Genomic DNA, 57671 nt, shown 5'->3' with positions numbered 1-57671 from the left:
TTAAATAAATTGCCTTTATAGTGATTTGGTCATTCCAGTTGAGACAGCGGAATGTTTAATAATTGTGATTGTCTTATTTGGGTCTGTTGAGCTTTCAGAGCCGCCACTGCTGGAATCTCAACAGACCCTAGGTTTTATTTCACTCAATGGAGGTTGCATGCAAATTCAGGTTAATACCGATCGCCACATTCCAGGCGATGACACGCTCACCGACTCTATTCGTGAGGAACTACAACATTCTCTCAAACGATTCGATGAACACGTTACTCGTGTCGAAGTACATCTAAGTGATCAAAACAGTGAAAATCGTGGCGGTGCTGATGATATCCGTTGCCTGATCGAAGCCCGGATAGAAGGCCACCAACCCAACGTGGTCACCCATGACGCCGCGACCATCAAACAGGCGTTTACCGGCGCGACCGATAAAATGAAACGCGTATTGACCACAACGATTGAGCGTATGCAGTCACGCTAAGTTTTCTAACGAATACTGGTTCCCACGGTCCTCCGTGGGAGCCACAAATACACAACGGTATGCACGATTGGTCTAATTGATTTCTTCTGCCTAAGCACTAATTCCTATAATGAACAACATTGCCCCCGTCAGAACCAGTTTTAATAAAGAGGATTTTGTTTTCTCCCTAGTGATCGGTAAGCTTGCTAACATTCTCTTTATAATAAACGTATAAAAAATCAGGCAGCATAATGAATAAAAAGTTACTTTTCGTCATCGGCATAATTCTGTTCGTTGCTATTATCATGATAGCTTCGCGTTTGATAAATACGCCTTCACCCTACCTCACTTCTGACAATGGTCAGGAATTGCCAACCGAGACAACGATTGAGGAAGGTTTTATGGAGGCTGAAAAATTCATTAATTCCAGAGCGCCCATCAAAATCGATGATGAAACTCAGCTTATTAAGGCTTTAGCCGGTCCCAGCGATTTGATGACTTATTATTATTCATTAACCAATGTCACTATTGACGATGTGAATCCGACGGCGGTGTTGGAGGATATCAAACCCAAATTGCTTGCCAGCCTTTGCAGTAATGCTGATATGCAACCTGTTCTAAAGGCGGGTGCCAAGCTTGTTTATGTCTATTCCGATAAAAATAACCAAGATGTTGGCCGTATTGAGGTAGTGGAAGCTGATTGTTAAGACCGCTTTCACCATAAGCAATATAGCGTGCCCACTTTTCTCCACGTTATTTTCGTTATTGTTAAATGGGAACGGACTGTATTTTTGACGGGTCTTTAATTTATCAATAAACCATTTCACGATTACTCTTTAATCAAAAGGCTGATTGTCATGACGAAATACCAAAAGTCACCTAAAGTTGTTGAACAACTATCACCTGAGCAACATTACGTCACCCAACAATGCGGTACTGAACCACCATTCGATAATGCTTATTGGGACAATCACGAAGCTGGGCTTTACGTCGATGTAGTTTCTGGTGAACCCTTATTTGCTTCAGTAGATAAGTTTGATAGCGGAACTGGCTGGCCAAGCTTTACCCGTCCAGTGCAGAATGAAAATGTGAACGAAAATTTTGATGACAGTCTGGGCATGCGCCGTGTTGAGGTTCGCTCAGTACATGGTGACAGTCATTTAGGTCATGTTTTCCCTGATGGCCCTGAAGAAGCAGGAGGAATGCGGTATTGCATCAACTCAGCATCCCTGCGATTTATTCCCGTTGAACAGCTTGAAGCAGAAGGTTACGACGAGTTTAAAAATCTGTTTTCAGAAACTTTAGGTGAAACAAAATGAGCGAGACAAATACTGAACGTGCCGTAATGGCCGGAGGATGTTTCTGGGGGATGCAGGATTTACTTCGAAAATTACCAGGCGTTATCTCATCGCGAGTCGGCTACACCGGCGGCGATATTCCAAATGCCACTTATCCAAACCATGGCACACATGCTGAAGGTATTGAGATCATCTTTAATCCTGAGCAGATTACTTACAGACAGTTACTGGAGTTTTTCTTTCAGATCCATGATCCAACCACTCCTAACCAACAAGGCAATGATCGGGGCATGAGTTATCGTTCAGCAATTTATTACACCAGCGATGAGCAAGCCGAAATTGCCAAGCAGACGATTGAAGATGTAAACCAATCTGGATTATGGCCAGGCAAAGTTGTTACTGAAGTGGAACCTGTCGGTGATTTCTGGGAAGCAGAACCCGAACATCAGGATTACCTGCAACATTATCCAACCGGATATACCTGTCATTATATTCGACCGGATTGGAAGCTATCTTAAGAAAGGAATTGGTTTTATTGATTGAGTCAGCCTCTCCTCAATTAAAACAATAATTTTTCTGATCAGTTGTTGCACCTTCAGCAACAACTGATCGTTATTTTACAATTGGCCCCAACTCTTCAACCAACGTTAATAACTCATTCGTTATCGCAATCAATTCATCCAGTAGCTGTGGAGTGATTTCCAGATGACCTTCATATTCAGCCAGATTGCGTTGCTTATGACATTTATCTAAAACTCGCCACTTGCTAGTTGTCATGCCTACAGTGTGTTCCAAACATTGAAACACCAGATATCGATTGTCTGAGCGGTATCCATGCCAACGCATCGACGCCAAAGACAAAGCATGTGCGGCACCATAAGCTAATGAAAAACGGCTATCGTCGGATAAGCTTTCCACATTGGCATCCTGCAAACGGCGTTTGGCAGAAATCACCATGCCATCAAATTCTTTTTGATCTGCAGGTTCTGTTTTTAAATTGTTAGTTTTTACCAGGTTATCAAGATGCGCTAATGTCATTTTCTGATCCCTTCAGCCAAATCTTCGGTTGGTCCATTACCTTTGAAATAAATGCATTATCTTGCTGCCATTTCTGTTTGAAATGTTCTAATTCATAAACAGAAGGATTGATAGGTCGCGATAAAGCTTTTTCAGCGTCAACAAGACATTCCATCAAATCCGCATAAGCCAAATTATCAGAAATAACCAGCAAATCAATATCACTTTTGGCCGTTGCCTCGCCCTTCGCGATGGAGCCATAGATAAAGGCGCATAAAACGTGCCCATCAACGCGGGTTAAAGCCTGACGAACGACATCAGCTACCCCGAATGTCTTTGTTGCAATCGCCACCAGTTCATCAAATATCGGATTATCTGGATTTGCTTGATAATACTGCTGATTACCTTCTTTCGAACTAATCAATATGCCCGCGCTAGTAAGTTTTTCCAGTTCCCGGGTAACTGTGCCCCGACCCATCGCAGCCATGCGAACAATCTCGTTCGTATAAAAACTTTTATCAGGTTTGCCATATAACAAACCCAGCACACGTTGCTGTGTTTTTGTAAACAATGCTTCAGCGATGGATGTTACTGACATACAACACCATTAATAAAATACCCAATATGGGTACTATAATCCCCATATTGGGTATTTACAATATTGATATAGCTCACAAGAAAAATTAGGGAATAGATCAACTTTATTTTTCAATGTCCTTGTTAGTGTTCCATTCATTAATTACAGGCTAGAATGAACTGTGAAATGAGAAGGTATTAATATGTTCGTTCAGAAAACCATTTAATTTTGAGCAAATTTCAGGCACAAAAAAACCACCCAAAGGTGGTTAATTTTTTGTTTTGGTGGAGGCGGCGGGAATCGAACCCGCGTCCGCGAATCCTCTGCCTTCAGCTCTACATGCTTATTTCATCTATTAATTTAACTTCAAGCTACCCGATGAACAGGGAAAACATGAAGCGATCTTGTTAGGTTTTAGTCAATCAGTACCAAGCATACGTCAAGACGATCTTGTGAGAGTCGACGCCCGATACCAGACGCACAAGCACGGATCTGGTCGGACGGCATTCACTGGTTATTAAGCAGCTAGTGCGTAGTTGTTATCGTTAGCAACTATATTTTTCCAATCTTTTTTACGAGAAGAACTGGAGTACTCGGCATGCACCTTAGGTTTCGTAACCCGCGTCGAAGCCAGGTCGCCCCCAAAGTTTGTTGTACGTTAGTCATTATACGGATTTTAAAGTTCCGTGACGATCTCTTTAAATATTTTTAAACAGTCGTTCTTTATCACGCTGCCAATCACGTTCTTTCATGGTGGCGCGTTTGTCGTGCATTTGCTTGCCTTTAGCCAATGCAATTTCGACCTTGGCCTTGCCCCGCTTCCAATACATGGCAAGGGGGATCAATGTGTAGCCTTTGCGCTCAACTGCGCCAATCAGCTTATTTAGCTCGTTACGATTGAGCAGCAGTTTACGGTCGCGTTGGGGTTCTGGAACGACGTGAGTGGAAGCTGTTTTCAATGCGGTAATTAATGCATTGGCTAACCAGGCTTCGCCATGACGAATCAGCACGTAGCTATCACTCAGCTGAGCTTTGCCTTCACGTAAGCTTTTGACTTCCCAACCCTCCAGCACCAAACCCGCCTCGAATTTTTCTTCTATAAAAAATTCATGACGCGCTTTCCGGTTACGGGCGATAGTGTTATCTGTGTTTTGTGGTTTTTTCTTGGTGGCCATCGCGGCATTATACATGGGCAGATTGCTGCTTGGCTTGAGCATTTTAGGAAATTCGCCCAGAATCGAGACTATTTATTTTTAATGAGTGTGATATGAGTAGACCGTTAAAATCGGTTCATGGTGAGTGGACATCACGCTGGGCCTTCATTCTCGCAGCAACGGGGGCGGCTGTTGGCCTCGGAAATATCTGGAAATTTCCCTATATCGCTGGGGAATATGGCGGCGGCGCATTTGTTCTGGTTTATCTTGCCTGTATCTTTGCCATCGGTGTTCCCATCATGATGGCGGAAATTCTGATTGGTCGACGCGGTCGACAAAACCCTTTTAACAGTCTGGCCAGTCTGGCTGAAGAAGAAAAAGCCTCATCCCTGTGGAAATATCTTGGTTTCGCTGGCGTTTTGGCCGGCTTTTTAATCCTTTCTTATTACAGCGTGATTGCCGGTCAGGCAATTGCTTATGTTCCTCGCTTATTGTTTGGGGTATTTGAAGGTGTGACGGCTGATGGTGCGCGGAACTTACATCTGTCGTTAGTGAAAGATCCAGAAAAACTTTTAGCCTGGCATACGATTTTTATGATGCTGACCATGATGATTGTCAGTCGTGGTGTACAACATGGTCTGGAAAAATCAGTACGCTTTTTAATGCCCTCTTTATTTTTAATCCTGCTGATTCTGGTCGCTTATGCTTATCAAACCGGGGTGTATTTTGATCAAGCGGTAAACTTTATGTTCAAACCGGATTTTTCCAAGCTGACCACTGAGGGTATTCTAACGGCGATGGGACATGCGTTTTTCACGCTAAGCCTGGGCATGGGTGCCATTATGGTTTATGGTTCGTACCTGCCCCAGAAAGCCTCTATTTTTAAAGTCTCTCTGGCGATTTCCTTTATGGATACGGCTGTGGCGATCCTGGCTGGATTGGCGATTTTTCCATTGGTGTTTGCCAATGAAATGTCACCCGGCGCCGGACCAAGTCTGATTTTTGAAACGCTGCCCATTGCCTTTGGTCATATGGAGAATGGCGCATTTTTTGGTGCCATGTTCTTTTTGTTGCTGGTATTTGCAGCTCTGAGTTCAGCGATTTCATTGGTCGAGCCGGTGGTCACCTGGCTGGTCGAAAACTTTGAGATAAAACGGCTTAATGCCTGCATCTGGGTGGGTATATTGGTCTGGCTGTTAGGGCTGTTAAGCTTGTTCTCATTTAATCTGTTGAAAGACTGGACTTGGTTTGATATGACAGCCTTTGAGTTGCTGGATTATCTGACTGCCAATATTATGTTGCCTTTGGGCGGCATGCTCATTGCGATATTTGCCGGATGGATCATGTCGCAACGCAGTACTCAGGAAGAGCTGGGGATTAAATCCAACCTGATTTATCACGAATGGCGCTTTTTGGTTCGTTATGTCACACCAATAGCGATTTTTGTTGTATTCGTAAGTTTGACGGGCGTATTGGATTTCATCTTTTGATTACATTGATTAGAGGTCAGTAGAAATACTCAATGACAACAATTACGCGCAGTTCACTGGTGATGTATTCGCCGGACCAGATGTTTGATCTGGTCAACGATGTGGAAGCTTACCCAAGTTTTCTTCCCTGGTGCCGTGACAGTAAAATTATCAGTAAGAATGATAAGGTGATTTGTGCCACGCTGGATATTGCAAAAGGGGGTATTCATCATGAATTTTCTACCCGCAATACACTGCAACATGGTGAATCCATCCGTATTGAGCTGATTGATGGTCCATTCCGTCATTTAGAAGGATTCTGGCAGTTCAGTCCGATTGGGGATAATGAAGGCTGCCGGGTACAGCTGGATATGGATTTTGAATTTTCCACCCGTTTGCTGGATTTGGCATTGGGTCCGGTATTCACTCAGATATCCGGTTCATTAGTTGAAGCTTTTTGTGTACGAGCCAGAGAAATTTATGGAACACGCTAACGCTGAATTAATCACCGTAGAAGTGGCCTACGCCCTGCCGGATGAACAGGTGATTTTGTCATTGGAAGTTCCGGATAACACTACTGTGGAACAAGCCGTTAAACGCTCCGGTATTCTGGAACGTTATCCACAAATCAATCTTGAAACAGATAAAGTCGGGATTTTCGGCAAAATCTGTAAGTTGAATGCCACGCTCAGTCCAAAAGATCGCATTGAGATCTATCGTCCCTTGATTGCAGATCCCAAAGAATCACGTCGGCAAAAGGCTGAGATGGAAAAGAAAAATAAAACTGCAGAAGCCGCTAACGATTAGATTCCAGCCAATCCAGTTCTGCATCAGTAAAGCCCGCCTGTTTGCGGGCTTCAATATGAAATGGCCCGCGTATCTCACCATTAAAGTAGGTTTTTAATAAGGTCGTGAAGGTGTGGGTGGGTTCCAGATCACGCTGTTCGCATAGATAATTAAACCAACGCGTGCCAATTGCCACATGACCGATTTCTTCACGCAATATCACTTCTAGAATCTCCACCGCTGCCAAATCGCCACTGCCACGCAGTTTAGTCATCATGCCCGGCGTTACATCCAGTCCCCTCGCCTCTAATACCCTTGGTACCAGTGCCATGCGAGTTAAGGGATCGTGATGGGTTTTCTGTGCCATTTCCCATAAACCATCATGTGCCGGAAAATCTCCATAGGCATACCCTGCCTGTTGTAAATGGGCAGATAGCATTGAAAAATGTTTAGCTTCCTCATCAGCAACCTGCAACCAGTCACCATAAAAATCATCTGGCATATTGGCAAAACGGGCGATGGCATCCAATGCTAAATTAATGGCATTAAACTCGATATGACAAATGGCATGAATCAGCGTGGTATGACCGGTTTGCTGATTATTACGTCGACGCGGTAAATCGCGTGGCGAGACCAGGTCGGGCTTATCGGGTCTGCCTGGGATGGCCGGAACATTCAATGGCTGATGCTGAATGACATAACCTTGTTCACGGCATTCAACAGCCAGTTGTCGTGTCTGTTGCGCTTTGTCAGCGGCATCATTAATTAAAAGACATTGTAAAGCGCGGGTGCGTATATCAATATTTGAATCAGCCATCCATTCGTACCCGTGGATCAACAAAAGTATAAGAAATATCGGTCAGTAACAGACCTACGATATATAAGACTGAGCCAAGAAACACCATGGCTCGCACAATGGCAAAATCCTGAGCATGGATGGCGTCAATGGTATAACTGCCCAGGCCTGGAATACCAAAGAATGACTCCAGAATCAGACTGCCCATAAACAAGGTTGGTATTACCACTACCGCGCCAGTCAGAATTGGAATCATCGCGTTTTTTAAAACATGCTGAAACAAAACCCGCACTTCAGATAAGCCTTTTGCTCTGGCGGTGCGGACGTAATCCTTGGAAATTTCTTCCAGAAATAAAGTGCGGTACCAGCGGGATCCCGAGCCAATACCTGAAACAATGCCAATCGCTACCGGTAAAATCAGGAATTTTATCGTACTGAAGCCTTCACCGAAGCCCGAGATAGGTACCAGCTGCATGACTTTGCCGATAACAAACTGCCCGGCAATAATGTAGAACAGACTGGATATCGACATTAAAACAACACACAGCACTACCCCACCGAGATCAACATAAGTTGCCCGAAAAAACACCATCATCAACGCAAAGGTAATATTGACCAGCAAACCAACGATAAATACCGGAATGGCGATCGCCAGACTGGGCCACATACGGGTTTTGATATCATCACCGATATCACGCCCATCATCGGCCTGACCAAATTCAAAGCTGAATAACGCCAGTGATTTATCAAAAAAAATGGTATCGGTGAGTTTTTCGAAACCTTCGGCGGATTCATTCCACAGCAAATCCCGGTCGTAACCACGTTCCTGTTTCCAGGTCGTAATCGCCTGTTCAGTAATGTAACGTTCGCCCAGTTGCATTCGCGCCATATCATCTGGCGTATTAACCATAAAAAATAATGCAAATGTCAGTGCGTTGACACCCAGCAATATAGGAAAGGCATACAGGATACGGCGAATAATATAGGCCAGCATAATTGTCTCAGGCACTGATATAACATTCTGGATAAGGTCATAACGAATTATGGCTTTGGCAGATGTTGGTCAGCTGGGTTACAAAATTAAAGAAAAAACATTGTAACAGCGCAACCCTCAATTGGGTTATCAAGCAATTGGTTTCTTTGACAACTATTAATGATTACTATGGTCACAGGTTTAAATCATTCAGGAGTATCGCATGGCAAAAACAGCATCGGATCTGGTACAGGCAGCAAAAGCATCCATACAGCAAATCAGTGTTTCCCAGTCACAGCAAATGCTGGACGATGACAGCATTGCTCTGGATGTACGTGAGCCTGAAGAGTTCGCTAAGGGTCATATCGCTGATGCCAGACATATTCCTCGCGGCATGCTGGAGTTTTCAATAGAGACACATCCCGATTTTCAGGATAAAACACGTCCTATTGTGGTGTATTGCAAATCAGGCGGTCGCAGTGCATTGGCAACAGCAACCTTGCAACAGCTTGGGTTTACCAATGTCTATTCAATGATCGGGGGCTATGATGCATGGTCTGCGGCATCGAATGATGCTGATTAATTAAACAAGTCTGGAGGGGGAGAGACATGTACACACGCTTTTGGGTAATTATTGCGCTAATGATGGTCAGCCTGTCAGCTATCGCTGCAGAAACAGAGATCATGGTCAGAGCGAAAGCAGTTGATTCGAAATTTATTGGCACCAGTGTCGGTGGTATTCGCGCCATCGTTGAAGATGCTGAAACAGGTGAAATTCTCGATGAAGGATGGATAAACGGTGGCACTGGCGATACAGCGGTGCTTATCGAAAACCCATTAAAACGTGGCGAACGACTGACAGATGATAAAACGGCCGGTTTTTTAGCGAAAGTGGATATTGATGCACCAAGATTACTGCGATTTAAATTAATCGGACCTTATGGTTATCAGCAGGCCTATCAGGAAGCCAGCTTGACCAGCTGGGTGGTGCCTGGAAAAGATATTCTGGGTGATGGCATTATCATTACCATGACCGGCTTTATTGTGGATGCCTGGACCCGTGTTCTGGAGAATGGTCAGGTTGATATTTACACCAAAGCTTCATTGCTCTGTGGTTGCCCAATCACCAAAGACGGTCATTGGCAGTCTGATAATTATGAAGCCAGAGCTATTCTGATGCGCGATGAAGAAACTATTGATGAAGTAACACTGGACTTTACCGGACCAGCTGGCACGTTCAGCGGTAAAACCACGATTACCGAACCCGGCCACTACAAAGCGGTTGTCTATTTATACGATGCAAAAACCGGAAACGTAGGCGTTGATCGTGCGATGTTTGAAATTCCGGAGGCGGAATAAAACCGATTGGCAATTCAGTTGTAACAAATCGCATCAAGATGAGTCTCTTTAATTACTTTTATGAATAAGAGTTTCAGCATGAGATCACAAGGTTATGCAGTCAATGGAGCTGGTCTGGGTTTAAGACGCAGTTTCATTGATGAAATCATGCAGCTGGATCACCCGCCTATCGACTTTATTGAGGTCGCACCAGAAAACTGGATGGAAATGGGCGGTCGGCTGGGCAAAAAACTGCGGGCATTCAGTGAGCGTTTTCCAATGCTATGTCATGGTCTTTCGTTATCACTTGGCAGCCCTGCTCCGCTGGATGAGGCGTTTGTTAAACGTATTAAACACTTTCTGGATCAGCATCAGGTTCGTCTCTACAGTGAGCATCTGAGCTATTGCAGTGATGAGGGTCACCTTTACGATTTGATGCCTATTCCGTTCACTGACGAGGCTGTTGAGCATGTCGCAGAACGCATTCTTCGGGTTCAGGATATTCTGCAACGCCGACTGGTTATCGAGAATGTATCGTACTACGCGGCACCAGGCCGGCAGATAGACGAAATTGAATTTATTAATGCAATACTGGAAAAAGCCGATTGTGAGTTGTTACTTGATGTGAATAACGTCTATGTAAACAGCATTAATCACGGTTATGACGCTAATGCTTATATTGACGCACTTAACAGTAAACGTATCGCTTACCTGCATATTGCCGGTCACTATAATGAAGCAGAAGATCTGATTATCGATACCCATGGTGCAGATGTAATTGATCCGGTTTGGCAACTGCTTGAGCATACTTACCAGCAACATGGAGTGATTCCGACGTTGCTGGAACGGGATTTTAATATCCCTGCTCTCAACACGCTGTTTGAAGAAGTCGGTCACATTCGAGATATCCAATCACAATATCGATCTGAACATGCAGCAAGCGCCTGATTTTAAAACTACCCAACAGCAGTTCACCGCCCATCTGCGTGATCCAGAGAGCATCCCTGAGCCAGCCGATGTTGAATCGCGGCGCATGGCTATTTATCGGCGGCTGATTTATAACAATATTGAAAGCTTTTTAAGCACGGCCTGTCCGGTATTGAAACAAATTCTGGGGGAAATTGCCTGGCATGCACTGGCACGTGACTTTATTCGTGAGCATCGGTGCAGTTCACCCTTATTTAATGATATTGCCCGCGAGTTTGTGCATTATCTCGAAGAACATCCGCAGCAGTATCAGACGTTGCCTTTTCTTGCTGAGCTCGCCCATTACGAATGGGCTGAGTTGGCGCTCGGAATTGCCAATGCGGATTTTGTGAAGCGTGAAGTGACTGAACAGCAAGATATCCTGCAACTCTCTCTGCAACGCTCCCCCCTGAGCTGGACTTTTGCTTATGATTACCCCGTGCATCAAATCGGGCCGGATAATCTGCCTGATAAAGCTGCCGAAACGCCATTTTTTCTGTTGTTATATCGAAATGCTGATGATCAGGTGAAGTTTATTGAGCTTAATCCCGTTAGTGCACGGTTACTTGATCTATTAGATGACGGTCAGACTGGCCAGCAAGCCGCTGAAGCCATTTCTGAGGTATTGCAGCATCCCAACCCCGAAGTTGTGTTACAAGGCGCAAAACAGTTGATAGAGGACTGGTTGGAACGCGGCATTGTGATCTAAAGACATAAAAAAACCGGACTGGTAAACCAGCCCGGTTTTAATCTAACTAAATCCTGTTGCTTTTAGTTAGTAGCAAGCTCAATGGCTTCAGCCGCTAAACGGGTAATTTCATCCCAGTTTTCCGCTTCTACCAGATTCGCTGCACACATCCATGAACCGCCTACACAACCTACGTTAGGTAAGCTGTAGTAGTTTTTCACATTCTTCTGACTGACACCGCCGGTTGGGCAGAACAGAATTTGTGGAATTGGGGCACCAATTGATTTCAGCATGGGTACACCGCCAGCCGCTTCAGCCGGGAAGAACTTCATCGCGGTAATGCCACGCTCTAATAAGCGCATGGCTTCACTAGGATTGGCTACGCCCGGTAATAAAGGCACACCGGTTTTTAATGCGGCTTCAATCAAGGTATCTGTGGTACCAGGACTGACAATAAATTCTGCACCCGCATCAATCGCTGCATTTAACGTTTCGATGTTGATAATGGTCCCAGCACCGACAATCGCATCTGGCACTTCAGCTTTAATACGACGGATGGATTCCAGCGCTGCATCAGTGCGCAGCGTGATCTCCAATACTTTCAGACCACCTTTGACCAACGCATTGGCCAAAGGCACTGCATGTTCAACATTATTAATAACCATCACCGGGACAATCGGTGAAACTTGCATAATTTCGTGAATCGTTTTGCTCATAAAAAATAGATATCCCTAATTCTGGTGAAGATTATTCAACGTTGAACATATTGATAGCGCCTTCTTCAGCTGAAGATACGCCTGCCCGGAAACTGTCAAACAATTCGCGACCACTACCGTAATGATGTTCAGTATTGGCCATCATGCAAGACAGACGAGCATTAAACTCTTCATCATCTACCAGCACATTCATAATGCCTCTTTCGGTATCGAGATGAATAATATCGCCATCTTTGATTCGGGTCAGTGGACCACCTTCTGCAGATTCAGGACACATTTGAATGGCAGACGGGACTTTACCTGACGCACCAGACATACGACCGTCAGTGACCAACGCCACTTTAAATCCACGATCCTGTAATACGCCCAGCGGTGAACTGAGTTTATGCAGTTCCGGCATACCATTGGATTTTGGTCCCTGGAATCGTAAGACCACGATAACGTCTCTTTCCAGTTCGCCATTTTTGAATGCAGCAACGGCATCGTCCTGATCATCAAATACCAGAGCAGGTGCCTCTACAACACGATGCTCAACATCTACCGCAGAAACTTTCGATACGCCACGTCCCAGATTACCTTTAATCAGATGTACACCACCTGACTTGGCAAACGGTTGTTCAACTGTGCCAATAACTTCTTTATCCAGGGATTCTTTAGGACCTTCCTGCCAAATCAGTTTGCCATCAATGATTTTTGGCTCCTGACTGTATTGTTTCAAGCCTTTTTCATTACCAACCGTAATGATGTCTTCGTGTAACAAGCCCTGAGATAATAATTCCTGAATTAATACGCCCATGCCACCAGCTGCCTGGAAGTGATTCACATCGGCACTGCCGTTTGGATAGACTCGGCTTAATAAAGGAATGATTTGTGACAGACGATCAAAATCGTCCCAGTTGATTAAGATACCGGCAGCCCGGGCTACTGCAACAATGTGCATGGTGTGGTTGGTTGAACCACCCGTTGCCAGCAGGCCAATAATCGCATTAAGAATTGCTTTTTCATCGATCATATGACCGATTGGACGGTAATCGTTACCCAGTGCGGTAAATTTCAATACCTGACGGGCTGCTTCTTTCGTTAATTCGTCACGTAATGGGGTATTAGGATTGATAAACGTACCACCCGGCAAATGCAGCCCCATGATTTCAACCATCATCTGGTTGCTGTTGGCCGTACCGTAGAAAGTACAGGTACCAGGACTATGGTAAGACTCTGACTCTGCTTTAAGCAGTTCTTCGCGACCTACTTTGCCTTCAGCAAACAATTGGCGGATACGAACTTTTTCTTTATTCGGCAGACCACTTGGCATCGGACCTGCCGGCACAAAGATGGTCGGCAAATGACCGAAGCTTAACGCCCCGATCAACAAGCCAGGTACGATCTTGTCACAGACACCCAGCATCATTGCGGCATCAAACATATTATGACTTAGACCGACAGCTGTGGACATTGCGATGACATCACGGCTGAACAGCGACAGATCCATACCCGGATAACCCTGAGTAATACCATCACACATCGCCGGTACACCGCCAGCAAACTGGGCAACCCCACCAGCTTCGTTGGCAGCTTCTTTGATAAGTGGCGGAAAGTCCTTATAAGGTTGATGTGCAGAAAGCATATCGTTATAAGCTGAAATAATGCCGATATTGGCTTTTTTGTCACCAGCCAGATCACTTTTTTCAGTTGCTGCACAGGCAGCAAAACCATGAGCCAGATTACCACAGCCAAGCGTCAGACGATGAGGACCCTGCCCTGCAGCTTCGTCAACACGAGCAAGATAAGCCGTGCGAGTTTTTTTACTTCTTTCGATCACTTCGTTGGTGAGCGAGTCTAAAACTGGATGAACCATAAAGTTAAGTCTCTCTTTCGTTTACTTGTACTATCGAAGTAGCGGGATTTGAGGCCGCTTGATTGCAGCGGCGTTTATCCATCAGATCTAATATTCAGACAGCGCATTATAGTCCTTATCACTCTTTTTCGCACTGTTTCTGGGCTTATGTCATCTTAATGCTCAAATACCTGCTTTTGGTTTTATTGTTGCCGTACCGCATCAATCGCAGAAAAATACTGGGTTAGCTGTTTAATGATTTGTCATTTATGGGACAACTTCCCAACGCTAAAATCTGCACATAGTTGGTATTTAGAACATCAATTTTTGCAAACTGCGGCAGTTAAATGCATCGCCATAAGGATTTTCCAGTAGTGCTTCGGTATGATGTCACGCTGTTTTTCATCGACATATCGATGAGTTACCACTTAATTGAAAGGTGAATTCAATGACCGAAGGTAAACGCCTCCGTCAGGTAAAAAGCTTTGTGAAACGTGAGGGTCGCTTAACCCCTGGTCAACAAAAAGCACTGGATGTTTTATGGCCAAAGTTTGGTATTGAAGCCGATAACCAACCTATTGATATGCAAGCGCTGTTTGGGCGTAACGCTCCAGTGGTGTTTGAAATCGGATTTGGTAATGGTGCTTCGTTGATTGAAATGGCCATCCACCAACCAGAGAACGACTTCATTGGCGTGGAGGTCCATCGACCAGGTGTGGGGCAACTGTTAAAAGCTATCGAAGAAAATAATTTAACTAATGTGCGGGTGGCATGCACGGATGCCGTGGAATTACTCAAAAATCAGGTTGCGGATAATACTCTGCATCGCGTGCAACTATATTTTCCGGATCCCTGGCATAAAAAACGTCATCATAAACGTCGAATTATCCAGCCAGCCTTTGTTAACGTCCTGGCACAAAAAATACAGTCGGGCGGTTTTCTGCATATGGCAACAGACTGGCAGGATTATGCAGAACAAATGTTGCAGGATCTGTCGGCAAGTCATGATTTTATCAACACCAGCATATCAGGTGATTATATTCCGCGGCCGGAGTACCGTCCCTTAACCAAGTTTGAACAGCGAGGCCATCGACTGGGACATGGAGTATGGGATTTATTATTTCAGCGTCGATAATTGTTACAAACTTGCTTCATTTGCATGCATAAGCTAGTTTTGCCTTAATTAACAACTAATCACTTACCAGGTAACGCTGCCATGACCATGTCCCGTACAACCCAATTTGGTTTTTATCTTTTATTAGGGGCAGCCAGTAATTCTGCAGCCGCAGCGGGCTATGCCCTGATAGAACAAAGCATTACGGGGTTGGGACGCGCCTTTTCAGGTAGTGCTGCAGTGGCGGATGATGCCAGTACAATTTTTTTCAATCCGGCTGGCATGACAAGTTTATCCCGTAAAGAAATGAATATGGGGCTCAATCTGATCGCACCCCGGGCAGAATTCTCCGATCGCGGTTCTAATGCCAATGGCACACCATTAACCGGTGGTGATGGCAGCAATGCCGGTGAACTGGCTGCAGTTCCTAATTTTTATTATGCTCACCCGTTAAATGACAAGACTGTCGTAGGAATTGGTGTGGGCGCGCCCTTCGGTCTGGTGACCGATTATGGCGATAGCTGGCAGGGGCGTTATCATGCGATTCGTTCGGATCTGCTTACGGTTAATATTAATCCCAGCATCGCTTTTAAAACTACCGAAAAACTCTCGTTAGGGTTTGGTATCAACCTTCAATATATAGATTTGGAACTAAGTCAGGCAGCGAATTTTGGTGCTTTTACGGGTGCACCTCAACAAAATGATGGTCGAGTACGTTTAACTGCAGATGATTGGAGCTGGGGATACAACCTCGGTATGACTTATCAGTTTACTGAAGCAACGCGTCTGGGCATTAGTTATCGTTCAAAAATAACCCATGATTTGACTGGTGATGGGGAGTTTCGTATCCCAGAGAATTTTAGCGCTGCTGCTGCCGCCTCAGGTATTCGGGATGGAAACATTGGTGGCCGGGTAACCTTGCCTGAATCGGCATCCATCGCTCTGATTCACCAATTAAATTCACAGTGGTCCGTTATGGCCGATGCCAGTTGGACACGTTGGAGTCGCTTTGAAGAATTACGTATTAATTCTGATGTGAGGTCATTAAATTCTGTTAAAGAAGAAGACTGGGAAAATTCCATGCGCTATGGGCTTGGCGTGGAATATAAAGCTAATGACCGTTGGTCCTGGCGCGCTGGCGTCGCCTATGATGAAACACCGATTCCCAATGCACAACGTCGAACACCCCGTATTCCGGACAGTGATCGTACCTGGTTAGCTTTGGGGGCAAGTTATCACTACAGCGAAAATATAATTTTGGATGCTGCCTATTCGCACATATTTATGAAAGATACCAGCATCGATGATACTGATTCAAATGGAAATCAGTTACTAGGAAGTTATAAAAATTCAGTTGATATCGTCGGCGTTCAATTACGCTGGCTCTTTGATTAATTATGTCCGCTGCTCATGATTACATTTCTCCGGATCAGGCTCGGACGCTGTACGGCTTAGCTTGTGAACGGATAAAAAGAAGTCCTGATAAAGATGCCTATGGCTTTTTTGATAATGATAAGAAAAGCTGGGAAAGTTTAACTTGGCAACAGGTTGCTGACGAAATAACCCACTGGCAACAAGCGCTGCAACAGGAAAATCTGCGTAAGGGTGATCGGGTTGCAATCAATTTACGTAATAGCAAAGAGTGGATATTTTTCGATCTGGCAGCCTTAAGTCTGGGGCTGGTAGTGGTGCCACTTTACCCCGATGACCGGCCGGATAACGTTGCGTATATATTACAGGATGCTGATGTACGTTTATTGTTAGTAAACAGCTCCAGACAATGGTCAGCCATTCAAGCCGTATTACCCGAAGAACATTCTGTCAAACGAGTGCTGCTGTTCCATGATGAATCGACAACAGATAACGAATCCTCCACGATATCGCTGCAGAACTGGCTTGATACAGCTTTTTCTGCTGAGTTGAAACTACCCCACTGTGCACCAGAACAATTGGCATCGATTATCTATACTTCTGGCACCACTGGCCGATCTAAAGGGGTCATGCTCAGCCATCATAATATGTTGTCGGTGGCCTATGGTTCGTTGCAGTTTTTTGAAATCCTGCCTGATGATATTTTCTTGTCCTTTTTACCACTATCACACACATTGGAACGAACTGGCGGCTATTATCTGCCGATGATGGCTGGTTCAAAAGTAGTTTTCTCTCGCAGTATTCCCCTGCTTGCTGACGATATGCGGCAAGTCCAACCCACCATCATGATTGCTGTGCCCAGAATTTTCGAGCGGATTTATGATCGGGTTCATAAACAACTTGCTGAAGGCAGCTGGCTTAAACGTCGAATTTTCAAACTGGCGGTGAAGGTCGGTTGGAAACGCTTTCAGTACCAACAGGGTCGGAAATATTGGTCGCCATCTCTGCTGTTATGGCCATTGCTGCATAAACTGGTTGTGAGCAAATTTCATCAGCGTCTTGGCGGCAAACTGCGTTTAGCTGTCAGTGGTGGTGCTGCTTTACCCACCCACGCCGCTAAATTGTTTATTGGATTGGATTTAGTTCTGCTGCAGGGTTATGGCCTGACTGAGACCAGTCCGGTGATTAGTGTTAATGAACCTTCCAGTAATGATCCTGGCAGCGTAGGACGCGCTATTCAGGGTGTAGAAGTCCGTATTGGCAAGGATGAAGAGCTTGAGGTAAAAGGTCCGGGCAATATGCTGGGCTATTGGAATAATCATAAAGCAACGGCACAGACGATTGATGCTGATGGCTGGCTGCATACCGGTGATAAAGCCCACATCAGCGAAAGCGGACATATTTATATTATTGGCCGAATCAAAGATATTCTGGTGCTCAATAATGGCGAAAAAGTCCCGCCTGCCGATATTGAAGCCGCCATAGTCAGCAATGGCCTGATTGATCAGGCGTTAGTCGTTGGTGAAGGGCAACCTTATTTGGCCGCTTTACTGGTGATTAATGGCGAAAGCTGGCCGCAGATTGCGCAGCAACTCGGTTTGGATCCCTTGCAGAATGAAAGTCTTGGCTCAAAAGTTTTACAGCAGCATTTTGTCCGCTTACTCAGACAGTGGTTATTTGAATTTCCGGCCTATGCCAGGATTCGGCGAGTACATCTGACTTTGCAACCCTGGACGATTGAAAATGGTTTGCTGACGCCTACTTTAAAAGTTAAACGTGCGCTGGTTGAGCAAAGGTATGATAAGGAAATTAAGGCCCTGTATCACGACACCTCAAGCTGAGGCAGATAACGGCTCATTAATGAAATCTGGGATATGCCGCATGATGGCTTCTACTGTGTGGAATGAGCCAAAAATTAAGATACGGTCCCCTTCACTAGCATTAGCTAAAGCCAAATCATAGGCCTGTTCCACTACTTCACTGGTATGAATGCGATCATTGGAAATTTTACCTTGCAGGCCAGTTGCCAAATCTTCTGCAGACTGCCCTCTGCTTCCATTTAAGCCACCAAGAAACCAATTATCTATCACTGGAATCAAGGCATCAAAAACCGCTTGGCTGTCTTTATCACGCAACATGGCGATCACCGCATGGGTTTTGCCATGACAAGGAATTTCCGTTAATAGTTTTGCCAGATTTTCAGCACCCTGTTGATTATGTGTTACATCAAAAATATGGGTAACGGGTCCATCAATCATCTGAAACCGGCCAGCGAGTCTGACGTGAGCCAACCCATCACGGATGGCTGTTTCATTGATTTTTCCCATTCCGGAATCTTTCAGCAGGCTGATGACCTGTAGCACAGCCGCGCTGTTCTGAATCTGATAACACCCCAGTAAGGCCGGCATCGGTAATCCCGTGAACTGATAATCGGCATTTTGCCAATGCCATACATTTTTATCAGATTGAGCATTGAAATCTTTGCCAGCAATATACGCTGGCGAGCTTAATTTCTGAGCGCTCTCAATAACGGTGACTGGCGGAGAATGTTCACTGCAGACGACAGGGTTGTTTGCCCGCATTATGCCGGCTTTTTCAATACCAATCTTTTCCCGGGTATCGCCAAGCCAAACTGTATGATCCAGACCTATCGGCGTAATCAGCGCAATATCGGCGTCAAACAGATTCACCGCATCAAGCCGTCCGCCCATACCAACTTCCAAAATCGCGATATCAATATTCTGTCTACAGAAGATATCTGCTGCAGCGAGCGTGGCAAATTCGAAATAGCTCAGAGAAATGTCACCACGTGCGGTATCAACCCGCTCGAAAGCTTCACATATCTGTTGATCAGTCGCCGTTTGACCATCAACTAAGATGCGTTCGTTATAACGCAACAGATGTGGCGAAGTGTAACAGGCTGTTCGATAGCCGGCAGCTGAGAGTATAGAGGCCAATAATGCAACAGAAGAGCCTTTACCGTTGGTGCCGGCAACCGTCACCACCCGAAAAGGCAGTCTGTTGTCGTCATACATCTGCTGCCAGACAGCACGCACCCGATCCAAGCCGGGATCTATCTCAGTAAAATGTAGCTTTTCCTGCCATGCCAGCCACTGTGGCAAGCTATTAAATCGCATAAACTATGGTTTAAACAGCAATACGATTTTGCATCATGGTTAACAGATTATTCAGACGATCGCGCATTTCACGGCGATCAATAATCATGTCGATGGCACCATGTTCCAGCAAAAACTCACTGCGTTGGAAACCTTCAGGTAATTTTTCACGAACGGTCTGTTCGATAACGCGTGGACCAGCGAAACCAATTAAAGCTTTTGGTTCAGCCACATTAACATCACCAAGCATTGCCAGACTGGCTGAAACACCACCCATGGTGGGATCGGTCATCACCGAAATAAACGGGATGCCAGCCTCTTCAAGCTGTGATAAAACAGCACTTGTTTTAGCCATCTGCATCAGTGAAAACAAGCCTTCCTGCATGCGCGCTCCACCACTGGCGGAAAAACATATCAACGGAAGTTTCTTGGCCAAGGCAACCTTTGCAGCTCGGACAAACTTTTCACCGACCACGGAGCCCATTGAACCACCCATAAAACCAAAATCAAACGCAACCACCACAACAGGTAAGCCTTTAAGCGTGCCTTGCATGGCTAAAAGTGCATCGTTCTCACCGGTATTTTTTTGTGCCTGGGTAATACGATCACGATAACGTTTACTGTCTTTGAATTTAAGAGTGTCGACAGGTTTAACTTCGGTACCAATTTCCTGGCGATTATCTTCATCCAGAAAACTTTTCAGTCGATCACGGGCATTTATCCGTTGATGGTGATCACATTTGGGACATACCATCTGGTTACGCTCAAGCTCAGCCCGATAAAGCACATTGTCACATGCTGGACACTTGCACCAGACACCTTCAGGTACCGAGCGGCTGCGGCCACTGGTGCGGATTTTCGATGGAAGTAATCTTTCAAACCAACTCATTTTGTCACCTTATCGCTTATTAGGCCGAGACGCTGGCTAAATCACGCGCATTAATTGCATGACGCATTTCAGCTAACAGACTTGCTACTGCTGCGGGTAATTCCTGTGGACGATTGGAATGTTCTTCTATGCAACGTACCAAAGTACTGCCCACGACAACAGCATCAGCTACTTCCGCGACAGCTGCGGCTGAGCGGCCATCTCTGATACCAAAACCCACACCAACCGGTAACGAAGTGTATTTACGAATTTCTTCCAGTTTGGCGGTTACTTCATTAATTTCCAATGCGGCAGCACCTGTCACACCTTTGATCGAAACATAGTAAATAAAGCCTTTGGCATGTTGGGCGATTTTCTGCATACGCTCTGCCGATGTCGTTGGCGCAACCAGGAAAATCGTATCAATATCATGCCCGTCCATCAGCCGCAGGAATTCATCAGACTCTTCTGGTGGCATATCAACAGTCAATACCCCATCCACCCCGACAGCCTGGGCTTTTTTGGCGAATTTTTCATAACCCATTGCTTCAAGAGGATTGGCATATCCCATCAACACAAGTGGCGTATGGTTATTTTTCTCTCTGAACTGTTTTACCATATCCAGAATTGAATCCAGCGTGACATCATTTTTCAACGCCCGTTCACAGGCTTTTTGGATTACAGGACCATCCGACATGGGATCAGAGAAAGGCACACCCAGTTCGATAATATCGGCACCGGCATCCACCAAAGCATGTAACAGTGGAACGGTTACCCATGGTTCAGGATCACCTGCAGTCACATAAGGGATTAAAGCAGTTTGCCCATCTGCCTGAAGATTTTTAAAACATTCTTTAATACGACTCATTTTATATTCCTCAGAAATTCAGACCAGCCATGGCTGCAACCGTGTGCATGTCTTTATCACCACGCCCTGAAACATTAATAAGAATACTTTGATCCGCTGACATCGTTGGGGCTAATTTTGAAACGTAAGCCAGTGCATGGCTGGTTTCCAGAGCCGGAATAATGCCTTCAGTGCGTGTCAGTTCATGGAAAGCATCAAGGGCCTCAGTATCCGTAACAGTAACGTATTGTGCGCGGCCGATATCTTTCAACCAAGCATGTTCAGGACCAACACCAGGATAGTCCAGTCCGGCTGAAATGGAATGGGTTTCGGTAATTTGTCCCGCAGCGTCCTGAATAAGGTAAGTGCGATTGCCGTGCAATACGCCGGGAGTTCCGGCAGAAAGTGGAGCTGAGTGCTGCCCTGTCTGCAGACCATGACCAGCACCCTCTACGCCAATCATTGCAACGGATTCATCTTCAATAAATGGGTAGAACAGGCCAATTGCATTCGACCCTCCACCGATACAGGCAACCAGTGTATCGGGTAGTTTGCCAGTGGTATTGATCATTTGCTGACGGGCTTCACGACCAATAACTGATTGGAAGTCCCGCACCATTGCTGGATAAGGATGAGGGCCGGCAACCGTACCGATAATATAAAAGGTGTCATCCACATTGGTAACCCAGTCACGCAAGGCTTCATTCAATGCATCTTTGAGCGTTTTTGAGCCAGACTGAACCGGCACTACTTCTGCCCCTAAAAGCTTCATTCGGTAAACGTTCATAGCCTGACGCTCAACATCTTCCGCGCCCATGTAAACCACACATTCCATACCTAAGCGGGCAGCTACTGTAGCGGTCGCTACACCGTGCTGCCCCGCACCTGTTTCAGCGATAATACGGGTTTTACCCATACGCTTAGCCAGCAAAGCCTGACCAATCGTATTGTTAACTTTATGGGCGCCGGTATGATTGAGATCTTCGCGCTTGAGATAGATCTGGGCTCCCCCCAGTTTCTTTGTCCAGTTTTCGGCATGATATATAGGTGATGGACGGCCTACAAAGTCGGCCAGATCTTTATCCATTTCAGCTTGGAAGTTTGGATCATTTTTATACTGTTTATAGGCCTCTTCCAGCTCATAAATAGCACCCATCAAGGTTTCGCCAACAAAGCGTCCACCATAAGGTCCAAAATGACCTAATTCATCCGGGTAGTTTTTAAAATAGTCATCAATCTGTATATCAGGCATTTGCCACCTCTCGCATGAATGCGCTTATTTTATTATTACTTTTAAGTCCTTTCGACTCTTCTACACCGCCGCTTACATCCACTGCATAAGGCGAGACCTGCTGAATAGCTTCTGCAACGTTTTCAGTTGTCAGACCACCCGCTAATATCAGCGGCTTGCTAACTGCAGTAATCATGGACCAGTCAAAGGTCTGTCCGGTTCCCCCCGGCACCCCATGTTGATAGCTATCCAGCAATAAGGCTGAAGCTTCAGCAAAATGCTCATCAGCCTGTATTAAATCACTTGCAGTCTGCATTCGTACCGCTTTGATGTACGGCATATTGAATTGAGCACAATATTCAGCGGATTCATTGCCATGAAATTGCAACAAACTTAATGGAACCTGCTCAAGTGTTTGCCGCACTTTCTCTGCCGTTGCATTCACAAATAAACCAACAGCAGATACAAATGGTGGCAACTGCGCAGTAATTGCGGCAGCCTGTGCCATTGTCACAGCGCGAGGACTTGGTTCATAAAAAACCAACCCGATAGCATCCGCCCCGCTTTTTACAGCAAATTCAGCATCTTGACGACGCGTAATGCCACATATTTTAACGCGGGTTCTCATTTGGGATTATCAGCTTTCCAGAAGTTACTACAGTACTTTACCAGAGCACTGGAAAACCTGACACTGTTGGCAGGAAAAATTCATCCGGATAAACGACATCTGTCAGGTACAGACCTTGAGGTGGGGCGGTAACACCCGCCATGTTACGGTCCTGACTTTGTAGAACATGTTGAGCCCATTCGACAGGTCTCTTGCCCTCCCCAACAGGAACCAATACGCCCATCAGATTACGCACCATGTGATGCAAAAAAGAACGGGCTTCAACATCCACAGCAATGCAATCATCACGACGAGTGACAATCAATTTATCAAGGGTCTTTATCGGACTTTTGGCCTGACATTCCTGTGCCCGAAATGCTGAAAAATCATGCTGGCCAAGCAGGCTATTAGCAGCCAATTGCATCTGGTGTTCATCAAGCTTTTTATATACCCACCACATCCGTTGATGATGCACACTGGAACGGCTGTCACGATTGAGTATTAAATAACGATAGCGACGTTTTATTGCACTGAACCTGGCGTTAAAGTTTTCTGAAACCGGTTTTACCCATTTAATACTGATATCGTGGGGTAAGTTGGAATTCAATCCCAATAGCCAGTTTCGTTCTTGCCGAATAGCCTCGGTATCAAAATGCACCACCTGATTTAATGCATGCACCCCAGTATCAGTGCGGCCGGCAGCGAACACTTCTGTCGGTGTATTGGCGATAAGCGATACGGCTTTCTGCAATTCGCCCTGAACAGTCCGTTGTTTTGGCTGAAACTGCCACCCATGAAAATTACTGCCGTCATACTCGACACTTAACGCTAACCTCACCTTAGCGCTCGTTAAGACAAATTGTCGAGCAGTTCCTGTGCTCGTTTTTTCTGTTCATCCGTACCCTGCTCAAGGACTTCTTCGAGGATACCTCTTGCGCCTTCAGGATCACCCATATCGGAATAGGCTGCTGCCAAATCCAGTTTGGTTTCAGATTCATCGATTGAGTCGAAATCACTGAGATCGAAATCAAGTTCATCATCATCAACACTGCTATCCAGATTCAGATAATCTTCTATAACATCAACTTCTTCAGTTTCTGTCGGTTCTGCAGTTTCAAAATTAGTGAGATCCAGTTCATCAGCATCTAAAGAATCTACAGATAAAACCTCATCAGGTTGCTGGTCTGAAGCATCGTCTGTCTCATCAATATTCAAGTCCAGAACATCGGGGGCAGAGGAATCCGGTTGCAACACATTATCCTGTTCAAAATCTATTCGCAGATCATCATCTTCAGGATAAGTATCAATTTCAGATTGTTCTGATTGTTCCAGCTCAGTTGCTGAGTCTTTGTCTGCAGATGTACTGCTATCAAACTGCAACAAATCCTCTTCATCACGTTGGTAGACTTCTTCAGCCTTGGAAATAGTGGTTGACTCGGTTTTGTAATCATCCAGATTGAAATCTATATGATCCGACTCCTCAGGCTCAGAGGATGTCTCCATCACTTCTTCTTCGGCATCAACATCGATTTTTGGCTCATCCTCAGTATCAAAAGTGGTTTGCACTTCCTCGATGGATTCTTCAATAGCAGCCTCAGCCTCATCAGAGGGTTCAGCAAATAAAGGATTATGAGGTAATAGCTGAGCGCCCCAGCTTCTTACCTCAGGCCACTGCGGATCGGTTTCACCAATACTTGAGGTGTTCAATAATGCAATGAAGTCTGCAGATTTTTGTTGCTTGTAATAAATGAATAATAATTTTGCAGCAATTTCCTTATCATCCGGTGCCTGCCGATAAGCTTGTTCAAGTGCGGTTGCTGCTTGTACATAATCGGCATAACCAACAAACATATCAGCTTGTTCGACCAGTTCATCAACTGATTTGGTTTGGCTTTCGGTTGTTGCCTCTTTCTCTTCTGCAACCGGGGTGACAATATTTACACTACCGGTTTCAGCTGTCGTGGTGGCCGGTTTGTTTTTGTTAATTTTACTGACAGCATCATCCCAACTGACTTCACGCTGACCACGGCGGAGAATCATCCAGATAATCAAAAGCAACAATAAGATTGCCAGTAATGATTCAACCTTATGTGCTATGACAAAAGCTTGAACCCGCTGGTAAAGAGAGTCCAGCTGTTGCTGGTCTAAATTCAGTTCCTGAGCAGCTTCAACTATCGCAGCATCAACCTCTGCAGCAGCTGTTTCCAGTTCTGCTGGTTCTGCTGTATTTTCATCCAACTCAGCAACAATCAGTTCGGGAGATTCAGCATTGGTGACAGATTCGAATTCTGTCGGCTCCTCAGCGACATTTTCGTTGCTTTCTGTTGATGACGGTTCTTCTTCAGTTGACGTTGCATCTGTTTCATCATTAGCAATATCAATCGGTTGCCATTCATTATCATCAGTATCAAGATTAGTTGGATATTCAGCTGCATTGTTCTGACTAGTATTATTGTCACTGTCATTTAATGCTTCGCTTTCAGCCTCACTATTTTCCAGAATGGTGTTTGCTTCATCTACCAGTGTCGCTAAATCCATCTGGGTTTCGTCTTGTTCGAGCAAGCTTTGCAGTCTTGCCATATCCGCATCTTTAAGCGAAATAAGACGACGCATAGTATCCAGTTGACGTTCCATCGCGTCCATACGATTTTTGAAATCAATGTTTTCCTGGGTTTGTGACTCTATGGTTTCCTGGGCAAGCGTTAATTGTTCACTGATGCGCTGTAAGTCAGGATCACCATTAATTTCCGGATCTGCCTCCAGCAAACTGTTTTCCGTTGCAGCAATTAACTTTAAGCGTGCACTCTCAGCATCTGACAGTGTTTCATCGCTCTCTGTTAAGCTTGATTGATCTTCAGCGTCGTTTGGCGCTTCGGTTTCTGGTTCAATTTCATTATTTTCTGCTGCTGCAATATTTTCCGATGTGGAAACTTCATCAACGGTGGCTGCAGGAGAAGCAGTCTGAGCAAGACTGCGTTGTTGCCAGTCGAGATTTTGCCTGTCTACAGCAGCTTTGGCTTCACTGGCAGAAAGGCGGGTAATTTCTTCTGTAGCAGGAATTTTAAGTGTGCTGTCTGCGTAAAGACTGTTCACATTGTTTTGCTGAAATGCCCTAGGATTCGCATTAAGCAAACCAATCATCATCTGCTGCATCGTAATATCGTCTGAGGGCCGTGTCCTCTCGGCGATGCTCCATAAGGTATCGCGTGACTGAACGTTATATTGCGTCAAGCGATCAGATGTATAGGCTGACTGATTTGAAGATGTTGTGCGAGGAGCAGCAGGAACCGTTGATTGAGTATTCGGTGCGCGTGGTGAATCCACAGTGCCACGACCGCGGTACAGCTCTTTAGGTGGATCCAGCAGCACCATATATTCGCGAAGTAATTTTCCCTGACCAGTGGTTGCGGCCAGTAAAAATCCCAGAAATGGTTCTTTGATGGGTATATCAGAAGTGACCAAAATTCGGGTGGAATCACTTTCTTCAATAACTTCAAAATTCAGCTGGGTTAATAAAAAACTGCGTTCCAGTCCTGCTCTTTCAAAATCCTGGGATGAACCCAATCTGACCTCAAGATTACCCTGCTCATCATCCTGAAGTGCATTGACCTCAATCTCTGCCCTGAAAGGTTCATTCAAGGCAGAGTATAAAGTTATCTGACCAAGGCCAAACGCATGACCCGGTAAGGGAGTTAATAAACCAAGTGCCGCAGCTACCGACAAACTGGTCAACGTTTTCTGTTTCATTTAACTCCCCTTCCTTGACAATCTCAGCAATGCCTAGAGGTATCTATCTACCAGAAGTTCAGCAATTTGCACACTGTTTAGTGCCGCACCTTTACGAACATTGTCTGAAACAACCCATAAATTCAAACCGTTTGGATGTGAAATATCTTCACGGATTCGCCCTATATATACAGGATCCTGACCAGAGGAATCTGTGACAGCTGTTGGATAACCACCATCTTTGTGTTCATCAATCACGACGATGCCATCAAACGCTGATAGCAGCTCTCTGGCTTTTTCAGCAGTGATCTTGTCACGGGTTTCGATATGAATGGCTTCAGAATGACCATAAAAGACAGGCACCCGGACCGCGGTTGGATTGACCTGTATTGACTCATCACCGAGGATTTTGCGAGTTTCCCAAACCATTTTCATTTCTTCTTTGGTATAACCGTTATCCATAAAAACATCGATTTGAGGAATCACATTAAAGGCAATTTGTTTAGGATAAACTTCAGCTTCCACCGGGCGACCATTCAAAAGAGCAGCAGTTTGTTTGGCCAGCTCATCCATTGCAGGTTTTCCACTTCCCGATACCGCCTGGTAGGTGCAAACGTTAATACGAGTAATCCCCACAGCATCGTAAATGGGTTTTAACGCCACCAGCATTTGAATGGTAGAGCAATTCGGATTAGCGATAATGCCACGTTTTTTATAACCGGCCACCGCATCTGGATTCACCTCAGGCACGATCAGTGGAACATCATCGTCATAACGAAACTGTGAGGTATTATCGATAACAATACAGCCTGCAGCAGCCGCTTTTGGCGCATAGATTTCAGAAACACTGGCCCCAGGAGAAAACAAGCCTATCTGTACTTTGGAAAAATCAAACTCGGCCAAATCTTCAACCATTATCGATTTATTACCAAACTGAACAGTTGAGCCAGCTGAACGCTCACTGGCCAATGCATACACTTTACCTACCGGAAAATTCCGCTTATGCAGGATATCCAGCATCGTTTCACCAACCGCACCAGTAGCACCTACAACAGCAACATCAATTTGTTTAGTCACATTTCACCTAAATTCTTTTGTTACAGCGCTGCCACAACGGCATCGCCCATTTCAGCAGTGGTCACGCGAGTCATTCCCGCGGAGAAAATATCTGCTGTCCTTAAACCTTGATCCAGAACTTTACTTACGGCAGCTTCAATACGATCTGCAAAAGCCGGCTGATCAAGGGTGTAACGTAACATCATAGCAGCTGACAAAATCGTTGCCAGTGGATTAGCAATGTTCTGACCAGCAATATCAGGGGCTGAACCGTGAATAGGTTCATACATTCCCTTGCCGTTTTCATCTAGCGACGCAGAGGGCAACATACCAATCGAACCGGTCAGCATTGACGCACAATCTGACAAAATATCGCCAAACATATTGGTGGTCACCATAACGTCAAACTGCTTTGGTGCTCGCACTAGCTGCATTGCAGCATTATCAACATACATATGACTTAGCTCGACATCGGCATAGTCTTTGGACAATGTTGTCATCGTCTCACGCCACAACTCGGTGCATTCCAATACATTGGCTTTGTCCACCGAACAAACACGACTTTGCCGTTTACGTGCAATATCAAATGCCACGCGTCCAATACGATTAATTTCACTTTCGCGATACACCAGTGTGTTGTAGCCTTCTTTCTCGCCATTATCCAGAGTACGGATCCCTCTGGGCTGACCAAAGTAAATCCCACCCGTTAATTCACGGACAATCATCAAATCCAGACCGGACACAACTTCTGGTTTCAGGGTGGATGCATCTGCTAATTGTGGATATAACAAAGCCGGACGTAAATTAGCAAAAAGGTTTAATTGTGAACGAATACCCAATAAACCTTTTTCCGGACGCACACTGATATCCAGTGCTTCCCATTTATAGCCTCCCACTGCACCTAACAAAATGGCATCTGCCTCTTTGGCCATCTGCAAGGTTTCATCAGGAAGCGGACTGCCGGTTTCATCGTAGGCAGCCCCACCGATCAAACCGTATTCAAGTTCAATCGCCAAACCATCCTGTTTAAAAGCATTTAAAACCTTTACGGCTTCGGCAACAATTTCCGGACCGATTCCATCACCGGCCAATACTGCAATTTTCTTTGTCATGAATGTTATTACTTATAAATGGAAAAAATATTAGGAAAACAGCCACGGCGTTTGTTCACGACGACGGGCCTCGTAAGCTTTGATTTCATCAGTATGCTGCAGGGTCAGACCAATATCATCCAGACCTTCTATCAAACAATGCTTTTTAAAGCTGTCTATTTCGAAATGCAGGACTTCACCATCAGGCAACAAAATGCTCTGTTCTGGCAAATCAACGGTCAATTTATAACCTGGAGTAGCCTCGACCTGATGAAATAGTTTTTCGACCAGCTGTTCATCGAGTTGTATTGTGAGAATGCCATTTTTACTGCTGTTGCTAAAAAAGATATCAGCAAAACTGGGGGCAATAATCACTCGAATACCATAGTCTTCGAGTGCCCAAACAGCATGCTCACGGCTCGATCCACAACCAAAGTTTTCACGTGCCAGTAATATCGTGCCACCCTGATAACGTGGTTGATTCAATTCAAAATCCGGATTCAGCGGACGATCTTTACAATCCTGTCCCGGCTCGCCGTGATCCAAATAACGCCATTCATCAAACAGGTTGGGACCAAAACCACTGCGCTTGATCGATTTCAGAAACTGTTTAGGTATGATGGCATCCGTATCGACGTTTGGTCGATCCAATGGGATCACGATTCCTGTTTCCACGGAAATTTTTTGCATGTTTACCTCTAACTTTCTTATTGTCAGCGCCTTTATACAACCGACTGCATTATTTCTATACGGTCGTCTTTTTTCCAGTAAAAGGCTCTTTTTTTGTTTGTGTGCTTATGTTTCGATGCTATGAATCGTGTCATAACTGATATCAAAAACTTGCAAAATAATACCATTGTTTAGACAGATATATTTTGATGGCAGCAATCTTTTGACGTTCAACGGACTTGTTGAATTTCACTTTCTATTGCATCGTGCTGCTGAATCAAATCATCAATGGACTTGGTGAGCTCGCTGTCCAGCGAACCTTTTAGAACAACAATTTCCACACGACGATTTATTGCCCGATTTTCAATAGAATCATTTGGGGCTAATGGGCGGGTATCAGCATAGCCTTCAAGCACAAAACGTTCAGGTGGAATCGTATTGTACTTAAGCAGTTCGTGAACTACTGAAGTCGCTCTTGAAGTTGATAACTCCCAGTTAGAACGATAACGGGAAGTATTAATCGGAATGTTATCAGTATGTCCTGCCACGGCAATTAGTCCGTCAGTCTGCGTTAATACTTCATTAATTTTTTTCAGGATAGGAACAAAGTCCTGGTTCAAAGTAGCGTCGCCAGAGGGAAAGGAACCACGCTCACGAATTCGGATAACAATACGATTGAGCTGATTCTCTACAACGATCAAACCACGTTCGATTTCTGATTCCAGCGCTTCTTTAAATTCTTCGACTTCCTCGGCGACCTGCTTTGCCTGCGCTTCTGCGACAGCTTCGGCATCCATGGTGATTTTTAACACATCTTTCGTATCATCAGTTGTTTCCTGTCTGACAATATTCAGCGGTGTGGGTTTAGGTTCGCCCGGGCTGAATTCCTGTGCAATGATGCTGGTGCCTTTAGGAATGGCTTCATCCACTACCTCTCGCTGCACACCAAAGGCTTTCTCCAAAGACATAACCACCATTTTATATTTGATGGCATCGATTTCAGCGAACGACAATAACAAAACAAAGAAACACATTAATAACGACATTAAATCGGCAAATGTCGCCATATAGGCAGGCAACCCTTTCTTTTGCTGCTTTTTGAAACTTTGCGTTTCAGACTCACTCATAGAATTCTGCCGTCGTCAGCTGATTAAGCTTCGGCCGGGGCTGGCTCTTCAGCATCCCGTTTTGAAGCCGGAAGATAATTTTTCAGTAACTCTTCCAATACTTTCGGGTTCTGACCTTCCTGAATTCCCATTACGCTCTCAATGATAATACTTTTATTCATCAGCTCTTCATTACTGCGTAAAGCAAGCTTATCGGCTACAGGCAATGCAAACATATTGGCAATCATTGCACCGTATAAGGTTGTCAGTAATGCAATCGCCATCGCTGGACCAATTGATTTCGGATCGGACATATTCGAGAGCATCTGAACCAGACCAACCAGAGTACCGATCATTCCCATCGCCGGAGCGGCATCACCAATTTGCTGGAAAATCTGTTGACCGATGCTATGTCGGTTGACCGTTTCATTCATTTCTGTGTTCAGGGCTTTTCTGACCACAGCCGGCTCATGACCATCAACCAGCATTCGGATACCCAATGCCAAGGCAGGATTTTTAACTTCCTGCCGTTCCAATGCCAACAAACCCTCTTTACGGGCGATACCGGCTAAGACAACCACACTGGCAATAATTTCAGAAGGATCTTCAGATTTATGCAAAAAGGCTTTGGTCGCCGTTTTCATTGAACCAATGAACTGTTTGAGGGTAAAGCGCATCATGACGACGGCAAAGGTGCCACCTACAACTATCATGAAAGAAGGCGTGTTAACAAAGGTGCTCGCCGCTGCCCCAAGAGCAATAGTGGCGATAATCAGACTCCAGGCTATTAAAAAACCCAGTAAAGTAGCCAAATCCACGTGCTTTTCTCCCTGCTCAATTGATACCTGAAGTCGTATAACAATTTTCGCGTTTAATTGTACCGGATGATACGCAAAATCAACAGTATCAAGTATTGACAGCCTGTTGGTGTTTTTTTCGACGATAAATCAAAATAGCTGGCAACATTGCCATGATAAAAATAAACAACAGCAAAATCAGCGGCCAGATGGTCGGTTGATTCCATTTCGACCGCAACTGGTCTCGTAATAGCGGATCAATCCGATGATACTTTAATGTATTGTTTGCCATCAGATTAGGTTTGATATTTTTATTCCACGCGTGGAACAACGTTAACTGTTTGGGATGAAATCCCCATACCCACGGCACATCATGGCGAACAATATCCACCATTTTATCGATAATTTCCTGACGCTCATCACCGTCAGGCATCACCCGCATCTGTTCAAATAACTTATCGAATTCAGGGTTTTGGTAATTGGCGCTGTTTTCACCGTTATGAATAGCTTTGGCATTGGGCCCGTATAAAAGAAACAGAAAATTTTCCGGATCCGGATAATCAGCACTCCAGCCGACTTTGAATATCTGTGTTTGTCCGCGACGCATCTTATCCTGAAAACGATTGTAATCAGTCGACCGAATCACTAATTGGATATTAAGTTTTTGAAACTGTTTGCGCATCCAGTCCAACTGGGCTTTGGCATCCGGTCCAACAGCAGATACATCAAAGTACAGAACTAACGGTTGCCCTGTTTCAGCATCTCGACCATTGGGATATCCGGCATCTGCCAGTAGTTCTCTGGCAAAAGAAATTGGCTTGGTGCGTACCGCGTCATCCCGCCATTCATAAACGTAAGGGTCCAATCCCTCCCGGCCGTCACGATAACCAAAAATTCCCGGAGGGATAGGTCCTTGGGCAGGAATTCCACGTCCGTTAAAGAAAATAGAAACGAATTCCTCCTGATCTATCGCAATAGCAATCGCCTGACGTAGTTTGCGTGCTCGTTCACTGTCTCCACCCACCACTGAATCCAGCATATTAAAACCAATATAATGGGTAGTTGTGCCAACAGCAGCCTGCAAATCAATGCCTTTTTCCATCATATCTTCACTTAGCCCAAACGACCCACCTGAAGAAACCTGGATCGCCTGTTCAAAGCTGTCGGAAGTTAAGCCACTGATATCGTAGTACCCCTGAATGAATTTCCCCCAGTAAGAGGTACTTTCTTTTTCAAGGGTGTAAATGATTTTATCGATAAAGGGCATTGGCAAACCCGCATCATCCAGCAGACCAGCTGCAGCATCACCTGGATTACCTTCACTGGGATAAATTTCACCGTGATAATTAGGATTTTTAACCATCACCATGCGACGGTTAGGATCGTTTTCAATCATTTGATAGGCCCCTGTTCCAATCGGGTACCAGTCTAAGGTGATATTTTTATCTTTTAATACAGTCTGCTGGTAAAACACGTCAGCTTCCCAGGGGATGGGAGCAAAAAATGGCATGGCCAGCCAGTACTTCAACTGGGGATATTGACCATACACGGTAATTTGGAATTGATAATCATCAATTGCTTCCACGCCAGCGATATCTAATTCACGTAAATCAATCGGCTTACCTTGTTGCTGCAGTTTATTGAGAGTGGCGGCAAAATCACCCAAACCGACAATGTGCTCACTCATTAAACCTAAAATGGGTGAATGCACTTCCGGATGTGCCAGCCGTTTAATTTGATATACATAATCAGCGGCTTTTAATTCCCGGGTGGCTTGCTCGGGGAAATCCACAATAGTGTTCAGGTGACTAGAACTCTGTTGATCCAGATCGTGATAGAGCCATTGTCCAGACGCATCCTGAGCAAATGCGGGATGTGGTTGATAGGCGATTCCGGGTCTCAGGGTAATTGTGTAACGTGAAAAAGCGATATTTTCTGCTGTCTGTTGTGCCCCCGTTAATACTTGTTGATTCTTATCTAAAAACACCACTTCAGGCATTTTCGCTGCGGTCAATGGTTCCATTTGATATGGACGTTTGAGGTAATGATATTGAAAGGGCGGCTCATAAATCTGCGCCGTAATGAGACTTTCATTGGCTGAATAAGAACGGGCGGGATCCAGATGTTTTGGCCGCAGCATAAAGGAGCTGTAACTGACCGTTTTTTCACTCTCAGCTGCAGGGTATGGAGAGTTGATAGCCGATATATCACAACCTGTCAGCGATGCAATAACTATCCAGAAGAGCACAACAGAAAATCGGGGCATAATCATCCAACGTTGAAACCAGGCAAATAGGGAGTATAACGGGAATGTAAGCTGCTCGCCTCTTCCAGTACCTGCCAAAATCAGGTAAGTTTATCGGTTTTAAAATTTCTGGAGTACTTCATGGGTTTTCTACAAGGCAAACGGGTATTGATTGTTGGCGTTGCCAGCTCGCGTTCTATCGCCGCCGGTATTGCGCATGCCATGGCACGTGAAGGTGCTGAATTAGCTTTTACTTACCAAAATGACAAACTCAAATCCCGCGTCGAAAAAATCGCTGAAGAATGTGGCTCCAATCCAGCATTAATTTTTCCGTGCGATGTTAGCAGTGATGAGCAAATCAAAGCTGTTTTCGATGATCTGGCCAAACAATGGGATGGCCTGGACAGTATTGTTCACTCGGTCGCATTTGCTCCGCGTGAACAACTGCAAGGCAGTTTTGTTGACAGTGTGACACGTGAAGGTTTTGCCGCTGCACATGATATCAGTGCCTACAGCTTTGCTGCATTGGCGAAAGCCGGTAAAGAATTAATGGCTGGCCGTAATGGTTCATTATTGACATTGAGCTATCTGGGTGCCGAACGGGCTATCGATAATTACAACGTTATGGGTGTCGCAAAAGCCGCTCTGGAAGCCACTGTAAGATATATGGCCTATTCATTAGGGCCGGAAGGCATTCGGGTAAATGCTGTTTCTGCTGGTCCTATAAAAACACTTGCTGCTGCCGGTATTGGCGATTTTGGCAAGATGCTGGCCTATGGCGAACGTAATGCACCATTGCGTCGTAATGTCACGATTGATGAAGTGGGCAATGTAGGTGCTTTCCTGTGCTCCGATCTGGCATCCGGGGTAACCGGCGAAATTACCTATGTTGACGGTGGTTACAATATTGTCGGTATTGGCGATAAGTAATTTTTAACCGATGTTCATCCAGTTAACAAAAACAGGGCTTTCAGCCCTGTTTTTGTTTTAGCACTTATAAATTTGAGGATAGCAGCCCATGCCACACTCACATGCCGTCATATTATTAATTTTGATTATTCTGAGTGCCATCATTGGTGTCTTGTTTGGTTGGTTTTTCGGTGACCTGTCATTACAAATCGGTTGGCTGGGTGATTTATTTCTCAATGCACTAAAAATGATCATTATCCCGTTGATTGTTGCCTCGGTTATCAGCGGTATTGGCGCCCTTGGTGATGTTCGAAAACTGGGCCGTTTAGGTGGTTCCACCCTTCTCTACTATGGTTTTACTACGGCTGTTGCAGTGTTTATTGGCTTGGTAGTGGTTAATATCATCCAACCCGGTGCAGGAATCGAGCTCGGAGAAGCTACTGTTCCCGAGCGAATTCTGGAAAAACAGGGAACAGGAGCATCAGACATTATTATGTCACTGATCTCGCCAAATCTATTTGCCTCTGCGACTGAAATGCAGTTATTGCCCATTATTGTTTTTGCCATATTGTTTGCGATGGCGCTGACGACGATTGGTGAACGTTCCAAACCTGTATTTGCCGTTTTTGATGGTATTAATGAAGCCATGATGAAGTTGGTGATATGGATTATGTATTTCGCCCCAATCGGCATTTTCGCTTTAATAGCTGCACGCATTGGTCTGGCGGGTGGTGGTGAAGAATTATTCAAAGAGATAGAGGCTGTCGGCTGGCATGTGGTCACCGTTTTAACCGGGTTATTCATCCATTTTTGTTTTCTATTTTTACTACTACAACTAGTTGCTGGCAAAGGCTTAGCGTATTTATTTGGTATGAGTCGAGCTTTGTTTACCGGTTTTGGCACCGCAAGTTCAACAGCCACATTGCCATTAACCATGGAAAATGCCCGCGAAAATAATGTTAGTGATAAAGCCATCAAATTTGTTTTGCCACTGGGCAGCACGGTCAATATGGATGGCACGGCCCTTTATGAAGCTGCCGCGGTGTTATTTATAGCCCAGGCCTACGGCATTGATTTGACGATGACTCAACAGATTATTGTGTTTATTACTGCAACGCTTGCGGCCATTGGTGCTGCAGGAATCCCTGAAGCAGGACTGGTCACCATGGTAATCGTACTTAGTGCGGTAGGTTTGCCCCTGGATGGTATTGCACTGTTACTGGCAGTGGACTGGTTTCTGGATCGATTCCGTACCGTAGTCAATATTTGGGGTGACAGCGTCGGCGCTAAAGTCATTGATACATTAGTTATAAAAAAGGCGCTATAAAGCGCCTTTTTCAATCTGCAATTATGATTAGCGAACTACTCTTCTTCGCTAGATGTTACCCGTGACTCATAAATTTCGATGTCGGCTTCACTGCGTAATGTATTGAGGAATGCTGCCATTTCTACACGGCCGTTCAGTCTGGTCAGGTTAGAGACCAGTCCATCGCGCATTTCAGGCTCTACATCTTCAACTGAGCCCTGTTTCACATCACTTACCGCTATGACAACATAATTGCCGTTATCGGCAGTGAAACCGGCATATTGGGTTGATTCAGCGTTAGGTAATCTAAATGCCTGATCCAGAATTTGTGCGCTGATATCCTGACTATCACGCCCATAATAAGTGGCTGGCTGCCAGGTATCAGGAAAGACTTGTGTAGCGGATGCACCAGATTTCAACTCCTGCAGTCTGGATTCGCCCTGAATATAGGCTAAATCGCTTGCACGCTGATAACGAAGCTGTTCGGTAATTGCTGGTGCAACTGAGTCAAATGGCAAAAGCGTCGCATCAACATGACTGTTCTTGCGAACTACAACCAACCGAGTATCAGATAACTCTAAGACCTGGCTGTTCAGTTCCTGATTCAATACATCATCAGAAAATGCCGCTTTCACAACCTCCTGGTTTTCAGCTATACCACTGCCACCGCTGCGGGTAAATTTCCCAGAGGTTTTAATATCTAAGCCCAATGTTTCAGCGGCAATATCAAGTGTTTCGGGATTCTCATAGGTCAGATTCGCCAATTCTTCAGCTTTATCGTAAAACTGTCGTTCAGCTTGTTGACGTTTATATTGCTGCTCAACTTTCTCTTTTACATCTGCAAACTCTACATTGCTGGATTGATCTATATCCGTTAATTGAATGATGTGATAACCAAACTCCGTTTTAACAGGTTCAGAGATATCACCAACATTCTCTAAAGCAAACACTGCTTCTTCAAAAGCCGGCTCCATCACATCACGCTGAATAGCCCCTAAATCACCACCTGAAGCTGCCGAACCAACATCGACCGAATAGGTTTCTGCCAACTCTTCAAAGGTTTGACCTTCTTCAAGTTTGGTTTGAATTTCAGCGAGGATCTGCTCTGATTCTTCATTATCTTCGATTAAGATGTGACTGGCGCGGCGCTGTTCTGGCCCCACAAACTGTGCTTTGTTATCAACATAATATTGCTGCAACTGTTCTTCACTCACTTCAACCTGTGTTGAAATGTCATCAAGTGACAGTTCCAGATAATCAAGAGAGATTTGTTCCGGTGAAGTAAAGCTTGATTGGTTGGCATCAAAGAAACCACGTACATCTGCTTCATCAACTTCGGTGTCATCAAGAAAATCTTCCAGCTTGACTACGCCAAAGGCAATTTCGCGCTGTTGATTTTCCAGTTTTAACAATCTTTCTACCTCAACCTCTGAGACCAGGGTACTGCCCTCTACACTCTGGATAAGCTGTTGGCCCAAAAGATCATCACGCAAGCTGGCTTCATATGAGGTGGGAGTGAAGCCCGCTCTGGCGAGAACCATTTGATATTGTTCGCTATCAAAGGTGCCATCACGTTGAAATGCAGGGGTTTGCTGAATGAACTGGGCAATTTGACGGTCACTTATCCGAAGACCAAGTTCATCAGCAGCAGAGCGGATAAGTTGTTGGTCAATCAAATCATCGAGGACGACATAACGAATTTCAGCGTTATCAAACATCTCGGGATTGAATTCTTCGCCCATCATTTGCCGCATTTGATCACGATAACGCTGAACAGCTTCTAATAAGGCTGTTTGGGTGACTTCTTCACCATTAACTTCTGCAACGATGGTATCAGTTGGTCCGGAGACATAAGAATTCACCCCCCAAAGTGCAAACGGAATGCTGATTAAGCCAACAATAAACCAAGCAATCCAACCTTGGGCGCGATCACGTATGAAATGCAACATAGGAGTGAACCTTCTTCACGAGTGTGGGTTAATTTAAGCAAAAAAAAAGGCGCATAGAATGCGCCCTTCTTTTGTATTGGCGGAGCGGACGGGACTCGAACCCGCGACCTCCGGCGTGACAGGCCAGCATTCTAACCAGCTGAACTACCGCTCCTGATATTCCTGGTGGGTGCTGAGGGGTTCGAACCCCCGACCCTCGCCTTGTAAGGGCGATGCTCTCCCAGCTGAGCTAAGCACCCCAGAAAAAAGAAACTAGTTTACAGCATCCTTCAGGGCTTTACCAGCTTTAAATGCAGGAATTTTTGCAGCTGCAATTTTGATTTCTTCGCCGGTACGTGGGTTACGGCCGGTACGAGCAGCACGCTCACGAACAGAAAAAGTACCGAAACCTACCAGAGTAACTTGATCGCCTTTGCTTAACGCTTTTGTGACTGCAGAAGTCACGCCGTCAACAGCCAGAGCCGCTTTTGCTTTTGAAATGTCTGCGGCCGCAGCAACTGCATCGATTAATTCAGATTTATTCACAGCTTAATTCCTCGTGTCGTTTATATTATGTATTCAAAGTCCCAAAGGACACACAATACCTCGGCGCGTCTCATTTGGTTGTGTGTATCTAACTACAGCAAAAACAGTGTGTCAAGACAGTAAAACATTAGTGTCATTTACTATGACCATTTTTTGTGAACCGGCTCTAAACTCCTGCTAAATCAGTACTTAAGCTTTTACTTATATAGCCTATACTTATTTTAAGCACTAATGGATTGTGCCAAAGCAACATATTGTTCAACGGATAAGGTTTCAGGACGCAGCTTTGGATCGATCCCCTGAGCCTCCAACTCCGCCACGGAAACACTATTTTTCAAAGTGTTAGCGATGGTTTTTCGACGCTGACTAAAAGCCTGTGTGACCAAACTGCCTAACGTTTTTATACATACATCGCCGCCTAAAAATTGCTTTCTTGGTTGGATATAAATGATGGCTGACTCCACTTTAGGCGGAGGATCAAAGGCTGTAGGAGGCACAATAAATAATTGCTCAACCATGCATTGGTATTGAATCATTATGCTTAACCGACCATAGCTTTTGTTACCTGGTGCGGCACAAATGCGCTCTACGACCTCTCGTTGAAGCATAAAACACATATCTTCTATCAACGAAGCCTGTTCGAGTAAATGAAATAATAACGGTGTAGTGATGTTATAGGGCAGATTACCAATCACCCTTAATTTTTCATCATCCCGGGGTAATACACTGAAATCAAATTCCAGGGCATCAGCCTGATGAATATGTAGATTAGGCGCGTCTTTAAAATGGTTTTGCAGTATTGGCACCAAATCCCGATCCAGCTCAATCACATCCAGTAATCCAGCATCTTCCAGTAATGAGGCCGTTAATGCCCCACGTCCCGGTCCTATTTCGACCAGATGCTGATCTTTTTGAGGGGCTACTGCCGCGATGATGTCCGCTATAACGGCTTCATCCTGCAAGAAGTTTTGCCCAAATCGTTTACGTGCTTTCGGATAATATCGCTGATCAGTCATGGAGTTCTTCTGGTTAATGACATTGTTTCAGCCATATTGATTGCAGCCTGCAGGCTGGTTGCACTGGCCTTACCTGAACCGGCAAGGTCCAGTGCGGTGCCGTGATCAACCGATGTTCGGATAAATGGAAGCCCCAGGGTAATATTCACAGCATCACCAAAACCTTGATGCTTAAGCACTGGCAGGCCCTGATCGTGATACATAGCTAATACAGCGTCATAATCCGCAAGGCGTGACTTTACAAAAATAGTGTCTGCGGGCCATGGACCGTTAAATTCATAGCCCTGCTCACGTATGAGCTTAATCACAGGCTCGATTACAGTCTGTTCTTCAGTACCCAGATGACCACCTTCGCCAGCATGAGGATTTAAGCCGCATACAGCTATTCTAGGGTGTTTTAATCCAAAACCTTGCTGTAGACTTTGAGCCAGAATATGCATAATTTTTAGCAGGCTTTGTTGAGTAATGGCATCACTTACGTCGCGAAGCGGTAAGTGTGTCGTAGCCAAGGCCACACGAAGCTCCGGTGTGGCCAACATCATCACCACTTTATTGACACCAGCACCATCAGCGAAAAACTCGGTATGGCCGCTAAAAGGAACCTGAGCATCATTAATGACACCTTTATGCACTGGTGCAGTAACAACAGCATCGAAAGTCCCATCCAGACAACCATTCAGCGCGAGTTGCAATGTATTAATAACATAGGCTGAATTAGCAGGATTCAACTTCCCCGCCACCACTGTTTCTGCAAGCTTACTTTCCAGATAGACGATACAACCAGCTTCAACTGGTTTGGGAGCCGAATCTGGATCAAATTCAATCAGTTTTATGGGTAGCCCTAATTCATCTGCTCGTTGCTGAAGCAGCTCTGGATCAGCAATAACGATTATTTGGTGACGTTGGGCCTGTTGTGCCAGCTGAATACACAGATCGGGACCAATTCCAGCGGGTTCACCTGAAGTTAGCGCTATACGACAAATCTCACTCAAAGGTCACGATACTCAATGTAGGCTTCATCGCGCATTGCTCTTAGCCAGCTTTCAAGTTCTTCTTCAATTTTGCGTTGTTTTAACTGTTCTCGTGCTTTATTGCGCTTAAATTCATCTGCCATATTTTGTTCACGGCGTTCCTCGACCTGAATTAAATGCCAACCAAAACGGCTTTGGAAAACATCGCTCATTTCACCTTCAGCCAAACCATTCATAACTTCTTCAAACTCTGGAACCATAACACCGGGACTTGTCCAACCGAGGCTTCCGCCGTCAATGGCAGATCCGGTATCCTCAGAGTGTGCCTTTGCCAGCTCGGCGAAGTCTTCGCCATTGAGGATTCGCTCGCGTAATTGCTGAAGTCGTTTTTCCGCGGCTTCATCAGTCACCAGCTCATTGGTTTTGATTAAGATGTGTCGAGCTTTGGTCTGTTTAACCAGATGGGTTTCTTCGCTGCGTTTTTCAGCCAGTTTGACCAGGTGAAAGCCACTGCCGCTGCGTATAACGTCGCTCACTTCGCCAACGGCCAGATTGGGTACAACACTGGCAAACAAAGTTGGCAATTCAGCCTGTTTACGCCAGCCTAGTTCGCCACCTTCCAGCGCATTTTGACCATCAGAGTATCCTGCAGCAATTTCTGAAAAATCACCGCCCTCCGCCAATAAATCCTGAATAACAGCAAGCTTTTTTTCGGCTTCCTGTACTTGCTCAGGAGTTGGTGCATCTGGAATACCAACTAAAATATGTAACAGTCTGAAGGCTTGCTCAGAATCGCCCTGCAGGTTTTGGGTTGCCAGAAAGTTATCTACTTCACGCTCAGAAACGACAATAGAATCTTCGACCTCGCTCTTACGTAACCGACTGATAACCATTTCTTCACGAATGGTTTCTCTGAATTCAGTGAAATCATAACCGTCACTTTCAAGTGCATCTCGGAACTGACGTATGGTGAGATTATTGTTTTCAGCAATTTGGCGGACGGCAGCGTTCAGCGCGTCATCTGCCACCCGAATACCTGACATTTCTGCCCGCTGCAGTTGCAGTTTTTGCATGATTAGACGTTCAAGGACCTGTCGGCGCAGAATATCAGAGGATGGTATTGCGGCATTACGCTGGCGAAGCTGCTGACGAACAGTCTGCTCCATCTCGACCAGCTCACTATCCAGGACAATTTCGTTATTAACAACAGCAACAATACGATCAAGCGGCGCTGCCCATACACTGTTCGCAAGCAATAAGCCGACAAGCAAATATTTAATCATGAACTATTCAAACTCCGTAAATTGTTGGCCGTTATTATAGCGTTTCAAAGCGTCTAAGACCTAAAGAACCTTAAATGTAGATAGATGAGTTAATGACAAAAACATCTATTGGAAAGTTGAATCTGCTGGCTTATATTTATTCATAGCCACGAATACTTTCCTCGAGCAGGCCACCGGATTTCTTACCAAAGCGCCCCAGCCCTTTCAATTCAATTTCAAAATAGATGGCTTTATTGCGACTGTCAGCATTGATATCATTTATGTAATCACGGAAAACTACGCGGGTTGCCCAGCAACAACTGTGGTATTCAACACCTGCCAAAGCTTCTAACGTCGTATTATCCATCAAAGAGCGATAATAGCGGCCAATAACACTCCATTGATCATTAATCGGTAGACTTCCAGACACATCGGCCTGTTCAATCGGAAACTGGTTAATGCCATCATCACGTCGATAACGATGAGCAATATTGAAGACTCCTCCATTTTCTCCGCGATAGCGTAATTGCAGAGAAGACATATTGGAGGTGGTGCTGTCTGGATCCCATTGAATCTGGCCAGCGAGCGCCCATTCTTTCGTAATGCTAGCCACCGCTTCAGCAATATAATCAGAATCGGAGCTGGTCTCTCTGGCATCTTGTCTTAAATTGACTTTACGATCTGAGAAGTATTGGATTTGTCCCAATGTCATCCGTAATTTTTCACGACCAGTTTCTTCATTGATAAAACGGCTTGTCAAGCCCACCGTTATCTGATTTGCGTCACCAATTCTATCTGGCCCGGTAAACCGTTCATGGCTGAACATGCTTCCCATACCAAAGGTACGTAAATTTGTATCAAAAAGTGGAATATCGTCCTGGTCCCGATAAGGTTTATATAGATAAAATGCTCTGGGCTCTAAAGTCTGGATCATATTATTGCCGGCAAATTTCAACGGTTTTTCAAAAACCACTCCACTATCAATACTGATTATGGGTAAAGTCCGGCTAATGTTACTCTCCTCAAAACGGGTTTGGGTTTGCAAATTATCCAGTGAGTAGTATGTGTGGTTTAAAGCAACCCGGGGAGTAATAAAAAAACCTGCGGTACCCATCGGCAGGCTGACACCAGGTTCCATATTGAATCGTTGCCCCTTGACCAACTCGTCATGATCAAACGCTGTAAATTCAGACTTGAATTCATAGCTAAGTCCATAGGCCTGATCAGGTAGTAATCCATTCAATGTTAATTGCGGCAATCGTTGATAAGGATCTTCAACATCTTCCAACAGATTCTGATAGCCCTGCACTGTGGCCCCGAAATTCCAGATATCACCGTAATAATTCACATTTAATAATCGGTTTAAATGCGTGGTACTGCTCAGGCTTAAATTGCTACTGAAATCTTCCAGATAATCACGATCAGAGACATAGTTATAATCAACCAGTGTGGCCCAGCGGTTGCTGCTGCCATAAACACCATTTTGTTGATACAAAAAATGTTTCCGGTCTTCATTGTAGTTGGGATTTATTTCATCACCATTCTGACGCAGACTGTCACTGCCGAGATATCCAGCATCAATCAAGCCTGCTGATTGCGTTGTGAGATAACGAAACTCACCATTCAACATCAAGCCACGATCTGACATATAACGTGGTGTCAGAGTCGCATCCATATCGGGTGCAATGTTCCAGTAATAAGGAGTGCTGACATCAAAGCCGGTTTCATTGGAACTTCCAATGGAAGGAATCAGAAAACCCGATTTACGCTCATCATTTAATGGAAAACTGATGTATGGGGTGTAAAAAACCGGAACATCTTTAAGACGCAGCACAACATCATAAGCCCGGCCAACGCCCTCCTCATGATCCAGATCGACTTCTCCGGCCTTTAACTTCCAGAATTCATCGTCTTCCATACAGGTTGTATATGTAGCGTTTTTTAATTGGGTGGACTGTACGCCCTGACGATTCACATGACTCGCTTCACCGCGCGCATTCATCTGTTTGGTTTGATATTCCGCGTCAATCAGCGTGCCGCGATCTTCATTGATATTCCATTCCGCCTGATCACCAAATATTGACATCTGACTATCACGTAAACGCACATCTCCCTGAGCAGTCACTTTACCGGTAGTTTGGTTGTAAGTTGCACGGTTGGCATTTAATTGCTGCCCTCCGCGACGAATATCTACTTTGCCAGTAAATACAGAAGTGCCTAAATCAACCAACTGAGCGGTATCAGCTTTAACATCAACTTCACTTTGTTCAGTGAGTGCATCTTCAGGGAGAAAAAAATCGGCGTCTGGTCGGGGACAGTGACTGGGCACATGGTATGGCTCTGCGAAAACAAGAGGAGCAAAACAGGAAACAAAACCTGCAGATAGAATTATCAGTTTGCGCATCAATATCCCCGGTGAGCCTTGATGACCGAAAAATCGGCCTTCTATATTCAATAAATAACTGCCAATTTATCGCACAGAAATGTGCTTTCATCAAATCCCCTATTTAATTAAGTTGGCCAAAATCAATATATTGACCATTCATCAATAACTTAGCTTTACCATGGCATTCCTGCTGGCTTCCTAGCCACCACAATCTCCGTGGAACCATCTGGAGTCCATGTAAATATTTTCAAATATTCTGTTGACAGAGAAAAACTCAATCCCTATAGTATGCGCTTCCTTTCGGGGGCTATAGCTCAGCTGGGAGAGCGCTTGCATGGCATGCAAGAGGTCGGCGGTTCGATCCCGCCTAGCTCCACCAAGAAACGAAAGAAAACAGTTTTAGGTCCCCATCGTCTAGAGGCCTAGGACACTGCCCTTTCACGGCGGTAACAGGGGTTCGAATCCCCTTGGGGACGCCATATAAGGCAACCGATAACAAGCGTTATCGGGCGTTAATAAAAAGGCGGTGAGAAATCTCACCGCCTTTTTTGTTTCTGTCATTACGCATTCTCTTTACTAAGTCATTACGCTCATTGATAATCAACCCATGTTTTTCAATGGTGAGCATCATGACTGTAAACGTTCCTTCAGTGAAGTCCTATCTCCTAACCTTTATGTTCAGAAACACTCTCCGCCAGCTGTTAGGATTATTAATGCTATCTTTGCTTGTGTCTATTCATTCAGTACAAGCGGATGAGAAAAAAGCGGCATCTTTTGCCTCGGAATTTGAAGCACTTACGGAAGATAATCTTCCTCAATATGTCAGCCAGATGAGTCAGCGTTATTACAATCAGGTGGAACTGCTAAAAAAGTATTTTGATCTCTACCAACAAAGAAACGATCCCAGAGGATTTAATGTCTGGCATCTGCGAGGCTTTTCACCGAGCTTTAGTTTGTTAGATGCTGAGAATCAGCTGGTTGCGGCCAGTAACCAGAAGTTTTTGGCTGAGCGGCCTGAAAAGGCACTAACCACGATTTTTGCCGAGCTTAAGGAAGTTTCTGTCAATCTTATGCTGTCTTTCCGTGATAATGATCCACAAGCCTACAAAGCGGCTAATGCTATGGTAAAAGATCACAGTGCGCAGATTGCGATACTGCTTGAATCTCATGGTCTTGATAAAGAGATTCGTGGGGTCTCCCTTAACTAACGCACCTTTCGCAGCATAAAGATGCCTATGCCGGCAAAAATGATGGTTGGCAGTGATGCCGCAAGCCAGGGCAAAACACCAAACACCAGCCCCATATGCTGAAAGCTCTGGTTAAATAAATGAAAACCAATCCCAACCAGAACACCTACCAGAATACGTCCCCCTATCGGTGCGGAACGTAATGGACCAAAAATAAACGGCACAGCCAAAAACACCATTACTGCTGAACTCAGCGGCATCATGATTTTGCTCCAGAATGCCAATTGATATTGACCAACAGCCTGATGATTGGATTTAAGGTAGGAAACGTACTCAATCAGACTCCATACCGGTAAAAACTCTGGCGGGACAACGACCACATTCAACATGCCAGGATTGAGCTTGGAACGCCATTTAGCGCGTTCTATCGCTCTGACCTCCACGCCATTTTCATCAATTGTGCTTTGCACCACATCAAACATCAGCCATTCATTATTATCGTAACGGGCCTCTCTGGCTTTAGTAACAATCCTCAATTGATGCTTATCATCGAATTCGTAGACCTTAACCCCTTCAAAACGACCATCGCGATGTATCCGTTCGATATGGTTGAAATGGTTACCATCGCGGGTCCAGAAACCAAATTCTGATTGACTTCCTTCAGTTCCGGTTTGTGCGGAGGTTTGCACCTGCAAGGCTTTTTGTTCAGTAATAGGCCTGATCAATTCACCAAGAACGACAGCGATAATCATTAAAATACCGGCGACAATCAAAACAGCTTTGTTAATGTCTTTTACCGATACGCCTGCCGAACGCATTGCCACCAATTCACTTTGCGACGCCAATGTCCCCAGACCAATCACGCTCCCCAGCAAAGCAGCAACAGGCAGTAATTCATAGATTCGCTTCGGCATCGACAGTGCTAAATAAGTCAGTATATCCAGTAATTGATAATCACCTTTACCCAGGTCATCCAGCTCGGTAATAAAATCCATAAAGGTATACAGCGACATTAATACCACCAGTACCAAAGCGGTACTGCCTAATATGGTTTTACTGATATAGCGTTGCAGAATCATGCTGTTTTGGGTCGCTTACGTTGTTGCCAGAATCGTTTGAGTTTCAGGCGATTTTGTAACATCAGCATAATGCCAATCATCAAAAGATGTACCCAGATCGCCCCAATCCACGGAGCCAGATCGCCCTTTTCTACCCACGCTCGGGTCACGCCTAATAAATTGCTGTAAATCACATAGACCAACACCGCCGGGAAAAATCCGGCATAACGTCCCTGCCTTGGACCAGTGTGCGCCAGGGTGATGGCTATTACACTCAAAATGATCGTCATGACGGCACTGGAAACCCGCCACTGAATTTCAGCCAGATCCTGAGGTTCTCCACGCTCCCATAACACCGCAGTGGGTAGAGATTTATGTTTTTCGCGAACCTGGACCGACTCGCCACGTTCAATCAACATGCTATGCGTTGCGTATTCAGCAATGCGGAAATCCAAATCACCGGCATTACCCTCGTAACGATAGCCGTCTTCCAATACCAGGTATTTATCACCGGTTTCAGATTCAATATCAAAACGTCCACGCTCAGCTCTGAAAATTAAGGGTTTTTCATCACGATGAATCTCAATAAAGATGTTTTCCATGTGGGTTTTATCTTCACTGAGCTGTTGTGAATAAAAGGTCCAGTCGCCGTTCTGGCTTTCCTTAAAACTCCCCGCGACCAAACCTGTAGTATTGGCAGCAATCTTGGCTTTCTGTTCGATTTCATAGCGACCTGATAAGACATCTGGAACAATCAGTAATGCCAGAACGCCTGTAATAATCGCCATTGTACCGCTGAAAACAACCACATTGCGTAATATACGATTACCATCAATTCCACAGGCCGCGATCACCGTCAGTTCGTTATCAGAGCTCATACGTGACAAACTGAGCAATACCGCTAAAAATGTACCAATCGGCAGTAAAATGGATAATGCGCCAAAGGAATTCAGCCAGAGCAAATTGAAAATGACTTCTGCCGGTAAATTACCCACAGCCGCCTGAGCCAGATAGCGGGCAAAACGCGTCGCCACGTAAATCAGCCATAGCACACCGATGACGGCTGTCAGAGAAATTAAAAACTCTCGCAGCATATATCGGTCTATCAGGCTGAAACGCTCAACAAATATTCGTCTTAGGGCGGGCATTATTCAGTGGTCTTCGTTAGAATAGGCAGTCAGTTCACTGCAATAAAAAGCGCAGTCTAAACCATCTACATCAACAGGAGAAATCCATGCAGTATTTTGTGACCAAAGATGTTTTGCCAACACAGTCAATCGACTGTATTGCCGTCGCCGTTTTTGAAGGCAACCAACTAAGTCCCGCAGCGGCTACATTAAACACGGCAAGTAAAGGAATGATTCAACGCGTAATCGAACGTGGCGATATCAGTGGCAAACCAGGTCAAACAATGCTGCTACAGGATATTGAAGGCATTTCCAGCCCTAGAATATTGTTGGTTGGTTGCGGAAAATTCGAAAAAACCAGTGAAAATGATTTTAATGCAGCCTGTATTGCGATGGCCAAATGGTTAAACGAAAGTGCTGCCACACAAGCGGTCAGCTGTTTAGCAGAAACACCTGTCAAAGAACGCAGTACTGCCTGGAAAATTCGTCAGACGATTATCAATACTGAAACCGCTTTATATCGCTACAGTCAGACAAAAAGTCAGTTTAAGCCGGTTGAAAAACCGCTTACCCGACTGGGCTTTATGGCTAGCGAAGCAGATATTGATACCCTTGAAAAAGCTTGTGATACTGGAGCAGCCATTGGCAGGGGCATGAATCTGGCACGTGAACTCGGTAACCTGCCGGGTAATATCTGCACCCCAACCTACCTCGCAGAACAAGCCATAAAATTAGGACAGGATTTAGATAACCTGGTCGTTGATGTACTTGAAGAAAGTGATATCGCTGAATTGGGTATGGGTTCATTCCTGTCGGTTTCACGCGGCAGCCGTGAACCAGCAAAACTCATTACCCTGAATTACGGTGGTGGTGGCGACAGTAAACCTATTGTTTTGGTTGGCAAAGGCCTGACCTTTGATGCCGGTGGTATTTCGCTCAAACCTTCTCAGGGTATGGATGAAATGAAATACGACATGTGTGGTTCCGCCAGCGTACTGGGTACCATACAAGCCGTTGCCGAACTACAGCTACCCATTAATGTTATCGGTGTGATTCCAAGCTCAGAAAACCTGCCCGATGGCGATGCCAACAAGCCCGGTGATGTGGTAACAAGCATGTCCGGTCAAACCATTGAGATTCTGAATACTGATGCTGAAGGTCGTTTACTGCTGTGTGATGCCCTGACCTACAGCGAACGTTTTGATCCCGACACCGTTATCGACATTGCCACCTTAACCGGTGCGATTATTGTAGCGTTAGGCAGCAATGCAACGGGTTTAATGGCAAACAACCAGGATCTGGCCGATGACCTGCTTAAAGCTGGCAATGATAGTTTCGATCGGACATGGCAATTACCGTTATGGGATGACTATCAGAAACAACTGGACAGTAATTTTGCCGATATCGCCAATGTCGGCGGTAAAGAAGCTGGCAGTGTAACAGCGGCCTGTTTCCTGTCCCGTTTCACTGAGAAATTCAAATGGGCACATCTGGATATTGCCGGTACCGCCTGGAATGGCGGTAAGGAAAAAGGCGCAACTGGCCGTCCAGTGCCATTATTGATGCAATATATTCTCAACCGCCTGGAAGGCTGATAGTTCGTTCATGACTAAAGTCAGTTTTTATATTTTAGCTACAACCGATCCGCTTGACCGACAGCAATTTGCCTGTCGGCTGGCGGAAAAGGCTTATCTTCAGGGTCATCAGGTGTTTATTAATACTGAAGATCAGAATCAGAGTGAAGCGATGGATAAGGCTTTATGGGCTTTTCGCCCAGACAGTTTTGTACCGCACCAGATTTTTGCAACGGATAACAAAATCGAAGCACCGGTATTAATCAGCCATGAAAACACTGCCCCACCCAAATTAATGGATGTATTAATCAATTTAAACCCGGCTCAGCCACTTTTTTTTAGCCAGTTTGAACGGCTGGCAGAAATTATTAATGGCGATGAAGAGATCAAAAAACAAGGACGCGTTCGCTATCAGTTTTACAAGGATCGTGGCTATCATCTGGATACGCATCAAATAAACAATTAAGACAATCCGGCTCACTCATGACCGGGCACACATTAAGCGGGTATAATGCCCGCTTTTCTTTTTCCGAACAGATAAACGCAGAGACGCATGGACAAAACCTATAATCCCGATGCAATAGAACAACGCTGGTATCAACAGTGGGAACAAAACGGCGAATTCAAACCTTCTGGTGAAGGCACGCCCTACTCCATTATGTTGCCGCCGCCAAATGTCACCGGCAGTTTGCATATGGGTCATGGGTTTAATAACACCATAATGGATTTGCTGACCCGTTATCACCGCATGAAAGGGGATAACACGTTGTGGCAACCGGGTACTGATCATGCCGGTATCGCCACACAGATGGTGGTCGAACGACAGTTAAATGCCGAAGGCAAAACCCGCCATGATTTAGGCCGTGATGCATTTATTGATCGGGTCTGGGATTGGAAAGGCGAATCCGGTGGCAATATTACCCGTCAGTTACGCCGTCTTGGTTCTTCTCTGGACTGGTCTCGTGATCGTTTCACCATGGATGACAACTTGTCGGAAGCCGTGAAACATGTGTTTATCAAACTACACGAAGAAGGCCTGATCTATCGCGGCAAACGACTGGTGAACTGGGATCCGGTATTACATACCGCCGTATCTGATCTGGAAGTATTATCAGAAGAAGAAGCCGGCCATTTATGGCATTTCCGTTATCCTTTAACCGATGGCAGCGGTCATCTTGTAGTCGCCACTACCCGTCCTGAAACCATGCTCGGTGATACGGCCGTGGCAGTACATCCCGAAGATGAACGCTATAAACACCTGATCGGCAAAACCATCACCCTGCCATTAGTTGGCCGTGAAATTCCAATTATCGGTGATGATTATGTTGATCCGGAATTTGGTAGTGGCTGCGTCAAAATCACCCCAGCCCATGATTTCAATGATGCCGAAGTCGGTAACCGTCATAACCTCGAACAAATCAATATTCTGACCATTGATGCCGCCATTAATGACAATGCGCCGGAAAAATATCGTGGACTGGATCGCTATGCAGCCCGCAAACAAATTGTTGCTGATTTCGAGGCTTTAGGCTTACTGGAAACCATTCAGGACCACAAACTGATGGTGCCACGTGGTGACCGTTCCAATGCCGTTATTGAACCATTATTGACCGATCAGTGGTATGTCAAAGCCGATGTGCTTGCAGCTCCAGCAGTTGAAGCGGTGCAGTCAGGCAAAATCAAATTTGTCCCGGCCAACTGGGATAAGACCTTTTATAACTGGATGGATGGCATTCAGGACTGGTGTATTTCCCGGCAAATCTGGTGGGGACACCGCATCCCTGCCTGGTACGACGAACAAGGCAATATTTATGTCGGTCACGATGAAGCCGATGTGCGCCAAAAACACCAATTAGCGGACTCTGTTGCGCTGAGACAGGATGAAGACGTTTTAGATACCTGGTTCTCTTCTGCCTTATGGCCCTTTTCCACCCTGGGTTGGCCGGCTGATGATGCGGCATTGAAAACCTGGTACCCGACCAGTGTCTTGGTCACCGGTTTTGACATTATCTTTTTCTGGGTTGCCCGGATGATGATGATGGGCATCAAATTTATGGATGATGTGCCATTCAAAGAAGTCTATATCCATGGTCTGGTACGTGATTCACATGGTCAGAAAATGTCGAAATCCAAAGGTAATGTGCTGGATCCTATCGATATTATTGACGGTATCGATCTGGAATCACTAGTCGCCAAACGTACCAGTGGCATGATGCAGCCCCAGCTGGCTGCTAAAATTGAAAAAGCCACCCGTAAGGAATTTCCGGAAGGTATCGCACCGCACGGAACTGATGCTCTGCGTTTCACTTTTGCCTCATTAGCCACTACCGGCCGTGATATCAATTTTGATATGAATCGTATCGCGGGTTATCGCAACTTCTGTAACAAACTATGGAATGCTGCGCGTTACGTATTAATGAATACCGAAGGTCAGGATACCGGTATTGATAACGCTGACGTTGAATTAAGCCTGGCTGATCGCTGGATCATTTCTTTACTGCAACAAACCGAACTGGATGTTACCCGGGCTATCGAAAGCTACCGTTTTGATTTGGCAGCGCAGGCCATTTATGAATTTGTCTGGAATAACTATTGTGACTGGTATCTGGAACTGTCCAAACCGGTATTAAACAATGATGCTGCAAGTGACGCCGCCAAACGTGGTACCCGCCGTACTCTGGTTCGGGTTTTGGAAGCCACGCTGCGTTTAGCACACCCTTTTATGCCATTTATTACCGAAGAAATCTGGCATACCATCGCACCGTTAGCCGGTAAAACAGGCTCTACTATTATGCGTGAAGCCTATCCGGTAGCTGACAGCAGTAAAATTGATAGCACTGCCGTTGCCGATATGGAATGGGTAATGCAGTTTATTAACGGTATTCGTTCTATTCGTTCACAAATGAATATTGCCCCGAAAAAACAATTGCCAGTGTTGCTCAAGGATGCCGCTGACATTGATAAACAACGTTTACATGACAACCACGACTTTATCAGCCGTCTGGCGAATCTGGAATCGGTCGAATTCCTCAGCGGTGAAGCGCCTGCCGCTGCTACTGCACTGGTTGGCAAAATGGAAATCCTGATTCCACTGGAAGGTCTGATTGATAAGGATGCTGAAATTGCCCGTCTGGATAAAGAAATCAGTAAGCTGGATAAAATTATCAAGCAATCCGCTGGCAAACTGAGTAATGAAAACTATGTTGCCAAGGCGCCCGCAGATGTTGTTGCCAAAGAACGTGAAAAACTGGCAGAGCTGGAACAGTCTTTAAGTCAGTTACAGCAGCAACGTAAAGCATTGGGCTAAAACCCTAAGTCCTTTTTTAGGAACTTTCCGACTCTATTAGTCAGTCAATAACAATACGAAAAGCCGGTGTTTTCACCGGCTGCTATCTGTTGTAATAGAGACTATGACTACTGAAGAATTTAATCCCAACGACGCCACCACCACGCCAATGACACGGCTGCAGTTCGATAACCGGTTTGTACGGGAGCTCCCCGCGGATCCGGATACTGAAAATGTTCGCCGTCAGGTGCTAGGTGCCTGTTATACCTTTGTTAACCCAACACCTGTCGCCAATCCTGAACTGGTGGCATATTCCATGGATTTAGCCACTGACCTGGGCATCAGACCGGTGGATTGCGAAAGCCGACAATTTACTAACGTGTTTGCCGGCAATGAAATTTTAAAAGGTATGCAGCCTCATGCAATGTGCTATGGCGGACATCAGTTTGGCAACTGGGCCGGACAACTGGGCGATGGCCGTGCCATTAATCTTGGTGAAGTTCAGGATATTCACGGCCAACTGCAAATGTTGCAGCTTAAAGGTGCCGGTGAAACACCCTACTCCCGTTCAGCTGATGGCCTGGCCGTATTACGATCCTCGGTGCGTGAATTTCTATGCAGTGAAGCCATGTTTCATCTTGGCATACCCACAACCCGTGCATTAAGTCTGGTGACAACCGGTGAAGGCGTAGTCCGCGATATGTTTTACGATGGCCGCCCGCAAACTGAGCCAGGCGCGATTGTCTGTCGAGTCGCGCCTTCTTTCCTGCGCATTGGTAATTACGAATTATTTAACTCGCGAGGCGATGTCGACAATCTTCGTTTACTGGTTGATTACACCATTCGCCATCATTTTCCACACCTGGGCGAACCCTCTAAAGAAACCTATCTGGCCTGGTTTAAAGAAGTCTGTGAACGCACCGCAGATTTAGTAGTGCACTGGATGCGTGTTGGTTTTGTGCATGGTGTATTAAATACTGATAACACTTCGATTTTAGGGCTGACTATTGATTACGGCCCTTATGGCTGGATTGATAATTACGATCCTGACTGGACACCTAACACCACCGATGCCACTGGTAAACGCTACCGTTTTGGACACCAACCACAGATTGCCCAGTGGAACCTGCTGCAACTCGGCAACGCGATATATCCATTGATTAATGAAGTTGAGCCGTTACAACAGATTCTTACCGATTATGTCGAGCTCTACACCAACAAATGGCAACAGATGCGTGCCGATAAGCTGGGGCTGAACGAGTATAAGGGTGATGATGATCATGAATTGAATCAGCAGTTACAGAAAATTCTGTTATTGGCTGAAACCGATATGACGATTTTCTATCGCCGATTAGCCGATGTGAGCTGTGCACACAATGACCTCAGCGATGAAGCGCTATTGGAACCGTTGATGGAAGCTTATTACGCACCAGATGCTTTATCGAAAGAAGATAAAAAAGATATCTGTGACTGGTTGCGTCAGTATCAGCAACGCGTGCAACAGGATGGCACCAGCGATCAGGATAGAAAAACCAGAATGAACCTGGTTAATCCGAAATATGTATTACGCAATTACTTATCACAACAGGCGATTGATAAAGCCCATGAGGGTGATTACAGCATGATTCATGAACTTCTGGAAGTCATGCACCGTCCTTATGATGAACAGCCACAGTATCATCATTACGCTGCCAAACGCCCAGACTGGGCCAGAGATAAACCTGGCTGCTCAATGCTGTCCTGTAGTTCTTAAATTAAGGAGTCGTTAGATGAAGTTGATCAGTAAACTGCTTGTTTTATTGATTTTAACATCTGCAATGACCGCCCATGCAGGTAGCGTCAATGATAAAAAGTTGCAAATTGACAAGGTTGCAGATGGATTAGGAATCCCATGGGGAATGGCAATTTTGCCGGATGGCACAATGCTGGTCAGTCAACGTGAGGGCAAATTAAGCCAGATAAATCTGAATTCTGGTGAGAGCACTAAGATATCTGGCGTACCTGAAGTTAAAGCTGAAGGCCAAGGTGGTTTACTTGATGTTGCCTTATCCCCTGATTATGCCGAAAGTGGCTGGATCTATTTTACTTACAGTAAAAATGTAGATGGTCAGGGAGCTACCACTCTCGCCCGCGCCAAGTTGGATGGAAACACCCTAAGTGATTGGATCGATTTGCTAGTCACTCAATCTCGTACCAGCAAAGGCCAGCATTACGGTAGCAGAATTGTGTTTGACCAACAGGGTCATCTATTTTTCTCGATTGGGGATCGTGGGGAACGTGATAGAGCTCAGGAGCTAAGCAATCACAATGGCACTATTCTAAGACTGAAACTTGATGGAAGTGTCCCGCAGGACAATCCTTTTGTTGGAGAGAGTAATGCCTTGCCGGAAATCTGGAGTTATGGGCATCGTAATCCGCAAGGTTTGTTTTATAACGTCGAGACCCAGCAACTATGGGGCATTGAACATGGCCCACGCGGTGGCGATGAAATCAATCTGATTGAAGCCGGTAAAAACTATGGTTGGCCGGAAGCCTCTCACGGCAAGGAATATTACGCTCCCGTTTCCGTTGGCAAGAAAGAAGTAGACGGTATGGAAAATCCGGTAAAAGTCTATATTCCGTCAATTGCACCCAGTGGTCTGGTGCAATATCAGGGTGATGCTTTCCCGGAGTGGCAAGGTGATTTATTTTCCGGTGCACTGGCGTTACAGCATCTGAACCGGGTCAAAATTCAAGATAACGATGCTGTAGATGAAATACGCTATCTGCGTACAATGAATAAACGTATCCGCGATGTTATTGAAAGCCCTGAAGGCTGGTTATATGTCTCTACGGATGATGGCGAAATTTACCGGATTCAGCCGGCAAATTAATAGTTAATGTCCAGAATCAGATAACGATGACCACCATCCTGAACCTGGATGCTAACTTCATCATCAATCTGCTTTTTTAACAACGCCCGCGCCAAAGGTGAATCGACACTGATATTGCCTTTGGCGTGGTCAATCTCATCCGGGCCGACAATGCGGTATTGGACTTCTTCCTTATCATCTTTCAACAGCGTTACATAGGCCGCAAAAAACACCGCATCCTGATTATCTGGAATACGATCAATCACCATCAAATCGGGAATACGTTTTTGAAGATAACGAATACGCCGGTCTATTTCTCTGAGTTCTTTCTTGCGATATATGTATTCTGCATTTTCAGAGCGATCGCCTTCTGCCGCTGCAGCCGCCAGCGCCTGAACCACGTGCCTGCGTCGCTGCCAGCGTTCACTAAGCTCCTGGTTCATCCTGAACATGCCATCAGCAGTAATGTAAGGTGATGAAGCCATTAATTTGTTGTTGCTGATTTATGAAGTGTTTGCTTCAGCTGAGATTCATTAATTGTTGCACCTAAACGGCTGGCGATCAGCCGCATATCGGTTTCAGCATTTTCCAGGCAGCTGGTGCCACCAGGCGATGGTGTCATGTTAAAAACAATGCCTGTGCCAGGATTAATCTTCGCTTCTCCCATCAACAATTTGGCATTCTTTTTATCAATCAACTGAGGTCTGACACCCCCAAAACCTTTGGCGAATTCAATATCTTTCAATTGCAGGCCAGGAACAATTTTGCGGGCATCTTTCAAAAACAGCCAGCGACGTAATAACGGCACTTCAAACAGAAAGTTTTTAAAAATGTAATTACGGATATCCTTAATTCTGAATAAGTCCCAGAACACTCTCATTACCCGGCTGTCGAGACGCAGAACACGCAGAAAATCAAAAAAAGTTTTGTTGTTATAACGCTCTAACAATGGCAGTAACAGTGCTGTTGGTCCAAAACGGGTTTTACCTTCGACCAGCACATCTGGATCACCATGTACCGCTGCGAACGGCAACGCATCATTTTGCACGGTATAGACCTTGCCACGGAGAATCTGCGGAGTGAAATAAAAACTTCCTGCTACTGGCAGACAGGAGAACTCTAACCCGTACCCCATTTTCTGTGCCAGTAATAAGCTGTGTCCGCCAGCAGAAACAACCACACTGCGAGCCTGGATGATTTTGTCGCCGGTGACCAGCGAAAATACACCGTCTTTTTCGACAATGTCATCGACTTCGCTGTTAAACACTAACTGGATTTGTTTATCGGTTTTTGCTTTGGCTTTATCAACAAAGGCTTCAGATAAACGCAGATAATCCACTGCACTGTAATCATCCAAAACGGCAAGCGCAACACAGGGTTCCGCCCGCATTTCACCATTAACCATAACCACTGAGGGTTCATAGGTAGCGATATCGGACTTCTCCAATAGCTTCATCTTGGGGAATACTTCACGGAAAGTCTGGTAACGTTGGCGAAGCTGACGACATTCCTGCTCGCCTACACCTAAAACCATTTTCGGATATTTGAAAATCACCTGATCAACATTAGGTAAGTCCTCAGCAAAATTCACCAGCATCTCAGCGGCGGCCTTTACTTTAGTGGCTTTCTCCAATGTGTAATTGGTTTCAATATCACCGCAATGGATCGTCTGACTGTTGTTACGGCCATTGGAGTTGACCTTAGCCACTCCGGCATACTTTTCCAACAGGACAATATCATTGAGATCAGTATATTCAGCCAGCATATACAGTAGCGCGGTGCCACAGACACCGCCACCGATAATGGCTACCTGATGAATTTGGTCTGACATAATTTTTTCCGTGCTTAAACGACGGAAATTTTAGCAAAACGTTAATCAGACCGTTTAAAAATATCGCTATTTACACATTATCTGAGTCCAATAAAATACTCAGATTATTTGTATTTTGTTTTATTACTGCCAGAAAAGGACGGTATTGTTGAGAGAATCGCCTGCAACTCACTGCGTTTCTTTCTACTTTTCACCGGTTTTTTAACGGCCGTTAATTTATCTACATCGGTCAATAGGTTCTCTAATTGCGCAGGATCCGGAAGTGGTGTCTCCTGTGTTGGAGGAATCAGCGATGCATTATTATCTGATTGTGTCGCCTGCAACTTCTCGACATCTTTAAGTAATGATTCGAGACGTTCCGGTTCAGGTAACTCGGGCTGTTCTGGAATATCAAAACCGGCTATTTCTGACTGGGTCTGCTTCCGGTCCTGTTCAGCCTGGGCTTGTTCTGCGGCCAGTGCGGCGGCAAAATCCAACTCTGCCTTTGTTGGCTCTTCTGAGGCTTCGGCTTCGGCTTCGGCT

Annotated in this window: 54 protein-coding genes, 4 tRNA genes and 1 other RNA gene; 24 read left to right on the top strand and 35 right to left on the bottom strand. The window is 45.3% G+C overall.

Going from position 1 to position 57671, the window contains the following annotated elements:
* Positions 1 to 157 precede the first annotated feature (157 nt).
* The 4 genes from B4F66_RS06040 (at position 158) to msrA (ending at position 2270) form a co-directional block, all read left to right on the top strand.
* Entirely contained in the window at positions 158 to 475 is a 318-nt protein-coding gene (locus B4F66_RS06040; RefSeq protein WP_292357519.1) for an HPF/RaiA family ribosome-associated protein, read from the top strand.
* Between the two features lie 230 nt (positions 476 to 705).
* Positions 706 to 1161 carry a DUF8479 domain-containing protein gene (locus B4F66_RS06035; RefSeq protein ID WP_292357521.1) on the top strand — a complete coding sequence of 152 codons (456 nt, stop codon included), beginning with the start codon at positions 706 to 708 and terminating at the stop codon, positions 1159 to 1161.
* Between the two features lie 150 nt (positions 1162 to 1311).
* On the top strand, positions 1312 to 1773 hold the full coding sequence (gene msrB / locus B4F66_RS06030; RefSeq protein ID WP_292357523.1) for a peptide-methionine (R)-S-oxide reductase MsrB: 462 nt from the start codon (positions 1312 to 1314) through the stop codon (positions 1771 to 1773).
* Positions 1770 to 2270, top strand: coding sequence for a peptide-methionine (S)-S-oxide reductase MsrA (gene msrA, locus B4F66_RS06025; protein ID WP_292357525.1), 501 nt, complete (start codon positions 1770 to 1772; stop codon positions 2268 to 2270). Before msrB ends, msrA begins: the two co-directional genes overlap by 4 nt.
* A 94-nt stretch (positions 2271 to 2364) precedes the next feature.
* Here the strand turns inward: msrA and B4F66_RS06020 are convergent, their stop codons facing one another.
* The 4 genes from B4F66_RS06020 to smpB form a co-directional block, all read right to left on the bottom strand.
* On the bottom strand, positions 2365 to 2790 hold the full coding sequence (locus B4F66_RS06020) for a hypothetical protein (RefSeq protein WP_292357527.1): 426 nt from the start codon (positions 2788 to 2790) through the stop codon (positions 2365 to 2367).
* Positions 2771 to 3367, bottom strand: coding sequence for a nucleotidyltransferase domain-containing protein (locus tag B4F66_RS06015; protein WP_292357529.1), 597 nt, complete (start codon positions 3365 to 3367; stop codon positions 2771 to 2773). The genes B4F66_RS06020 and B4F66_RS06015 overlap by 20 nt, the downstream gene beginning before the upstream one ends.
* Positions 3368 to 3628: 261 nt before the next feature.
* Positions 3629 to 3989: a transfer-messenger RNA gene (ssrA, locus tag B4F66_RS06010) on the bottom strand.
* A 55-nt stretch (positions 3990 to 4044) separates the two neighbouring features.
* Positions 4045 to 4521 (bottom strand): SsrA-binding protein SmpB, encoded by a 477-nt coding sequence (gene smpB / locus B4F66_RS06005; RefSeq protein WP_292357723.1) that lies wholly within the window; start codon positions 4519 to 4521, stop codon positions 4045 to 4047.
* A 92-nt stretch (positions 4522 to 4613) separates the two neighbouring features.
* On the opposite strand from smpB, the gene B4F66_RS06000 reads away from it, so the two are divergent.
* The 3 genes from B4F66_RS06000 to B4F66_RS05990 are packed head-to-tail and all read left to right on the top strand — an operon-like array spanning position 4614 to position 6776.
* Positions 4614 to 5990 carry a sodium-dependent transporter gene (locus B4F66_RS06000; protein WP_292357530.1) on the top strand — a complete coding sequence of 459 codons (1377 nt, stop codon included), beginning with the start codon at positions 4614 to 4616 and terminating at the stop codon, positions 5988 to 5990.
* A gap of 32 nt (positions 5991 to 6022) precedes the next feature.
* Positions 6023 to 6463: a type II toxin-antitoxin system RatA family toxin gene (locus B4F66_RS05995; RefSeq protein WP_292357532.1), complete on the top strand. Its 441-nt coding sequence runs from the start codon at positions 6023 to 6025 to the stop codon at positions 6461 to 6463.
* Entirely contained in the window at positions 6450 to 6776 is a 327-nt protein-coding gene (locus B4F66_RS05990) for an RnfH family protein (protein ID WP_292357533.1), read from the top strand. Before B4F66_RS05995 ends, B4F66_RS05990 begins: the two co-directional genes overlap by 14 nt.
* Here B4F66_RS05990 and B4F66_RS05985 read toward each other — a convergent pair.
* Positions 6766 to 7572, bottom strand: a complete 807-nt coding sequence (locus tag B4F66_RS05985; protein WP_292357535.1) for a ferritin-like domain-containing protein — start codon at positions 7570 to 7572, stop codon at positions 6766 to 6768. The two genes, B4F66_RS05990 and B4F66_RS05985, sit on opposite strands and share 11 nt — an antisense overlap.
* Positions 7565 to 8545 (bottom strand): ABC transporter permease, encoded by a 981-nt coding sequence (locus B4F66_RS05980; RefSeq protein ID WP_292357537.1) that lies wholly within the window; start codon positions 8543 to 8545, stop codon positions 7565 to 7567. The genes B4F66_RS05985 and B4F66_RS05980 overlap by 8 nt, the downstream gene beginning before the upstream one ends.
* A 202-nt stretch (positions 8546 to 8747) precedes the next feature.
* Here B4F66_RS05980 and B4F66_RS05975 point away from each other — a divergent pair, with 202 nt between their 5' ends.
* The 4 genes from B4F66_RS05975 to B4F66_RS05960 all read left to right on the top strand — a co-directional run bounded on the left by B4F66_RS05975 (position 8748) and on the right by B4F66_RS05960 (position 11537).
* Complete coding sequence (locus B4F66_RS05975; RefSeq protein WP_292357538.1) at positions 8748 to 9107, top strand: rhodanese-like domain-containing protein; 360 nt, start codon at positions 8748 to 8750, stop codon at positions 9105 to 9107.
* A gap of 26 nt (positions 9108 to 9133) precedes the next feature.
* Positions 9134 to 9883, top strand: a complete 750-nt coding sequence (locus B4F66_RS05970; protein ID WP_292357540.1) for a hypothetical protein — start codon at positions 9134 to 9136, stop codon at positions 9881 to 9883.
* Between the two features lie 78 nt (positions 9884 to 9961).
* Positions 9962 to 10810 (top strand): HvfB family MNIO-type RiPP peptide maturase, encoded by an 849-nt coding sequence (locus B4F66_RS05965; protein WP_292357542.1) that lies wholly within the window; start codon positions 9962 to 9964, stop codon positions 10808 to 10810.
* Positions 10794 to 11537: an HvfC family RiPP maturation protein gene (locus tag B4F66_RS05960; protein ID WP_292357544.1), complete on the top strand. Its 744-nt coding sequence runs from the start codon at positions 10794 to 10796 to the stop codon at positions 11535 to 11537. The genes B4F66_RS05965 and B4F66_RS05960 overlap by 17 nt, the downstream gene beginning before the upstream one ends.
* A 62-nt stretch (positions 11538 to 11599) precedes the next feature.
* Here B4F66_RS05960 and B4F66_RS05955 read toward each other — a convergent pair whose 3' ends face one another.
* Together B4F66_RS05955 and edd are read right to left on the bottom strand one after the other, a co-directional pair.
* A complete protein-coding gene (locus B4F66_RS05955; protein ID WP_014707368.1) occupies positions 11600 to 12232 on the bottom strand; it encodes a bifunctional 4-hydroxy-2-oxoglutarate aldolase/2-dehydro-3-deoxy-phosphogluconate aldolase in 633 nt (210 codons plus the stop codon).
* Positions 12233 to 12263: 31 nt separating this feature from the next.
* Positions 12264 to 14087 carry a phosphogluconate dehydratase gene (edd, locus tag B4F66_RS05950; protein ID WP_292357546.1) on the bottom strand — a complete coding sequence of 608 codons (1824 nt, stop codon included), beginning with the start codon at positions 14085 to 14087 and terminating at the stop codon, positions 12264 to 12266.
* 427 nt (positions 14088 to 14514) lie between these two features.
* Between edd and trmB the strand changes: the two genes are divergently transcribed.
* From trmB to B4F66_RS05935, 3 genes are all read left to right on the top strand, one after another.
* Positions 14515 to 15201: a tRNA (guanosine(46)-N7)-methyltransferase TrmB gene (gene trmB / locus B4F66_RS05945; RefSeq protein WP_292357548.1), complete on the top strand. Its 687-nt coding sequence runs from the start codon at positions 14515 to 14517 to the stop codon at positions 15199 to 15201.
* Positions 15202 to 15282: 81 nt separating this feature from the next.
* Positions 15283 to 16575 (top strand): OmpP1/FadL family transporter, encoded by a 1293-nt coding sequence (locus B4F66_RS05940; RefSeq protein WP_292357550.1) that lies wholly within the window; start codon positions 15283 to 15285, stop codon positions 16573 to 16575.
* Positions 16576 to 16577: 2 nt separating this feature from the next.
* Complete coding sequence (locus tag B4F66_RS05935; protein WP_292357552.1) at positions 16578 to 18392, top strand: AMP-dependent synthetase/ligase; 1815 nt, start codon at positions 16578 to 16580, stop codon at positions 18390 to 18392.
* Here B4F66_RS05935 and folC read toward each other — a convergent pair.
* From folC to B4F66_RS05870, 13 genes are all read right to left on the bottom strand, one after another.
* Positions 18384 to 19688 carry a bifunctional tetrahydrofolate synthase/dihydrofolate synthase gene (gene folC / locus B4F66_RS05930; protein WP_292357554.1) on the bottom strand — a complete coding sequence of 435 codons (1305 nt, stop codon included), beginning with the start codon at positions 19686 to 19688 and terminating at the stop codon, positions 18384 to 18386. The genes B4F66_RS05935 and folC overlap by 9 nt on opposite strands.
* A gap of 10 nt (positions 19689 to 19698) precedes the next feature.
* On the bottom strand, positions 19699 to 20556 hold the full coding sequence (gene accD / locus B4F66_RS05925; RefSeq protein WP_292357556.1) for an acetyl-CoA carboxylase, carboxyltransferase subunit beta: 858 nt from the start codon (positions 20554 to 20556) through the stop codon (positions 19699 to 19701).
* Positions 20557 to 20575: 19 nt separating this feature from the next.
* Positions 20576 to 21403: a tryptophan synthase subunit alpha gene (gene trpA / locus B4F66_RS05920; RefSeq protein WP_292357558.1), complete on the bottom strand. Its 828-nt coding sequence runs from the start codon at positions 21401 to 21403 to the stop codon at positions 20576 to 20578.
* Between the two features lie 10 nt (positions 21404 to 21413).
* Positions 21414 to 22634 (bottom strand): tryptophan synthase subunit beta, encoded by a 1221-nt coding sequence (gene trpB, locus B4F66_RS05915; RefSeq protein ID WP_292357560.1) that lies wholly within the window; start codon positions 22632 to 22634, stop codon positions 21414 to 21416.
* Entirely contained in the window at positions 22627 to 23241 is a 615-nt protein-coding gene (locus B4F66_RS05910; protein ID WP_292357561.1) for a phosphoribosylanthranilate isomerase, read from the bottom strand. The genes trpB and B4F66_RS05910 overlap by 8 nt, the downstream gene beginning before the upstream one ends.
* Before the next feature lie 37 nt (positions 23242 to 23278).
* Positions 23279 to 24058 (bottom strand): tRNA pseudouridine(38-40) synthase TruA, encoded by a 780-nt coding sequence (truA, locus tag B4F66_RS05905; protein WP_292357563.1) that lies wholly within the window; start codon positions 24056 to 24058, stop codon positions 23279 to 23281.
* An 11-nt stretch (positions 24059 to 24069) separates the two neighbouring features.
* Positions 24070 to 26967 (bottom strand): FimV/HubP family polar landmark protein, encoded by a 2898-nt coding sequence (locus B4F66_RS05900; RefSeq protein WP_292357564.1) that lies wholly within the window; start codon positions 26965 to 26967, stop codon positions 24070 to 24072.
* A gap of 33 nt (positions 26968 to 27000) precedes the next feature.
* A complete protein-coding gene (locus tag B4F66_RS05895) occupies positions 27001 to 28023 on the bottom strand; it encodes an aspartate-semialdehyde dehydrogenase (RefSeq protein WP_292357566.1) in 1023 nt (340 codons plus the stop codon).
* A gap of 20 nt (positions 28024 to 28043) precedes the next feature.
* Entirely contained in the window at positions 28044 to 29114 is a 1071-nt protein-coding gene (gene leuB, locus B4F66_RS05890) for a 3-isopropylmalate dehydrogenase (protein ID WP_292357568.1), read from the bottom strand.
* A 30-nt stretch (positions 29115 to 29144) separates the two neighbouring features.
* Positions 29145 to 29783 (bottom strand): 3-isopropylmalate dehydratase small subunit, encoded by a 639-nt coding sequence (leuD, locus tag B4F66_RS05885; protein WP_292357570.1) that lies wholly within the window; start codon positions 29781 to 29783, stop codon positions 29145 to 29147.
* Positions 29784 to 29992: 209 nt separating this feature from the next.
* Positions 29993 to 30889: a MotB family protein gene (locus tag B4F66_RS05880; protein WP_292357571.1), complete on the bottom strand. Its 897-nt coding sequence runs from the start codon at positions 30887 to 30889 to the stop codon at positions 29993 to 29995.
* 23 nt (positions 30890 to 30912) lie between these two features.
* Positions 30913 to 31686, bottom strand: coding sequence for a flagellar motor protein PomA (gene pomA, locus B4F66_RS05875; RefSeq protein WP_292357573.1), 774 nt, complete (start codon positions 31684 to 31686; stop codon positions 30913 to 30915).
* Between the two features lie 88 nt (positions 31687 to 31774).
* Positions 31775 to 33931: an ABC transporter substrate-binding protein gene (locus tag B4F66_RS05870; RefSeq protein ID WP_339640594.1), complete on the bottom strand. Its 2157-nt coding sequence runs from the start codon at positions 33929 to 33931 to the stop codon at positions 31775 to 31777.
* A gap of 120 nt (positions 33932 to 34051) precedes the next feature.
* Between B4F66_RS05870 and B4F66_RS05865 the strand changes: the two genes are divergently transcribed.
* Both B4F66_RS05865 and B4F66_RS05860 read left to right on the top strand, forming a co-directional pair.
* On the top strand, positions 34052 to 34840 hold the full coding sequence (locus tag B4F66_RS05865; protein ID WP_292357577.1) for an enoyl-ACP reductase FabI: 789 nt from the start codon (positions 34052 to 34054) through the stop codon (positions 34838 to 34840).
* 88 nt (positions 34841 to 34928) lie between these two features.
* Positions 34929 to 36146 (top strand): dicarboxylate/amino acid:cation symporter, encoded by a 1218-nt coding sequence (locus tag B4F66_RS05860; RefSeq protein ID WP_292357579.1) that lies wholly within the window; start codon positions 34929 to 34931, stop codon positions 36144 to 36146.
* 35 nt (positions 36147 to 36181) lie between these two features.
* On the opposite strand, the gene B4F66_RS05855 is transcribed toward B4F66_RS05860, so the two are convergent.
* The 8 genes from B4F66_RS05855 to lptD all read right to left on the bottom strand — a co-directional run bounded on the left by B4F66_RS05855 (position 36182) and on the right by lptD (position 44252).
* Positions 36182 to 38074: a SurA N-terminal domain-containing protein gene (locus B4F66_RS05855; RefSeq protein ID WP_292357581.1), complete on the bottom strand. Its 1893-nt coding sequence runs from the start codon at positions 38072 to 38074 to the stop codon at positions 36182 to 36184.
* A gap of 77 nt (positions 38075 to 38151) precedes the next feature.
* Positions 38152 to 38228: transfer RNA gene (locus B4F66_RS05850), tRNA-Asp, on the bottom strand.
* 9 nt (positions 38229 to 38237) lie between these two features.
* Positions 38238 to 38313: transfer RNA gene (locus tag B4F66_RS05845), tRNA-Val, on the bottom strand.
* A 13-nt stretch (positions 38314 to 38326) separates the two neighbouring features.
* Positions 38327 to 38599 (bottom strand): non-specific DNA-binding protein Hbs, encoded by a 273-nt coding sequence (gene hbs, locus B4F66_RS05840; RefSeq protein WP_014707392.1) that lies wholly within the window; start codon positions 38597 to 38599, stop codon positions 38327 to 38329.
* Positions 38600 to 38820: 221 nt separating this feature from the next.
* Entirely contained in the window at positions 38821 to 39615 is a 795-nt protein-coding gene (gene rsmA, locus B4F66_RS05835) for a 16S rRNA (adenine(1518)-N(6)/adenine(1519)-N(6))-dimethyltransferase RsmA (protein ID WP_292357582.1), read from the bottom strand.
* On the bottom strand, positions 39612 to 40607 hold the full coding sequence (pdxA, locus tag B4F66_RS05830) for a 4-hydroxythreonine-4-phosphate dehydrogenase PdxA (protein WP_292357583.1): 996 nt from the start codon (positions 40605 to 40607) through the stop codon (positions 39612 to 39614). Before pdxA ends, rsmA begins: the two co-directional genes overlap by 4 nt.
* Positions 40604 to 41869 (bottom strand): peptidylprolyl isomerase, encoded by a 1266-nt coding sequence (locus tag B4F66_RS05825; RefSeq protein WP_292357584.1) that lies wholly within the window; start codon positions 41867 to 41869, stop codon positions 40604 to 40606. The genes pdxA and B4F66_RS05825 overlap by 4 nt, the downstream gene beginning before the upstream one ends.
* A gap of 136 nt (positions 41870 to 42005) precedes the next feature.
* A complete protein-coding gene (gene lptD, locus B4F66_RS05820) occupies positions 42006 to 44252 on the bottom strand; it encodes an LPS-assembly protein LptD (protein WP_292357585.1) in 2247 nt (748 codons plus the stop codon).
* Between the two features lie 285 nt (positions 44253 to 44537).
* Here lptD and B4F66_RS05815 point away from each other — a divergent pair.
* Together B4F66_RS05815 and B4F66_RS05810 are read left to right on the top strand one after the other, a co-directional pair.
* Positions 44538 to 44613 (top strand) — tRNA-Ala (locus tag B4F66_RS05815).
* A 24-nt stretch (positions 44614 to 44637) separates the two neighbouring features.
* Positions 44638 to 44713: transfer RNA gene (locus B4F66_RS05810), tRNA-Glu, on the top strand.
* A 23-nt stretch (positions 44714 to 44736) separates the two neighbouring features.
* Here B4F66_RS05810 and B4F66_RS05805 read toward each other — a convergent pair.
* Positions 44737 to 44865: a hypothetical protein gene (locus B4F66_RS05805; protein ID WP_292411202.1), complete on the bottom strand. Its 129-nt coding sequence runs from the start codon at positions 44863 to 44865 to the stop codon at positions 44737 to 44739.
* An 82-nt stretch (positions 44866 to 44947) separates the two neighbouring features.
* Between B4F66_RS05805 and B4F66_RS05800 the strand changes: the two genes are divergently transcribed.
* Complete coding sequence (locus B4F66_RS05800) at positions 44948 to 45442, top strand: hypothetical protein (protein WP_292357586.1); 495 nt, start codon at positions 44948 to 44950, stop codon at positions 45440 to 45442.
* On the opposite strand, the gene lptG is transcribed toward B4F66_RS05800, so the two are convergent.
* Positions 45439 to 46500, bottom strand: a complete 1062-nt coding sequence (lptG, locus tag B4F66_RS05795; RefSeq protein WP_292357587.1) for an LPS export ABC transporter permease LptG — start codon at positions 46498 to 46500, stop codon at positions 45439 to 45441. The two genes, B4F66_RS05800 and lptG, sit on opposite strands and share 4 nt — an antisense overlap.
* On the bottom strand, positions 46497 to 47627 hold the full coding sequence (gene lptF / locus B4F66_RS05790) for an LPS export ABC transporter permease LptF (protein ID WP_292357588.1): 1131 nt from the start codon (positions 47625 to 47627) through the stop codon (positions 46497 to 46499). Before lptF ends, lptG begins: the two co-directional genes overlap by 4 nt.
* Positions 47628 to 47713: 86 nt before the next feature.
* On the opposite strand from lptF, the gene B4F66_RS05785 reads away from it, so the two are divergent.
* The 5 genes from B4F66_RS05785 to B4F66_RS05765 all read left to right on the top strand — a co-directional run bounded on the left by B4F66_RS05785 (position 47714) and on the right by B4F66_RS05765 (position 55339).
* Positions 47714 to 49201, top strand: a complete 1488-nt coding sequence (locus tag B4F66_RS05785; RefSeq protein ID WP_292357589.1) for a leucyl aminopeptidase — start codon at positions 47714 to 47716, stop codon at positions 49199 to 49201.
* 10 nt (positions 49202 to 49211) lie between these two features.
* Positions 49212 to 49646 (top strand): DNA polymerase III subunit chi, encoded by a 435-nt coding sequence (locus B4F66_RS05780; protein WP_292357590.1) that lies wholly within the window; start codon positions 49212 to 49214, stop codon positions 49644 to 49646.
* An 87-nt stretch (positions 49647 to 49733) separates the two neighbouring features.
* Positions 49734 to 52487, top strand: a complete 2754-nt coding sequence (locus tag B4F66_RS05775) for a valine--tRNA ligase (protein WP_292357592.1) — start codon at positions 49734 to 49736, stop codon at positions 52485 to 52487.
* Between the two features lie 103 nt (positions 52488 to 52590).
* The gene (locus B4F66_RS05770; RefSeq protein ID WP_292357594.1) at positions 52591 to 54219 is read left to right on the top strand and encodes a protein adenylyltransferase SelO; all 1629 of its coding nucleotides are present in this window, start codon (positions 52591 to 52593) and stop codon (positions 54217 to 54219) included.
* A 16-nt stretch (positions 54220 to 54235) separates the two neighbouring features.
* Positions 54236 to 55339 carry a PQQ-dependent sugar dehydrogenase gene (locus B4F66_RS05765; RefSeq protein WP_292357596.1) on the top strand — a complete coding sequence of 368 codons (1104 nt, stop codon included), beginning with the start codon at positions 54236 to 54238 and terminating at the stop codon, positions 55337 to 55339.
* On the opposite strand, the gene greB is transcribed toward B4F66_RS05765, so the two are convergent.
* The 3 genes from greB to B4F66_RS05750 all read right to left on the bottom strand — a co-directional run.
* On the bottom strand, positions 55336 to 55803 hold the full coding sequence (greB, locus tag B4F66_RS05760; protein WP_292357598.1) for a transcription elongation factor GreB: 468 nt from the start codon (positions 55801 to 55803) through the stop codon (positions 55336 to 55338). The genes B4F66_RS05765 and greB overlap by 4 nt on opposite strands.
* Positions 55803 to 57149 (bottom strand): FAD-dependent oxidoreductase, encoded by a 1347-nt coding sequence (locus tag B4F66_RS05755; RefSeq protein ID WP_292357599.1) that lies wholly within the window; start codon positions 57147 to 57149, stop codon positions 55803 to 55805. The genes greB and B4F66_RS05755 overlap by 1 nt, the downstream gene beginning before the upstream one ends.
* A 104-nt stretch (positions 57150 to 57253) precedes the next feature.
* The coding region (locus B4F66_RS05750) for a hypothetical protein (RefSeq protein ID WP_292740816.1) at positions 57254 to 57671 on the bottom strand (418 nt) is incomplete at its 5' end.

The organism is Methylophaga sp. UBA3603, assembly GCF_002375335.1.
Classification (GTDB): domain Bacteria; phylum Pseudomonadota; class Gammaproteobacteria; order Nitrosococcales; family Methylophagaceae; genus Methylophaga.
This window is presented reverse-complemented; position numbering and strand designations above follow the sequence as displayed.

Bases quoted from the DNA above. Each gene is read 5' to 3' on its own strand.
- B4F66_RS05770 (WP_292357594.1), top strand. From the start codon at position 52,591: ATGACTACTGAAGAATTTAATCCCAACGACGCCACCACCACGCCAATG.
- B4F66_RS05900 (WP_292357564.1), bottom strand. From the start codon at position 26,967: ATGAAACAGAAAACGTTGACCAGTTTGTCGGTAGCTGCGGCACTTGGT.
- B4F66_RS05985 (WP_292357535.1), bottom strand. From the start codon at position 7,572: ATGGCTGATTCAAATATTGATATACGCACCCGCGCTTTACAATGTCTT.
- edd (WP_292357546.1), bottom strand. From the start codon at position 14,087: ATGGTTCATCCAGTTTTAGACTCGCTCACCAACGAAGTGATCGAAAGA.
- B4F66_RS05765 (WP_292357596.1), top strand. From the start codon at position 54,236: ATGAAGTTGATCAGTAAACTGCTTGTTTTATTGATTTTAACATCTGCA.
- B4F66_RS05995 (WP_292357532.1), top strand. From the start codon at position 6,023: ATGACAACAATTACGCGCAGTTCACTGGTGATGTATTCGCCGGACCAG.
- B4F66_RS05910 (WP_292357561.1), bottom strand. From the start codon at position 23,241: ATGAGAACCCGCGTTAAAATATGTGGCATTACGCGTCGTCAAGATGCT.
- trpB (WP_292357560.1), bottom strand. From the start codon at position 22,634: ATGCCTGATATACAGATTGATGACTATTTTAAAAACTACCCGGATGAA.
- leuD (WP_292357570.1), bottom strand. From the start codon at position 29,783: ATGCAAAAAATTTCCGTGGAAACAGGAATCGTGATCCCATTGGATCGA.
- lptD (WP_292357585.1), bottom strand. From the start codon at position 44,252: ATGCGCAAACTGATAATTCTATCTGCAGGTTTTGTTTCCTGTTTTGCT.
- folC (WP_292357554.1), bottom strand. From the start codon at position 19,688: ATGCGATTTAATAGCTTGCCACAGTGGCTGGCATGGCAGGAAAAGCTA.
- lptG (WP_292357587.1), bottom strand. From the start codon at position 46,500: ATGATTCTGCAACGCTATATCAGTAAAACCATATTAGGCAGTACCGCT.
- B4F66_RS05775 (WP_292357592.1), top strand. From the start codon at position 49,734: ATGGACAAAACCTATAATCCCGATGCAATAGAACAACGCTGGTATCAA.
- B4F66_RS06020 (WP_292357527.1), bottom strand. From the start codon at position 2,790: ATGACATTAGCGCATCTTGATAACCTGGTAAAAACTAACAATTTAAAA.
- msrA (WP_292357525.1), top strand. From the start codon at position 1,770: ATGAGCGAGACAAATACTGAACGTGCCGTAATGGCCGGAGGATGTTTC.
- B4F66_RS05975 (WP_292357538.1), top strand. From the start codon at position 8,748: ATGGCAAAAACAGCATCGGATCTGGTACAGGCAGCAAAAGCATCCATA.
- B4F66_RS06035 (WP_292357521.1), top strand. From the start codon at position 706: ATGAATAAAAAGTTACTTTTCGTCATCGGCATAATTCTGTTCGTTGCT.
- B4F66_RS05990 (WP_292357533.1), top strand. From the start codon at position 6,450: ATGGAACACGCTAACGCTGAATTAATCACCGTAGAAGTGGCCTACGCC.
- B4F66_RS05970 (WP_292357540.1), top strand. From the start codon at position 9,134: ATGTACACACGCTTTTGGGTAATTATTGCGCTAATGATGGTCAGCCTG.
- lptF (WP_292357588.1), bottom strand. From the start codon at position 47,627: ATGCCCGCCCTAAGACGAATATTTGTTGAGCGTTTCAGCCTGATAGAC.
- greB (WP_292357598.1), bottom strand. From the start codon at position 55,803: ATGGCTTCATCACCTTACATTACTGCTGATGGCATGTTCAGGATGAAC.
- B4F66_RS05855 (WP_292357581.1), bottom strand. From the start codon at position 38,074: ATGTTGCATTTCATACGTGATCGCGCCCAAGGTTGGATTGCTTGGTTT.
- smpB (WP_292357723.1), bottom strand. From the start codon at position 4,521: ATGGCCACCAAGAAAAAACCACAAAACACAGATAACACTATCGCCCGT.
- B4F66_RS05880 (WP_292357571.1), bottom strand. From the start codon at position 30,889: ATGAGTGAGTCTGAAACGCAAAGTTTCAAAAAGCAGCAAAAGAAAGGG.
- B4F66_RS05965 (WP_292357542.1), top strand. From the start codon at position 9,962: ATGAGATCACAAGGTTATGCAGTCAATGGAGCTGGTCTGGGTTTAAGA.
- B4F66_RS05955 (WP_014707368.1), bottom strand. From the start codon at position 12,232: ATGAGCAAAACGATTCACGAAATTATGCAAGTTTCACCGATTGTCCCG.
- B4F66_RS05870 (WP_339640594.1), bottom strand. From the start codon at position 33,931: ATGCCCCGATTTTCTGTTGTGCTCTTCTGGATAGTTATTGCATCGCTG.
- trmB (WP_292357548.1), top strand. From the start codon at position 14,515: ATGACCGAAGGTAAACGCCTCCGTCAGGTAAAAAGCTTTGTGAAACGT.
- accD (WP_292357556.1), bottom strand. From the start codon at position 20,556: ATGAGTTGGTTTGAAAGATTACTTCCATCGAAAATCCGCACCAGTGGC.
- B4F66_RS05935 (WP_292357552.1), top strand. From the start codon at position 16,578: ATGTCCGCTGCTCATGATTACATTTCTCCGGATCAGGCTCGGACGCTG.
- B4F66_RS05860 (WP_292357579.1), top strand. From the start codon at position 34,929: ATGCCACACTCACATGCCGTCATATTATTAATTTTGATTATTCTGAGT.
- B4F66_RS05785 (WP_292357589.1), top strand. From the start codon at position 47,714: ATGCAGTATTTTGTGACCAAAGATGTTTTGCCAACACAGTCAATCGAC.
- B4F66_RS06040 (WP_292357519.1), top strand. From the start codon at position 158: ATGCAAATTCAGGTTAATACCGATCGCCACATTCCAGGCGATGACACG.
- leuB (WP_292357568.1), bottom strand. From the start codon at position 29,114: ATGACAAAGAAAATTGCAGTATTGGCCGGTGATGGAATCGGTCCGGAA.
- B4F66_RS05780 (WP_292357590.1), top strand. From the start codon at position 49,212: ATGACTAAAGTCAGTTTTTATATTTTAGCTACAACCGATCCGCTTGAC.
- B4F66_RS06015 (WP_292357529.1), bottom strand. From the start codon at position 3,367: ATGTCAGTAACATCCATCGCTGAAGCATTGTTTACAAAAACACAGCAA.
- B4F66_RS05805 (WP_292411202.1), bottom strand. From the start codon at position 44,865: ATGATGCTCACCATTGAAAAACATGGGTTGATTATCAATGAGCGTAAT.
- B4F66_RS05800 (WP_292357586.1), top strand. From the start codon at position 44,948: ATGCTATCTTTGCTTGTGTCTATTCATTCAGTACAAGCGGATGAGAAA.
- B4F66_RS05755 (WP_292357599.1), bottom strand. From the start codon at position 57,149: ATGTCAGACCAAATTCATCAGGTAGCCATTATCGGTGGCGGTGTCTGT.
- trpA (WP_292357558.1), bottom strand. From the start codon at position 21,403: ATGAGTCGTATTAAAGAATGTTTTAAAAATCTTCAGGCAGATGGGCAA.
- B4F66_RS05865 (WP_292357577.1), top strand. From the start codon at position 34,052: ATGGGTTTTCTACAAGGCAAACGGGTATTGATTGTTGGCGTTGCCAGC.
- msrB (WP_292357523.1), top strand. From the start codon at position 1,312: ATGACGAAATACCAAAAGTCACCTAAAGTTGTTGAACAACTATCACCT.
- B4F66_RS05960 (WP_292357544.1), top strand. From the start codon at position 10,794: ATGCAGCAAGCGCCTGATTTTAAAACTACCCAACAGCAGTTCACCGCC.
- B4F66_RS05940 (WP_292357550.1), top strand. From the start codon at position 15,283: ATGACCATGTCCCGTACAACCCAATTTGGTTTTTATCTTTTATTAGGG.
- rsmA (WP_292357582.1), bottom strand. From the start codon at position 39,615: ATGACTGATCAGCGATATTATCCGAAAGCACGTAAACGATTTGGGCAA.
- B4F66_RS06000 (WP_292357530.1), top strand. From the start codon at position 4,614: ATGAGTAGACCGTTAAAATCGGTTCATGGTGAGTGGACATCACGCTGG.
- B4F66_RS05825 (WP_292357584.1), bottom strand. From the start codon at position 41,869: ATGATTAAATATTTGCTTGTCGGCTTATTGCTTGCGAACAGTGTATGG.
- B4F66_RS05980 (WP_292357537.1), bottom strand. From the start codon at position 8,545: ATGCTGGCCTATATTATTCGCCGTATCCTGTATGCCTTTCCTATATTG.